The sequence below is a fragment of the Isoptericola sp. NPDC056573 genome (assembly GCF_042793335.1).
GTDB lineage: Bacteria > Actinomycetota > Actinomycetes > Actinomycetales > Cellulomonadaceae > Isoptericola.
Map to the genome: position 1 here is coordinate 113,507 of NZ_JBHTUY010000010.1, position 56,073 is coordinate 169,579.

General features: G+C 75.3%; 54 protein-coding genes and 1 tRNA gene (1 of these 55 running past the window's edge). 37 read left to right on the forward strand and 18 right to left on the reverse strand.

What is annotated here, in order from left to right:
- Positions 1–77: 77 nt before the first annotated feature.
- Together ACFQ8E_RS17320 and ACFQ8E_RS17325 are read left to right on the forward strand one after the other, a co-directional pair.
- Positions 78–1,322, forward strand: a complete 1,245-nt coding sequence (locus ACFQ8E_RS17320) for an acyl-CoA dehydrogenase family protein (protein WP_430551808.1) — start codon at positions 78–80, stop codon at positions 1,320–1,322.
- Positions 1,323–1,387: 65 nt separating this feature from the next.
- The gene (locus ACFQ8E_RS17325) at positions 1,388–2,614 is read left to right on the forward strand and encodes an acetyl-CoA C-acetyltransferase (RefSeq protein WP_430551809.1); all 1,227 of its coding nucleotides are present in this window, start codon (positions 1,388–1,390) and stop codon (positions 2,612–2,614) included.
- Between the two features lie 3 nt (positions 2,615–2,617).
- On the opposite strand, the gene ACFQ8E_RS17330 is transcribed toward ACFQ8E_RS17325, so the two are convergent.
- The 6 genes from ACFQ8E_RS17330 to ACFQ8E_RS17355 are packed head-to-tail and all read right to left on the reverse strand — an operon-like array spanning position 2,618 to position 5,938.
- Positions 2,618–3,103 (reverse strand): pyridoxamine 5'-phosphate oxidase family protein, encoded by a 486-nt coding sequence (locus ACFQ8E_RS17330; RefSeq protein ID WP_430551810.1) that lies wholly within the window; start codon positions 3,101–3,103, stop codon positions 2,618–2,620.
- Positions 3,100–3,327 carry a hypothetical protein gene (locus ACFQ8E_RS17335; RefSeq protein ID WP_430551811.1) on the reverse strand — a complete coding sequence of 76 codons (228 nt, stop codon included), beginning with the start codon at positions 3,325–3,327 and terminating at the stop codon, positions 3,100–3,102. The genes ACFQ8E_RS17330 and ACFQ8E_RS17335 overlap by 4 nt, the downstream gene beginning before the upstream one ends.
- Positions 3,324–3,524: a hypothetical protein gene (locus ACFQ8E_RS17340; protein WP_430551812.1), complete on the reverse strand. Its 201-nt coding sequence runs from the start codon at positions 3,522–3,524 to the stop codon at positions 3,324–3,326. Before ACFQ8E_RS17340 ends, ACFQ8E_RS17335 begins: the two co-directional genes overlap by 4 nt.
- A 58-nt stretch (positions 3,525–3,582) precedes the next feature.
- Positions 3,583–4,047 carry a MaoC family dehydratase gene (locus tag ACFQ8E_RS17345; protein ID WP_430551813.1) on the reverse strand — a complete coding sequence of 155 codons (465 nt, stop codon included), beginning with the start codon at positions 4,045–4,047 and terminating at the stop codon, positions 3,583–3,585.
- On the reverse strand, positions 4,044–4,826 hold the full coding sequence (fabG, locus tag ACFQ8E_RS17350; protein ID WP_430551814.1) for a 3-oxoacyl-ACP reductase FabG: 783 nt from the start codon (positions 4,824–4,826) through the stop codon (positions 4,044–4,046). Before fabG ends, ACFQ8E_RS17345 begins: the two co-directional genes overlap by 4 nt.
- The gene (locus tag ACFQ8E_RS17355) at positions 4,823–5,938 is read right to left on the reverse strand and encodes an alcohol dehydrogenase catalytic domain-containing protein (protein WP_430551815.1); all 1,116 of its coding nucleotides are present in this window, start codon (positions 5,936–5,938) and stop codon (positions 4,823–4,825) included. Before ACFQ8E_RS17355 ends, fabG begins: the two co-directional genes overlap by 4 nt.
- A gap of 281 nt (positions 5,939–6,219) precedes the next feature.
- On the opposite strand from ACFQ8E_RS17355, the gene ACFQ8E_RS17360 reads away from it, so the two are divergent.
- Genes ACFQ8E_RS17360 through ACFQ8E_RS17375 form a run of 4 tightly spaced genes read left to right on the forward strand, consistent with a single transcriptional unit; the run spans position 6,220 to position 13,246 of the window.
- A complete protein-coding gene (locus ACFQ8E_RS17360; protein WP_430551816.1) occupies positions 6,220–7,038 on the forward strand; it encodes a hypothetical protein in 819 nt (272 codons plus the stop codon).
- Positions 7,038–8,768: a DNA polymerase Y family protein gene (locus ACFQ8E_RS17365; RefSeq protein ID WP_430551817.1), complete on the forward strand. Its 1,731-nt coding sequence runs from the start codon at positions 7,038–7,040 to the stop codon at positions 8,766–8,768. Before ACFQ8E_RS17360 ends, ACFQ8E_RS17365 begins: the two co-directional genes overlap by 1 nt.
- Positions 8,761–12,591 (forward strand): error-prone DNA polymerase, encoded by a 3,831-nt coding sequence (locus ACFQ8E_RS17370; protein WP_430551818.1) that lies wholly within the window; start codon positions 8,761–8,763, stop codon positions 12,589–12,591. The genes ACFQ8E_RS17365 and ACFQ8E_RS17370 overlap by 8 nt, the downstream gene beginning before the upstream one ends.
- A gap of 49 nt (positions 12,592–12,640) precedes the next feature.
- Positions 12,641–13,246: a GNAT family N-acetyltransferase gene (locus tag ACFQ8E_RS17375; protein ID WP_430551819.1), complete on the forward strand. Its 606-nt coding sequence runs from the start codon at positions 12,641–12,643 to the stop codon at positions 13,244–13,246.
- 25 nt (positions 13,247–13,271) lie between these two features.
- Here the strand turns inward: ACFQ8E_RS17375 and ACFQ8E_RS17380 are convergent, their stop codons facing one another.
- The 3 genes from ACFQ8E_RS17380 to ACFQ8E_RS17390 form a co-directional block, all read right to left on the reverse strand.
- Complete coding sequence (locus ACFQ8E_RS17380) at positions 13,272–13,733, reverse strand: ArsR/SmtB family transcription factor (RefSeq protein WP_430551820.1); 462 nt, start codon at positions 13,731–13,733, stop codon at positions 13,272–13,274.
- On the reverse strand, positions 13,733–14,380 hold the full coding sequence (locus ACFQ8E_RS17385; protein ID WP_430551821.1) for an SRPBCC family protein: 648 nt from the start codon (positions 14,378–14,380) through the stop codon (positions 13,733–13,735). Before ACFQ8E_RS17385 ends, ACFQ8E_RS17380 begins: the two co-directional genes overlap by 1 nt.
- Positions 14,381–14,452: 72 nt before the next feature.
- Entirely contained in the window at positions 14,453–14,851 is a 399-nt protein-coding gene (locus ACFQ8E_RS17390; protein ID WP_430551822.1) for a hypothetical protein, read from the reverse strand.
- A 35-nt stretch (positions 14,852–14,886) separates the two neighbouring features.
- On the opposite strand from ACFQ8E_RS17390, the gene ACFQ8E_RS17395 reads away from it, so the two are divergent.
- Positions 14,887–15,561 (forward strand): hypothetical protein, encoded by a 675-nt coding sequence (locus ACFQ8E_RS17395; RefSeq protein ID WP_430551823.1) that lies wholly within the window; start codon positions 14,887–14,889, stop codon positions 15,559–15,561.
- Positions 15,562–15,570: 9 nt separating this feature from the next.
- On the opposite strand, the gene ACFQ8E_RS17400 is transcribed toward ACFQ8E_RS17395, so the two are convergent.
- Positions 15,571–16,488, reverse strand: a complete 918-nt coding sequence (locus tag ACFQ8E_RS17400) for a serine protein kinase RIO (RefSeq protein WP_430551824.1) — start codon at positions 16,486–16,488, stop codon at positions 15,571–15,573.
- A gap of 218 nt (positions 16,489–16,706) precedes the next feature.
- On the opposite strand from ACFQ8E_RS17400, the gene ACFQ8E_RS17405 reads away from it, so the two are divergent.
- On the forward strand, positions 16,707–17,633 hold the full coding sequence (locus ACFQ8E_RS17405; protein ID WP_430551825.1) for an MBL fold metallo-hydrolase: 927 nt from the start codon (positions 16,707–16,709) through the stop codon (positions 17,631–17,633).
- 14 nt (positions 17,634–17,647) lie between these two features.
- Here ACFQ8E_RS17405 and ACFQ8E_RS17410 read toward each other — a convergent pair whose 3' ends face one another.
- Complete coding sequence (locus tag ACFQ8E_RS17410; protein WP_430551826.1) at positions 17,648–18,532, reverse strand: metal-dependent hydrolase; 885 nt, start codon at positions 18,530–18,532, stop codon at positions 17,648–17,650.
- Positions 18,533–18,692: 160 nt separating this feature from the next.
- On the opposite strand from ACFQ8E_RS17410, the gene ACFQ8E_RS17415 reads away from it, so the two are divergent.
- A tRNA-Leu gene (locus tag ACFQ8E_RS17415) sits at positions 18,693–18,777 on the forward strand.
- 71 nt (positions 18,778–18,848) lie between these two features.
- Here ACFQ8E_RS17415 and ACFQ8E_RS17420 read toward each other — a convergent pair.
- Entirely contained in the window at positions 18,849–19,709 is an 861-nt protein-coding gene (locus tag ACFQ8E_RS17420) for a hypothetical protein (protein ID WP_430551827.1), read from the reverse strand.
- A 180-nt stretch (positions 19,710–19,889) separates the two neighbouring features.
- On the opposite strand from ACFQ8E_RS17420, the gene ACFQ8E_RS17425 reads away from it, so the two are divergent.
- The 6 genes from ACFQ8E_RS17425 (at position 19,890) to ACFQ8E_RS17450 (ending at position 26,938) form a co-directional block, all read left to right on the forward strand.
- A complete protein-coding gene (locus tag ACFQ8E_RS17425) occupies positions 19,890–21,074 on the forward strand; it encodes an AI-2E family transporter (protein ID WP_430551828.1) in 1,185 nt (394 codons plus the stop codon).
- Between the two features lie 38 nt (positions 21,075–21,112).
- Positions 21,113–21,715, forward strand: a complete 603-nt coding sequence (locus ACFQ8E_RS17430; protein WP_430551829.1) for a GNAT family N-acetyltransferase — start codon at positions 21,113–21,115, stop codon at positions 21,713–21,715.
- A 103-nt stretch (positions 21,716–21,818) separates the two neighbouring features.
- Positions 21,819–23,207, forward strand: a complete 1,389-nt coding sequence (locus ACFQ8E_RS17435; protein WP_430551830.1) for a flavin-containing monooxygenase — start codon at positions 21,819–21,821, stop codon at positions 23,205–23,207.
- Positions 23,204–24,127 (forward strand): bile acid:sodium symporter family protein, encoded by a 924-nt coding sequence (locus ACFQ8E_RS17440; protein ID WP_430551831.1) that lies wholly within the window; start codon positions 23,204–23,206, stop codon positions 24,125–24,127. Before ACFQ8E_RS17435 ends, ACFQ8E_RS17440 begins: the two co-directional genes overlap by 4 nt.
- Positions 24,124–25,101 carry an NAD-dependent epimerase/dehydratase family protein gene (locus tag ACFQ8E_RS17445; protein WP_430551832.1) on the forward strand — a complete coding sequence of 326 codons (978 nt, stop codon included), beginning with the start codon at positions 24,124–24,126 and terminating at the stop codon, positions 25,099–25,101. Before ACFQ8E_RS17440 ends, ACFQ8E_RS17445 begins: the two co-directional genes overlap by 4 nt.
- 205 nt (positions 25,102–25,306) lie before the next feature.
- Positions 25,307–26,938 (forward strand): ABC-F family ATP-binding cassette domain-containing protein, encoded by a 1,632-nt coding sequence (locus tag ACFQ8E_RS17450; protein ID WP_430551833.1) that lies wholly within the window; start codon positions 25,307–25,309, stop codon positions 26,936–26,938.
- 38 nt (positions 26,939–26,976) lie between these two features.
- Here the strand turns inward: ACFQ8E_RS17450 and ACFQ8E_RS17455 are convergent, their stop codons facing one another.
- Positions 26,977–28,275 carry a lytic polysaccharide monooxygenase gene (locus tag ACFQ8E_RS17455; RefSeq protein ID WP_430551834.1) on the reverse strand — a complete coding sequence of 433 codons (1,299 nt, stop codon included), beginning with the start codon at positions 28,273–28,275 and terminating at the stop codon, positions 26,977–26,979.
- Positions 28,276–28,387: 112 nt separating this feature from the next.
- Between ACFQ8E_RS17455 and ACFQ8E_RS17460 the strand changes: the two genes are divergently transcribed.
- A complete protein-coding gene (locus ACFQ8E_RS17460) occupies positions 28,388–29,755 on the forward strand; it encodes a M20/M25/M40 family metallo-hydrolase (protein ID WP_430551835.1) in 1,368 nt (455 codons plus the stop codon).
- A gap of 25 nt (positions 29,756–29,780) precedes the next feature.
- Here ACFQ8E_RS17460 and ACFQ8E_RS17465 read toward each other — a convergent pair whose 3' ends face one another.
- On the reverse strand, positions 29,781–30,566 hold the full coding sequence (locus tag ACFQ8E_RS17465) for a fructosamine kinase family protein (protein ID WP_430551836.1): 786 nt from the start codon (positions 30,564–30,566) through the stop codon (positions 29,781–29,783).
- Between the two features lie 45 nt (positions 30,567–30,611).
- Positions 30,612–30,863 carry a DUF5703 family protein gene (locus ACFQ8E_RS17470; RefSeq protein WP_430551837.1) on the reverse strand — a complete coding sequence of 84 codons (252 nt, stop codon included), beginning with the start codon at positions 30,861–30,863 and terminating at the stop codon, positions 30,612–30,614.
- A gap of 75 nt (positions 30,864–30,938) precedes the next feature.
- Between ACFQ8E_RS17470 and ACFQ8E_RS17475 the strand changes: the two genes are divergently transcribed.
- Positions 30,939–31,298, forward strand: a complete 360-nt coding sequence (locus ACFQ8E_RS17475) for a primosomal protein (RefSeq protein ID WP_430551838.1) — start codon at positions 30,939–30,941, stop codon at positions 31,296–31,298.
- Here ACFQ8E_RS17475 and ACFQ8E_RS17480 read toward each other — a convergent pair.
- Complete coding sequence (locus ACFQ8E_RS17480; RefSeq protein WP_430551839.1) at positions 31,280–32,245, reverse strand: aldo/keto reductase; 966 nt, start codon at positions 32,243–32,245, stop codon at positions 31,280–31,282. The two genes, ACFQ8E_RS17475 and ACFQ8E_RS17480, sit on opposite strands and share 19 nt — an antisense overlap.
- Before the next feature lie 51 nt (positions 32,246–32,296).
- On the opposite strand from ACFQ8E_RS17480, the gene ACFQ8E_RS17485 reads away from it, so the two are divergent.
- Positions 32,297–33,169: an undecaprenyl-diphosphate phosphatase gene (locus ACFQ8E_RS17485; RefSeq protein WP_430551840.1), complete on the forward strand. Its 873-nt coding sequence runs from the start codon at positions 32,297–32,299 to the stop codon at positions 33,167–33,169.
- Positions 33,170–33,211: 42 nt separating this feature from the next.
- The gene (mshC, locus tag ACFQ8E_RS17490) at positions 33,212–34,495 is read left to right on the forward strand and encodes a cysteine--1-D-myo-inosityl 2-amino-2-deoxy-alpha-D-glucopyranoside ligase (RefSeq protein WP_430551841.1); all 1,284 of its coding nucleotides are present in this window, start codon (positions 33,212–33,214) and stop codon (positions 34,493–34,495) included.
- A gap of 28 nt (positions 34,496–34,523) precedes the next feature.
- Here mshC and ACFQ8E_RS17495 read toward each other — a convergent pair whose 3' ends face one another.
- A complete protein-coding gene (locus ACFQ8E_RS17495) occupies positions 34,524–35,420 on the reverse strand; it encodes a PAC2 family protein (protein ID WP_430551842.1) in 897 nt (298 codons plus the stop codon).
- A 105-nt stretch (positions 35,421–35,525) separates the two neighbouring features.
- Here ACFQ8E_RS17495 and ACFQ8E_RS17500 point away from each other — a divergent pair, with 105 nt between their 5' ends.
- Positions 35,526–36,239: an HAD family hydrolase gene (locus ACFQ8E_RS17500; RefSeq protein ID WP_430551843.1), complete on the forward strand. Its 714-nt coding sequence runs from the start codon at positions 35,526–35,528 to the stop codon at positions 36,237–36,239.
- Here ACFQ8E_RS17500 and ACFQ8E_RS17505 read toward each other — a convergent pair.
- Positions 36,229–37,110, reverse strand: a complete 882-nt coding sequence (locus ACFQ8E_RS17505) for a RecB family exonuclease (RefSeq protein ID WP_430551844.1) — start codon at positions 37,108–37,110, stop codon at positions 36,229–36,231. The genes ACFQ8E_RS17500 and ACFQ8E_RS17505 overlap by 11 nt on opposite strands.
- 65 nt (positions 37,111–37,175) lie before the next feature.
- Between ACFQ8E_RS17505 and ACFQ8E_RS17510 the strand changes: the two genes are divergently transcribed.
- The 17 genes from ACFQ8E_RS17510 to trpC all read left to right on the forward strand — a co-directional run.
- Positions 37,176–38,297: a site-2 protease family protein gene (locus tag ACFQ8E_RS17510; protein ID WP_430551845.1), complete on the forward strand. Its 1,122-nt coding sequence runs from the start codon at positions 37,176–37,178 to the stop codon at positions 38,295–38,297.
- 109 nt (positions 38,298–38,406) lie between these two features.
- The gene (locus ACFQ8E_RS17515; RefSeq protein WP_430551867.1) at positions 38,407–39,366 is read left to right on the forward strand and encodes a tRNA (adenine-N1)-methyltransferase; all 960 of its coding nucleotides are present in this window, start codon (positions 38,407–38,409) and stop codon (positions 39,364–39,366) included.
- Positions 39,367–39,545: 179 nt separating this feature from the next.
- The gene (arc, locus tag ACFQ8E_RS17520) at positions 39,546–41,213 is read left to right on the forward strand and encodes a proteasome ATPase (protein WP_430551846.1); all 1,668 of its coding nucleotides are present in this window, start codon (positions 39,546–39,548) and stop codon (positions 41,211–41,213) included.
- 125 nt (positions 41,214–41,338) lie between these two features.
- Positions 41,339–43,072, forward strand: a complete 1,734-nt coding sequence (gene dop / locus ACFQ8E_RS17525; RefSeq protein ID WP_430551868.1) for a depupylase/deamidase Dop — start codon at positions 41,339–41,341, stop codon at positions 43,070–43,072.
- 228 nt (positions 43,073–43,300) lie between these two features.
- A complete protein-coding gene (locus ACFQ8E_RS17530; protein WP_430551847.1) occupies positions 43,301–43,498 on the forward strand; it encodes a ubiquitin-like protein Pup in 198 nt (65 codons plus the stop codon).
- 6 nt (positions 43,499–43,504) lie between these two features.
- Complete coding sequence (gene prcB / locus ACFQ8E_RS17535) at positions 43,505–44,410, forward strand: proteasome subunit beta (protein ID WP_430551848.1); 906 nt, start codon at positions 43,505–43,507, stop codon at positions 44,408–44,410.
- A complete protein-coding gene (gene prcA, locus ACFQ8E_RS17540; RefSeq protein ID WP_430551849.1) occupies positions 44,407–45,129 on the forward strand; it encodes a proteasome subunit alpha in 723 nt (240 codons plus the stop codon). The genes prcB and prcA overlap by 4 nt, the downstream gene beginning before the upstream one ends.
- A 71-nt stretch (positions 45,130–45,200) precedes the next feature.
- Complete coding sequence (pafA, locus tag ACFQ8E_RS17545; RefSeq protein ID WP_430551850.1) at positions 45,201–46,562, forward strand: Pup--protein ligase; 1,362 nt, start codon at positions 45,201–45,203, stop codon at positions 46,560–46,562.
- A 243-nt stretch (positions 46,563–46,805) separates the two neighbouring features.
- Entirely contained in the window at positions 46,806–47,789 is a 984-nt protein-coding gene (locus ACFQ8E_RS17550; RefSeq protein ID WP_430551851.1) for an FKBP-type peptidyl-prolyl cis-trans isomerase, read from the forward strand.
- Between the two features lie 46 nt (positions 47,790–47,835).
- Positions 47,836–48,609: an imidazole glycerol phosphate synthase subunit HisF gene (gene hisF / locus ACFQ8E_RS17555; RefSeq protein WP_430551852.1), complete on the forward strand. Its 774-nt coding sequence runs from the start codon at positions 47,836–47,838 to the stop codon at positions 48,607–48,609.
- Between the two features lie 106 nt (positions 48,610–48,715).
- Positions 48,716–50,584, forward strand: a complete 1,869-nt coding sequence (locus ACFQ8E_RS17560) for an ABC transporter ATP-binding protein (protein WP_430551869.1) — start codon at positions 48,716–48,718, stop codon at positions 50,582–50,584.
- Complete coding sequence (locus ACFQ8E_RS17565) at positions 50,581–52,380, forward strand: ABC transporter ATP-binding protein (protein WP_430551853.1); 1,800 nt, start codon at positions 50,581–50,583, stop codon at positions 52,378–52,380. Before ACFQ8E_RS17560 ends, ACFQ8E_RS17565 begins: the two co-directional genes overlap by 4 nt.
- Before the next feature lie 72 nt (positions 52,381–52,452).
- Positions 52,453–52,857, forward strand: coding sequence for a phosphoribosyl-AMP cyclohydrolase (gene hisI, locus ACFQ8E_RS17570; protein ID WP_430551870.1), 405 nt, complete (start codon positions 52,453–52,455; stop codon positions 52,855–52,857).
- A gap of 139 nt (positions 52,858–52,996) precedes the next feature.
- A complete protein-coding gene (locus tag ACFQ8E_RS17575; protein ID WP_430551871.1) occupies positions 52,997–54,550 on the forward strand; it encodes an anthranilate synthase component I in 1,554 nt (517 codons plus the stop codon).
- A gap of 38 nt (positions 54,551–54,588) precedes the next feature.
- The gene (locus ACFQ8E_RS17580; protein WP_430551854.1) at positions 54,589–55,302 is read left to right on the forward strand and encodes a Trp biosynthesis-associated membrane protein; all 714 of its coding nucleotides are present in this window, start codon (positions 54,589–54,591) and stop codon (positions 55,300–55,302) included.
- A 41-nt stretch (positions 55,303–55,343) separates the two neighbouring features.
- Positions 55,344–55,622, forward strand: coding sequence for an HGxxPAAW family protein (locus tag ACFQ8E_RS17585; protein WP_430551855.1), 279 nt, complete (start codon positions 55,344–55,346; stop codon positions 55,620–55,622).
- 174 nt (positions 55,623–55,796) lie between these two features.
- Positions 55,797–56,073 carry the 5' portion of an indole-3-glycerol phosphate synthase TrpC gene (gene trpC / locus ACFQ8E_RS17590; protein WP_430551856.1) on the forward strand. It continues 548 nt past the right edge of the window, so 277 of the gene's 825 nt are visible here — the first part of the coding sequence; it begins with the start codon at positions 55,797–55,799; its stop codon lies off the right edge, out of view.

Below are 56,073 nucleotides of genomic sequence, written 5' to 3' on the forward strand. Positions count from 1 at the left end.
TCGGGATTCGTGCAACATCTTGGAAAATGATGCACGGGGGTGCACACTGGCCACGTTCGACGACGATCGGAGCAACGATGACGTTCACCTCCCCGGTCCCCACGACCGCCGGCACGACCACCGGCACCCCCACCGGCCCGACCACCGGCCCCGCGGTGCTCGACGCCGACTTCTACGGCTTCCAGGACCTGCTCACCCCCCGGGAGCAGGAGGCGGTCCTCGCCGTGCGCGAGTTCATGGAGCGCGAGGTGCGGCCCCTCGCGGACGACTACTGGGAGCGCGCGGAGTGCCCCGTCCACCTCTTCAAGCCGTTCGCCGAGCTGGGCACGGTGGGGGCGGCGTGGCCCGAGTGCGCGCCGTTCGAGAGCTCGGCCGTGTTCCGCGGCTGGATCGGCATGGAGCTCGCCCGGGTGGACTCCTCGTTCTGCACCTTCATCGGCGTGTCCTCCGGGCTCGCGATGAGCGCGATCGGCCTCGGCGGCTCGCCCGAGCAGCGCGCGCAGTGGCTGCCCCCGATGGCGAGCGGCGACGTCATCGGCGCCTTCGGCCTCACCGAGCCGCTCTCCGGCTCCGACACGGCCAAGGGGCTGCGCACCACCGCCACCCGCCACGGCGACACCTGGACGCTGCACGGCGCCAAGCGCTGGATCGGCAACGCGACCTTCGCCGACGTCGTCGTGGTCTGGGCCAAGGACACCGCCGACGACCAGGTCAAGGGCTTCCTCGTCCGGAAGGGGACGCCGGGCTTCACCGCCACCAAGATCGAGCGCAAGCAGTCGCTGCGCATCGTGCAGAACGCGGACATCGTGCTCGACGGCGTCGAGGTCGCCGAGGCCGACCGGCTGCAGCGCATCGACCGCTTCCGCGACGTCGCGCAGGTGCTGCGCGTGACCCGCGACGGCGTGTCCTGGCAGGCGCTCGGCACCATGGTCGGCGCCTACGAGGCGGCCGTGGCCTACACGAGGCAGCGCGAGCAGTTCGGCCACCCGATCGCCAGCTACCAGCTGATCCAGGACAAGCTCGCCACGGCGTACGCGAACGTCACCGCGAGCTTCGCCATGTGCGTGCGCGTGGCCCAGCTGCAGGACGCCGGGACCCAGCGCGACGCGCACGCCGCGATGGCCAAGTCCTTCGTCACCACCCGCATGCGCGAGACCGTCGCGCTGTGCCGCGAGGCCTGCGGCGGCAACGGCATCACCCTCGACACCGGCGTCGCGCGGTACTTCGCCGACGCGGAGGCCGTGTACACGTTCGAGGGCACCCGGGACATGAACAACCTCATCGTGGGCCGCGAGATCACCGGCCACGCGGCGTTCGTCTGAGCGGCCCGCCCGCCCCCTCGCACCACCGAGCCGCACCGACCGCACCGACCCCAAGGAGACACGACATGACCGAGGCGTACATCGTCGCCACCGCGCGCTCGCCGATCGGCCGCGCGCACAAGGGCTCGCTCAAGGACGTCCGCGCCGACGACCTCGCCGCGCGGATGGTGGCCGCGGCCGTCGAGCAGGTGCCCGGGCTCGACCCGGCGCGCATCGACGACCTGCTGCTGGGCTGCGGGCTGCCCGGCGGCCGGCAGGGGATGAACATGGCCCGCGTCGTGGCCGTGCTGAACGGCTGGGACTCGGTGCCCGGCACCACCGTGACCCGCTACTGCTCCTCCAGCCTGCAGACCACGCGCATGGCGTTCCACGCCATCAGGGCGGGGGAGGGCGACGTCTTCGTGTCCGCGGGCGTCGAGTCCGTGAGCGGCATGGCCGTCGGGTCGAGCGACGAGATCCCCGGCGTCGACCTCACCAACCCCCGCTTCGCCGGCGCGCTGGAGCGCACGGCGAAGCGCGCCGTCGGCGGCGCCGGGACCTGGACCGACCCGCGCGCCGACGGGGCCCTGCCGGACGCGTACGTCGCGATGGGGCAGACGGCGGAGAACGTCGCGGACCTGCGCGGCATCTCGCGCCGCGACCAGGACGAGTTCGCGGCGCGCAGCCAGCAGCGCGCCGAGGCGGCGATCGCCGACGGCTTCTGGGCGCGGGACATCACGCCCGTCACGCTCGACGACGGCACGGTGGTGTCCGCGGACGACGGCCCGCGCCCGGGCACGACGGTCGAGAGGCTCGCGACCCTCGACCCGGTGTTCCGCCCCGACGGCACGGTCACCGCGGGCAACGCGTGCCCGCTCAACGACGGCGCCGCGGCCGTCGTCGTGGTCTCCGGCCGCGTCGTCGACGAGCTCGGCCTGACGCCGCTGGCGCGCATCGTGTCGACCGGTGTCACGGGCCTGTCGCCCGAGATCATGGGCCTGGGGCCGGTCGGGGCGAGCCGCCAGGCGCTCGCCCGCGCGGGCCTCGGGATCGACGACATGGACCTCGTCGAGATCAACGAGGCGTTCGCCGCGCAGGTCATCGCGTCGGCCCTCGAGCTGGGCATCGAGGACGAGCGGCTCAACGTCCACGGCGGCGCCATCGCCGTCGGGCACCCGTTCGGCATGACCGGCGCCCGCATCACGTCGACGCTCATCAACGGGCTCGAGGTGTCGGGCGGCCGCTACGGGCTGGAGACCATGTGCGTCGGCGGCGGGCAGGGCATGGCGATGGTGCTGGAGCGGGTCGGGTAGCGCTCAGAGCCACTCGCCGTCGCGCATGAGGGTGCGGCCGGCCAGCTCGTCCACCTCGCGCCAGGCCTGGACGCGCCGCGGGAGCAGCACGAGGTAGACGTCGTGCTCGCCGCCCGGGCGCGGGTCCCAGTCCGCCTGCGCGGCGTAGCCCTCGGCGAGCTCCGGCGGCGCCTCCGCGACCCGCACCGAGCGCTCGAGGACGGCGTCGATCATGACGACGTCGCGCGTCGCTCCGAGCGAGAGGCGCGCGGTGCCGGTGGCGAGCAGGTTGCGGCCCGTCCGCGACGTCGCCTCGAGCGCGAGGACGACCCGGTCGTCGACCCACGCCAGGGAGAGCGGGATCAGGTAGGGCACGGGCGTGCCGTCGGGGGACACCGAGGCGGTGGCGACCCACACGTCCCGCGCCGGGGTCCGGAGGATCGCCAGGGTGTCGGCCCGGCGCTGGTCGCGCGGGCGGGGACCGGGGGCGACCTGCGGGTTCGTCGTCATGGCAGCATCCTGCCCGACCGGCGCCCGTTCATGGCGTAGTGGACGTGCACGAGGATCAGTGACAGGCGCTCGTTCCCGTCGTGCAGCGGGTGCAGCCGGTTGGCCGAGTCCATGCGTGCCCTCGGCCTCTGGCACACGGGGTCCAGGAGGTCGAGGTCGCGCACGAGCCGGGCGTTGCGGTCGACGACGGCGAGGGCGTCGGTCAGGGTGACGTGCCTCGTCACGCGAGTCGTTCCAGAGCCTCGCCCCAGGAGTCCATGGCGTCGGTGATGTAGGCCTGGATGTTCTCGTCGCCCGCCTCGTCGAGATGCCGTTCGAGCGCCTCGCCCCGGGTCATGTGCTGCGCCTCCGCGCGCGCCCTGAGTCGGTCGCGCACCGCGGTCGGCACCTTGATCGTCGTCATCTCCACCGGCGTGGTCATACCGTGAGGATGACCCCGCGCGTCCTGCCCGACCGCTCTGGCCGGGCAGGACAGGTGCTCACACCTCGGGGACGTACAGCGCCAGCGTCTGCGCGACGAGCGCCGGCTTGTCGACCCCCTCGATCTCGACGGTGACGGTCGAGGCCAGCCGCACGCCCTGGGCGACGGTCTCGGCGCCGGTGAGCTCCGTCGTCGCGCGGACGCGCGAGCCGACGGGCACGGGATGCAGGAAGCGCACCTTGTCCAGGCCGTAGTTCATCGCCATCGCGACGCCGCCCACCTCGACCAGCGACGACGCCAGCCGGGGCAGCAGCGACAGGGTGAGGAACCCGTGCGCGATCGTCGTGCCGAACGGGCCGTCGGCGGCGCGCCACGGGTCGACGTGGATCCACTGGAGGTCCTCGGTGGCGTCCGCGAACGCGTCGATGCGCTCCTGCGCGATCGTGAACCACTCGCCCGTGGCCCGCTGCCCGACGGCGTCGGCCAGCGCGGCGGGGGAGGAGACCTGGATGGCCGCGGTCACGCCTTCGGCCCGCCGGCGACGTAGAGCACCTGGCCCGAGACGAACGACGCCTCCTCGGAGCAGAAGAACGCCACGGCGGCGGCGATGTCCTCCGGCCGGCCCACGCGGCCGACCGGCACGTCCTTGGCCGCCGCGGCGTGGAACTCCTCGGGCGTCATGCCGATGCGCTCGGCGGTCTCGGCGATCATGTCGGTGGCGATGACGCCGGGCGCCACGGCGTTGGCGGTGACGCCGAACTTGCCCAGCTCGATCGCGAGCGTCTTGGTGAACCCCTGCATGCCCGCCTTGGCGGCGGAGTAGTTCGCCTGGCCGCGGTTGCCGAGCGCGGACGTGCTGGACAGGTTGACGACGCGGCCCCAGCCCGCGGCGACCATGTGCGCCTGCACGGCCCGCGTCGCGACGAACGCGCCGCGCAGGTGCACGCGCAGCACGGCGTCCCAGTCGTCCTCGGACATCTTGAACAGCAGGTTGTCGCGCAGGATCCCGGCGTTGTTCACCAGGATCGTCGGCGCGCCGAGATCGTCCGTCACGCGCGCGACGGCGGCCTCGACGGCCGCGGCGTCGGCGACGTCCACGCCGAGGCCGATGGCGCGCCCGCCGCCGGCGACGATGTCGGCGGCGGTCGCGGCGGCCTGCTCCTCCAGGAGGTCGAGGACGGCGACGGCGTGGCCGTCGGCGGCCAGGCGGCGGGCGGTCGCGGCCCCGATGCCGCGGGCGGCCCCGGTGACGACGGCGACGCGCGGGGTGGCGCGCGAGGTGGAGTCGGCGGTGGCGGTCATGCGGTGATCCTCTCGTCGAAGGTGATGAGCTGGCGCAGCTCGGCGCCGGCGGCGAGCCGGTCCAGGGCGGCCGGCAGGTCCTCGAGCCCGATGCGGGCCGAGACGAGTGATTCGAGCGGCAGGCGGCCCGCCCGCCAGAGGTCGACGTACCGCGGGACGTCGCGGCTCGGCACGGACGACCCGAGGTAGGAGCCCACGACCGTGCGGGCCTCGGCCGTCAGGGTCAGCGGCGCGACGGACGCGCGGGCGTCGGGGCCGGGCAGCCCGGCCGTCACGGTGGTGCCGCCGGGCGCGGTGAGCGCCAGCGCGGTCTCGAACGCGCGCGCCGACCCGGCGGCCTCGACGACGACGGGCGCCCGTGCGCCGTCGTCGAGAGCCATGGCAGGCGTGGCGGCCGCGGCGCCGAAGCCGCGCGCCAGCTCGAGCTTGGCGGGCACCGGGTCGACGCCGAGCACCTCGTGCCCCAGGGCGAGCGCGACGAGCAGCGCGGCCATCCCCACCCCGCCGAGCCCGACGACGGCCACGCGGTCGCCGGGAGCCGGGCGGCCGGCGTTGATCACGGCGCCGCCGCCGGTGAGGACCGCGCAGCCCAGCAGGGCGGCGACGTCGGCGGGCACGTCGTCGTCCACCGGGACCACGGAGGTGCGGTGCACGACGGCGTGGGTGGCGAAGGCGCTGACGCCCAGGTGGTGGTGGACGGGGGCGGAGCCGCGGCGCAGCCGCACCGCGCCGCCCACCAGGGTGCCGGCGGCGTTGGCGGCGCTGCCGACCGTGCAGGGCAGCCGGCCGTCGGTGGCGCAGGCGGCGCAGCTCCCGCACCGCGGCAGGAACGTCAGGACGACGCGGCGGCCCGGGGCGACGTCCTCGACGCCCTCGCCGACCGCCTCCACGATCCCGGCGGCCTCGTGGCCGAGGAGCATGGGGACGGGGCGCTCGCGGCTGCCGTCCACGACGCTCAGGTCGGAGTGGCACAGCCCCGCGGCCTCGATGCGGACCAGGAGCTCGCCCGGCCCGGGCGGGTCGAGGTCGAGCGTGCTGGTGCGCAGCGCTCCGGAGGAGGCGTACGGCGGGGGTGCTCCGGTGCGGTCCAGCACGGCGCCCACGATCTGCACGGTCGACCTCCTCGTCGATGAGGGCCCCAGTCTGCTCCCGGGCGCCCGTCCTCCCGACATACCGACTACGCGGTATGTCGGGAGCAGCGTACACGAGCGGGGAGTCCGTGCGGCCGACCTGCGCGGTTGACAGCGGCCGCCGCCGCGACGTCTACTGGCAGTGTTCGAACAGATGTTCGAACATGGTGATCGCGGTCGTGCCGTCGTCGGGCGGTCGTTTGCTGGTCGTCGCTGGTCGTGGTCCGCCGGGCATCGCCCGGCGCAGCTCGGGGGGAGGTCGCGTGACGGTCGTCGCCCCGCCGCGTACCGCGGCCCAGCCGCTGTCCGACCGCCCGGTCGACCGGGCCGCCGTCGCGCGGGCCGCGCTGCGGGCGGCGGAGCAGCGCACCTCTCCCCGCGCCGCCCCCCGCACCGGCGAGCGCCTCGGCGGCGGCCGCGCGACGGTGCCGGGCGGCCGCCTGCTGCCGGTGCACCCGGGGTTGTCGGCCCTCCTGCCCGACGGCGGGCTGGCCGCGGGCACGGTGCTCGCCGTCCGCGGCTCGACGACGCTCCTGCTCGCGCTGCTGGCCGAGGCGTCGCGGTCCGGGGCGTGGGTCGCGCTCGTCGGGGCGCCGGGCGTCGGGATGCTGGCCGCCGCGGACGCCGGGGTCGCGCTCGGGCGGACCGTGCTCGTCCCCGCCCCGGGCCAGGACGCGCCGGCGGCCCTCGCCGCGCTGCTCGACGGGATGGACGTGGTGGTCGTCGGCCCGGGCGCCGCCCTGCTCGACTCCGACCGGCGCCGCCTGGCCGCGCGCGCCCGGGAGCGGGGCGCGGTGCTGGTGGCGCAGGCGGCGTGGCCCGGCGCGCACGTCACCCTCGACGCGCGGGGCGGCACCTGGTCCGGCGTCGACCACGGGGCGGGCTGGCTGCGCCGCCGCACCCTGCGCGTGCGGCGCACCGGTCGCGGGGCCGCCGCCCGGCCCGTCGAGGTCGAGGTGGACGTGCCGCTGCGGGTGGAGCGCGTGGTCGGCGGCCCCGACGCGGTGGGCACGGCACCGGGCGCCGGCGTGCTCGCCGGTGCGCACGACCCCGCAGCGCCGGCTCGGCTGCGGGTGGCGTGATGGCGGGCGGGAAGGCCTCGTCCGGGGCGGCCCCGGCCGGGGCGACCTCGCGGACGGCCGTGCTGTGGGTCCCGGACTGGCCGGTGGTGGCGGCGCTGGCGGGCGCCGGCCTGGACGCGCACGTCCCCGCGGCGGTGCTCGGCGCCCGGTCGGGCGGCGGGGCGGGTGCGGGGCACACCGTCGTGGCCGTCTCCGCCGTCGCCCGCGCCCAGGGGGTGCGGCGCGGGATGCGGCGTCGGCAGGCGCAGGAGCGGTGCCCCGAGGTGGCGCTGCTGGCGGCCGACGACGCCCGCGACGCGCGGGAGTTCGAGCCGGTGGCGCTCACGGCCGAGACGGTGGTGGCGGGCCTGGAGGTGGCCCGCCCGGGGCTGCTCCTGCTGCCGGCGGGCGGGGCGGCGCGCTACCACGGCTCCGAGCTCGCGCTGGCGCAGGCCCTGGTGGGCGCCGTCGCCGCGCGCACCGGGCACGAGAGCCAGGTGGGCGTCGCCGACGGGCTGCTCGCGGCGGTGCTCGCCGCCCGCGAGGACGCCGTCGTGCCCCCGGGAGGGTCCGCGGCGTTCCTCTCGGACCGCCCGGTGGGGGAGCTGGTGCACGCCGTCTGCGACCCGGCCGGGGTGGCCGCCGTCCGGGAGGCGGCCGGGCTGTGGTGGCGGCTCGGCCTGCGCACCCTCGGCGACCTGGCGGCCCTGCCCGCCGCGAGCGTGCAGGCGCGGTTCGGCGACCTCGGCGCCTGGGCGCAGCGGCTGGCCCGCGGCGACGACCTGCGCCCGCCGGCGCGGCGTCGCATCGAGGAGGACCTGGCCGTCGCGGAGGAGCTCGACCCGCCCGCGCTGCGGGTCGACGTCGCGACCTTCGCCGCGCGCCGCCTGGCCACCGCGCTGCACGACCTGCTCGCCGTGCGCGGGCTGGCCTGCGGGCGGCTGCGGATCACCGCGCGCACGGCGGGCGTCGACCTCGGCGGGGACGACGTCGGCGGAGCCGTGGGCGGGGACGGCGAGGGCGCCGTGCTGGAGCGCGTGTGGCGCACGGACGACGCCGCGGCCGGCGGGATGAGCGCGGCGCGGATCACGGACCGCGTGCGGTGGCAGCTCGAGGGCTGGTTGACCGCGGCGTCCACCCGGCGCGGGGGTGAGGCCGACCCGATCGTCGCGCCGATCGCGCACCTGGCGCTGGCGGCGGAGGACGTCGTCCCGGCGACCACCCACCAGCCGGGCCTGTGGGGCGCGGACGCGGGCGAGGGGGAACGTGCCCGGCGGGCGCTCGGGCGGGTGCAGGGCCTGCTCGGCGGGCACGCCGTGCTCACGGTGGAGCTGCAGGGCGGCCGCGGGCCCCGCGACCGGGTGCGGCTCGTGCCCTTCGGCACGGAGGGGGGCGCGGGTCGCGACCCCGGGCTGCCCTGGCCGGGCGCCCTGCCCAGCCCCGCGCCCGCCGGGCTGCCGGACGACCCGGTGCCCGCTCGGGTGCTCGACGCCGCGGGGCACGACGTCGTCGTGGACGCCCGGCTCGCGATGAGCGGCGAGCCCGCCGCCGTCGCGTGCGGGGACACGGGCGGGAGCAGGGGGCCGGTCGCGGTGACGGGATGGGCGGGTCCCTGGCCGCTCGCCGAGCGCTGGTGGTCCGGGGGCGGGGGCGCGCGCCGCGTCTACCTGCAGGCGGTGCTCGACGACGGGCGGGCGCTGCTGCTGGCGCAGACCGGCGGCGTGTGGCAGGTGGAGGCGTTCTATGACTGAGGCGGAGGTGCAGCGGAGGGTGGGGGCCGAGGGACGAGGTGCGCGCCAGGAGCGGAACCGCAGTCTCGGTCAGCAGAGGGCGACGACTGGGCGGACGACCGGCGGGTACGCCGAGCTGCACGCCCACTCGGCGTTCAGCTTCCTCGACGGCGCGTCCCACCCGGAGGAGCTGGCGGCCGAGGGCGCGCGCCTCGGGCTGGAGGCGCTGGCCCTGACCGACCACGACGGGCTGTACGGGGTGGTGCGCTTCGCGGAGGCCGCGCGGAAGGTGGGGCTGCCCACGGTCTTCGGGGCCGAGCTGCACCTGCCGGCTCCCGTGACCCCCGGCGCGGCGCTGGGCACGGCCGGGAGCCGGCCGGTGCTCGACCCGCCCACCGGCGTCCCCGACCCGCGCGCCACCCACCTGCTGGTGCTGGCGCGCGGCGACCAGGGCTACCGCAACCTGTCCCGCGCGATCGCGACCGCCCACCTGGACGCGGGGGTCAAGGGCAAGGCCCGGTACGACCTCGAGGGCCTCGGGGCCGAGGCCAGCGGCGAGTGGCTCGTGCTCACCGGGTGCCGCAAGGGGGCCGTCCGACGCGCGCTCACCGCCCCCGCGGGCGGCGTCGACGCGGCGCGGCGCGAGCTCGACCTGCTGGTCGCCACGTTCGGCCGCGACAACGTGGCCGTCGAGCTGACCGCGACCGGGGACCCGCGGGACGCCGACCTGCACGACGCGCTCGTCGGCCTGGCCCACGACGCGCGCCTGCCGGTCGTCGCGACCGCGAACGCGCACTACGCCCGCCCGCGCGACGCCGACCTGGCGGGCGCGCTCGCCGCCGTGCGGGCGCGCTCCTCGCTGGACGGCCTGGACGGCTGGCTGCCCGGTGCCCCGGTCGCACACCTGCGCTCGGCCGCCGAGATGCGGGCGCTGCACCGGCGCCACCCGCGGGCCGTCTCCACGGCGGCGGGGCTCGCGGCGGAGTGCGCCTTCGACCTGCGCCTGGTGGCGCCGGACCTGCCCCCCTACCCGGTGCCGGACGGGCACGACGAGGCCAGCTGGCTGCGCGAGCTGGTGCGGCGGGGCGCCACCGACCGGTACGGGCCGCGCCCCGCCCCCGGCGTCCCCGGCGACGAGCGCGCCTGGGCGCAGATCGACCACGAGCTGCGCGTCATCGAGGAGCTGACCTTCCCCGGGTACTTCCTCGTCGTCTACGACCTCGTGGAGTTCTGCCGCCGGGAGGGCATCCTGTGCCAGGGGCGCGGGAGCGCCGCCAACTCGGCGGTCTGCTACGCGCTCGGCATCACCGCGGTCGACGCCGTGAAGCACGGCCTGCTGTTCGAGCGCTTCCTCGCGCCCGAGCGCGACGGCCCGCCGGACATCGACATCGACATCGAGTCCGGGCGCCGCGAGGAGGTCATCCAGCACGTCTACGCGACGTTCGGGCGCACGCACGCGGCGCAGGTCGCGAACGTCATCTCCTACCGGCCGCGATCGGCCGTGCGCGACGCGGCCCGCGCGCTCGGCTACGACGTCGGGCAGCAGGACGCCTGGAGCAAGTCCATCGAGCGCTGGGGGTCGCTGCGCGGGCCGGACCCGGCCAGCCCGGCGGCCGACGCCGCGGCCGGGGCCGCGCGGGCGGCGGCGGGCGCACCGGAGAACCGGACGGCGGCCAAGGACGCGCGCGTGGCCGCGCTGTGGGGGCCGGCGGAGACGCTCCCGGACGGACAGCTCGAACAGAGAGGACAGAGAGGACAGGGAGGACAGAGAGGACAGGGAGGACAGGGCGGGGGCCGCGCCGACCGCCCGCACGCGGGTCACCAGCCGGGGCGCGGCCGCCGCGACTGGTCGCCGACGCTCGGCCACCGGCAGGGCCCCCGGCCCGACGGCGACGAGGGCCGCCGGCGGGTCGTGGACCCGCTCGCGACGGACGAGGGCGAGGTGCGCCGCGCCGACGACGCCCACGACGTCGTGCCCGCGCAGCGCCCCCCGTCGGCGCAGGAGGAGGGGCAGATCCCCGGCCCGGTGCTCGACCTGGCCGAGCGCATGCTGCGCCTGCCGCGCCACCTGGGTATCCACTCCGGCGGGATGGTCATGTGCGACCGCCCGGTGATCGAGGTCTGCCCCGTGGAGTGGGCGCGGATGGAGGGGCGCACGGTGCTGCAGTGGGACAAGGAGGACTGTGCGGACGCCGGGCTGGTGAAGTTCGACCTGCTGGGTCTGGGGATGCTCACCGCCATCCGGTACGCGTTCGACTCGATCGAGGCGCACACCGGCGAGCGGCTCACGCTGCACGGCCTGCCCGACGACGACCCGGCGGTCTACGACCTGCTGTGCGCCGCCGACACGGTCGGGGTGTTCCAGGTGGAGTCGCGCGCCCAGATGGCCACCCTGCCGCGCCTGCAGCCGCGGACGTTCTACGACATCGTCATCGAGGTCGCGCTCATCCGGCCCGGTCCCATCCAGGGCGGCTCCGTGCACCCGTACATCGAGCGGGCGCGGGGCAGGGAGAAGGTGACGTACCTGCACCCGCTGCTGGAGAGCTCCCTCGGCAAGACCAAGGGGGTGCCGCTGTTCCAGGAGCAGCTCATGCAGATGGCGATCGACGTGGCCGGCTTCACCCCTGCCGAGTCCGACCGGCTGCGCCGGGCGATGGGCTCCAAGCGGTCGGTCGAGCGGATGGAGGCCCTGCGCGGGCGCCTCATGGAGGGGATGCGGGCGAAGGGGGTGGACGACCCCGCCGTGCGCGAGGAGATCTACGACAAGCTCAAGGCGTTCGCCGACTTCGGGTTCCCCGAGTCGCACGCCTACTCGTTCGCCTACCTCGTGTACGCGAGCTCCTGGCTCAAGGTGCACCATCCCGCCGCGTTCTACGCCGGCCTCCTGGCCGCGCAGCCCATGGGGTTCTACTCGCCGCAGTCGCTGGCCGCCGACGCGCGCCGGCACGGGGTGCAGGTGCTGCGCCCGGACGTCAACGCCTCCCGCGCGCTGGCCTGCGTGGAGCGTTCGGCGGAAGGCGGGGACGACGGCTCCGCCCGCGAGAATGATTCGGTCGCTTCGCTCCCTCGGCTCTCGCGGGCGGAACCGCCGTCCCCGCCTTCCGAGCATGACGATTTCGGGCCGGCGCCCGACCCGGCGCTGGCCGTCCGGCTGGGGTTGTCGGCGGTGCGGAGCATCGGGGACGACCTGGCCGAGCAGATGGTCGCGGAGCGGGAGGAGCGGGGCCCGTTCCGCGACCTGCGCGACCTGGCCCGCCGGGTCGGGCTCAGCACCGCCCAGCTGGAGGCGCTCGCGACCGCCGGGGCCACGGAGGGCCTCGGCGCCGGACGTCGGGAGGCGCTGTGGGCGGCCGGGGCGCTCGGCCAGGAGGGGCCGGGCACGTTGCCGGGAGTGTCCGTGGGGGTCGACGCCCCGACACTGCCGGGCATGACCCCGGTCGAGACGGACGTCGCCGACGCCTGGGCCACGGGCATCACGCCCGGCTCGACGTCGCCGCTGGAGCACGTGCGTGACGGGCTGGAGCGGGCGGGGGTGCTCACCGTCGCCGGGGTGTGCGCCACGGAGCCCGGCCGGCGGGTGGCGGTGGGCGGCGTCGTGACGCACCGGCAGCGCCCGGGCACGGCGGGCGGCGTGACGTTCCTGTCGCTCGAGGACGAGACGGGGCTGCTCAACGTCATCTGCACGGCGGGGCTGTGGCGCCGCTTCCGGACCGTGGCGCGCGGCGCCCCCGCGATGGTGGTCCGGGGCCGGGTGGAGAGTGCCGACGGGGCGGTCAACCTGCTCGCGGAGCACCTCGCGCCGCTGCGGCTGCCCGTGGCGACCCGGTCGCGGGACTTCCGGTGACCACACGCCCCGCGGGCGGCGGGCCGGTCCGGTGCCTAGCCTGGCGGGCATGATCTCCGGGCTCCGGGTCGCTCCGGCCGGGGCGGACCGGTTCGACGACGTGGTGACGATGCTCAACCCGCGCGGCCGGCCGCAGGCGTGCTGGTGCCTGCACTGGCGCCAGCCGCGCGGGCTGCCCGCCGACGGGCGTCGCGACCACCTGCGCGACCTGACCGGCCGGACCCCGGCACCCGGGCTCCTCGCGCTCCTCCCCGACCCGGGACGTGGCGACGAGACGGTCGTGGGATGGGTGGGCCTCGCGCCGGTGTCCGCGTCGTCGTCGCTCCAGCACAGCCGGGTGCTGCCTCGCGTCGACCCCGCCGAGTGGCCGACGACGTGGGCCGTGATGTGCTTCGTCGTCCGGCCCGGGTACCGCCGCCGCGGCGTCGCCCGAGCCCTCCTGGCCGCGTCCGTGGACTACGCCCGCGACCACGGGGCGCACGCCGTCCAGGGGTTCCCGGTGGAGCCCGAGCCGGGGCGCCGCGTCCCGGTCGGCGCGGCGTTCGTGGGCACGGTGGGCCTGTTCGAGTCCGTGGGCTTCGACCGGGTCGGCGACACGTCCGCGACGAGCGGCCGCCTGCCGCGGTGGGTCATGCGCCGGGAGCTGCTCCCTTGACCGACCGGGTCGTGGACGGCCCGGCTCAGCCCGTCCTGTCCGCGGCGTCCTCCTCGCGGGGGCTCGTGGCGCGGCGTCGGGCCCGCCGGCCGCGGGCGACCTCGGTCTCGAGGGCGTCGAGCGGCTGGGCGAACGGGTCGCCGAAGCGCGCCAGCCACAGGCGCACGACGTCGAGCCCGGCGTCGTCGACGGCGTAGAGACGGCGCGCGCCCTCGGCCCGGACGGTGACGAGACGCGCGTCCCGCAGCACCCGCAGGTGCTGCGAGACGGCCGGCTGCGAGATGCGGGTCTCCGCGCGCAGGGCGTCGACGAGCGCGCCCGCGGGTCGCTCGCCGCCGGCGAGCAGCTCGAGCAGGCGCCGCCGCACGGGGTCGCCCAGAGCCTCGAACGGACCCCGCGGCAGGGCTTCGACGGGGCCGCGCGGCGCGGGCCGTGCGACCCCCAGGGCCTCGGGGGCTGCCCCCGCCGACGCCGCGGCGCGCGGCATCAGGCCTCCGGCACCGTGGTGTAGAAGGCGACCGTGCGCTCGGCCGCCGCGCGGGCGGCGTCCGGGTCGTCCCCGTCGGCGATCGCGGCGTCGGCCCAGCCCGCGGCGGCGAGCCGGGAGAACGCGACGCCCTCGGGCGAGAGCGACCAGGCCTCCGCGGCCTTCGGGTCGATCGCGCCGGTCGGGTCCGCGACGTGCAGCCCCAGCCCGACGAGGCCGAGGTCCCAGCCGACGCCGGTGGCGCCCGGGCCGTACTGGTCCCAGAGCTCCTGGGGGACGACGGCCTCGTGCACGAGCTCGAGGACGGTGCTGTCGCCGTCGTCCGTCAGGGCGACGGTCAGCCACGAGACGGAGCCGCCGAACTCCCAGGTGACGGCGAAGCTCGCGGGGGCGTCGCAGCGCTCGACGATGCCTCCGGCGTTCCCCTCGAGCTGGTAGCGCCCGCCGACGGTCAGGTCGCCGCTGACGGGGAGGAACCAGCGGGGGATGCGTGCGGCGGAGGTGACGGCGTCCCACAGGTCGTCACGGTCCGTGGCGTAGGCGCGGCGGGCGACGGCGATCTTCGTGGGCGTGCCGTCCCGCTCGCCGGTGCGGATCTCCCGCGCCACGAGCCCCGCGGTGGCGACCGGGTCGATGGTGATGGTCATGGCGACTCCTTGATATAAGCGGACACTTATATATAACCATGTGCCGCCGCCCGGGGGAAGAGGCGGACGGCGTCAGTCCAGGGGAGCGACGACGCAGATCTCGAAGGTCCCGCGTCCGCGCCGCAGGAGGTAGCGGCACCTCTCGTCGGCGATCTCGGCGGCGAGCTCGTCCCGGTACGACCAGCGGACCTCGATCCACAGCAGGGCCCAGCCGACCTCCTCGACGGCCACGAGCTCGGGCAGCGCCGCGACGGCCTCGCGTGCCCGCGGGGCGGCCGGGCGCTGCCTCCACAGGCCGAGCACGTCCTCGGGGGACGTGAGGACGGTCGAGCCCTCCTGGTCGACGAGGAGGGCGGGCAGGTCGTAGCGGTCGGTGACCGCCTCGAGGTCCTCCGCGCCGAGGACCAGGCCCAGGTCCGCGAGGAAGGAGGCGAGCGCCTCGCCGTCGTACGAGCCCGTCGGATCCGCCATCCGATCACGGTAGCCCCGTGGCATGATCGGCGCCCATGAGCCGCCGTCACGCGCGAGCCCTGGCGCCCGCCGTCGTCGCCCTGCTGGCCGTGGGCCTGTCCGTGAGCGGGTGCGCCGACCCGGCCGGGGATTCCGGGCCGTCGTCGTCCGGCGTCTCGGACGCCCCCGCGACCGGCGAGCAGGTCGCCGAGGCGGCCGAGCTCTGGGGTGCCGCCCCGCAGTACGTGCTGACGACGACGGCCGTCGGGTTCGAGGCGGTGCCGTCCGCCGCCGGGGTCTTCGGCGCCGACGGCTTCTCCGTCCAGTTCGGCGGCCGGGCCGGGCACACGTTCATGTTCTCGGCCGTCGAGGGAGCGATGATCGCGGACGACTGCGCGACCGTCGCGGTCATGGACGTCGGCGGGGGCGAGGTCGGCGGGCCCGTGACGTGCGTCGAGGAGGACGGGGCGCTCCGCAGGACGGCCGGGGACGCGGAGGAGTACGCCGTCGTGCGCGACGGCGTACTCGTGCGGGTCTCCGGGAGCTCCGCCGACCACGAGGCGCTGCGCGAGGCGGCCGGGAACGTCCACGTGCCGACGGGCGGCGAGCTCGCCGCGCTCGTCGAGGGCACGCCCGTGGATCCCGGCGCCGTGGATCCCGGCACCGTGGAGCGCGGCGACCTGCCGCCCGGCGACGGCGCTCCGGACAACTCCGTCGACGCGGGCGGCTGACGGGCGCCGTCACCAGGCCTGGGCGAAGACATCGGCGAACAGCACGTCCGGGTCCGCGTCGAGGCCGCGGGACGCGAACCACGTGCACACGTTCCGGCAGTCGCGGTGCAGCAGTTCCGCGCCGAACGGGTTCGCCACGAGGTCCACGACCTGGGGCAGGTCGATGATCACGAGGCGGCCGCCGTCTTCCGGCGTGCCGTCCTCGCCGGTGCCGTCGACCAGGATGTTGTACGGCGACAGGTCGCCGTGCGCCCACCCGAGCCGTGCGATGACGCCCATCCCGTGCCGCAGCTGCTCGAACCAGTCGGCGAGGAGCGACGGGTCGGGGCGGGTGCGGGCGAGGCGCGGTGCGGCCTCGACCGTGCCGTCCGCCGACTCCCGGCCGACGAACTCGAGCAGCAGCTCGGTGCCGTCGATCTGCACGGGGTAGGGCACGGGGGCGCCGGCGTCCCACAGGCGGGACAGGGCGAGGAACTCGGCGTCCGCCCACTGGGTCGCGGCGACGGCCTTGCCCCACGAGGACTTGCGGTCCTCGATGGCGCGCTGGTCGCGGGTGCGGCGCACGCGCCGCCCGTCGGTGTACTCGCCGTCCCGGTGGAACTGGCGGTGGTCGCGACCGCGGTACCGCTTGGCGGCCAGCAAGCTGCGACGGGTCGGGTCGTCGGGCACAGCGCGCTCGACGAGGAAGACGTCCGCCTCCTTGCCGGTCTTGAGCACGCCGAGCTCGGTGTCGAGCGCGGCGTCGGCGGTGACGACCCAGTCGGGACGGGGCTCGGGGCCGCGTTGGCCCTTGGTGACGGCGGTCCAGGTGGACCACCGCTGGTCGGGGCCGGGCTCCACGGGGAGCTCGACGCCGAGGTCTGCCTCGAAGGAACCGGGGGATGAGGCGGGGGAGAAGGGGAAGGTCGAGGGGGTGTGCTGGTGCACGCGAGACTCCTGCTCAGGTCGAGGAGCTCGGGCGCGGCCCCTCAGGATCGGGTGGTGTCCGCCCGCCGGAGAGCCTCCGGGAGGGCGCGCGAGACGACGTCGTCCATCGGTCTGCCCTCCTTCACGTGCGGGCCCGCGCCGATCGCGTGCCGCCTGCGGGGAGCATGGCAGGGGCCGCCCGCGGCGGTCCACGTCTTTTTCGTCCGTAGGGTGCGGGGATGGGGTTCGTACCGGTCGTGGCGGGTGTCCCGGGCGTCGAGGACGTCCTGGTCCGCACCGCCCGGCGGCTGCGCACCACGACCACCCTGGTGCTCGCTCCCGGGGGCGGCGCCGTCGACGACGGTCGCGCGGCGCTCCTGGTCGACCCGGCGTGGGAGGCCGACGAGCTCGTGGCGGTCGCCGACGAGACGAGCGCCCGGGGCGGCCGGCTCGTCGCCGGGTACTCGACGCACGCCCACCACGACCACCTCCTGTGGCACCCGCGTCTCGGCCTCGAGGTGCCGCGCTGGGCGACGGGGCCAGCGGCGCTGGTCGCTCGGCGGGAGCGTCCACGGCTGCTGACGGAGGCGCGCGCCGACGCCGGGAGGTACGGGGGAGCCGGGCACCCGGCCGAGGTGCTCGACCTCCTGGGGCGCGTCGCGCCCGTCCCGGCGGGCGAGCGTGGCGTCCCCGACCCGGACGGCGTCCTGCCGCCCACCGAGCTCGTGGTCCACGACGGCCATGCCCCCGGGCACGGCGCGCTCTGGTTGCCCCGCAGCCGCGTGCTGGTGGCGGGGGACGTGCTGAGCGACGTCGAGCTCCCGCTGCCGCTCGACGAGATCGCGGGCGGCGGCACTGTGGCGAGCTCGGTGGCGGGCTCGGTGGCGGGCACGGAGGTGAGCAGGGAGGCGAGCACAGAGGGCAGCGCGGTGCGCGACGTCGAGCGCTACCTCGCCGGGCTGGACCGGCTCGCGCCGTACGCGGCCCGGTGCGCCGTCGTCGTACCGGGGCACGGGACGCCGACGGCGGACGCGGTGGCCCGCCTCGACGCCGACCGCCGCTACCTCGACGCGGTGCTGGCGGGGCGCGCCGTCGACGACCCGCGGCTGGCGCTGCCGGGGGCCGCGGAGGAGGACCGCAGGCTGCGTGCCGCGCTGGCGCGCTGACGCGGGCGTGCCGGTCAGCCGCCGAAGGTGCCGGCCCAGGCGGCCGTGACCTGCTCCCAGACCGGCTGGGTGTCGAAACCCATCTGTCCCAGGACGGCCCAGGCCACGCCGGCGACCGCGTAGAGGCTGACCGGCGTCATGACGAGCCACTCCCGCCACGACCCGGCGTCGCCGAGGATCGGCAGCGAGAGGTTGCCGCCGTCGCGCCACACGTCGTCGAAGGGCAGCACCCGGTAGCGCCGGACCCAGTAGGGGGAGCGGAACTTCAGCGGCCACAGGAGGGGGACGCCCGCGGTGGTGACGAGGTCTCCGAGCACGTGCACCGTGCAGCCGAGGGCGACGGCGAGCGGCATCCAGTTCCACTCCTCGGGGGCGAAGACGGCCACGCACGCGGCGAGGAGCAGCGACAGCGTCCAGGTCCACCAGCGCTTGCCGCCGGTGACCTTCCAGGCGCGCAGCGCGAACGCGATGAGCAGGACGGCCATGACGCCGGGGCCGACCAGGACCTCGCCGAACGTCTCCGTGCTGATCGAGACCATGCCCATCACCCACGCGATCGCGGTGAAGACGGCGATGCCGAGGATGGAGTGGGTGCCGTTGCGGTGCCCGCCGGACACGGTCGCGACGAGCTTGGTGACGCCCTCGGAGACAGGGGGGAGCGAGTGCGCGATGGTGCCGCTGTGGTGATCGGCGTCGGGCAGCAGCGCGGCGCCCGCGCAGACCAGCGCGCCGGTCATCACCCCGACCTCGGAGACCGGGTGCCAGCCGAACGCGAACGGCGCCGTCGACGTGACGGCGACCCAGGCGGCCGCTCCCGACGCGGCGTGGTGCCCACCCATCATGACCTGCGGCGCTCCCGTCCACGGCTGCCGGTTCGCCGCCGTCGTCCCGTTCCTCACCCTTGACCGGTTGGTCCGGGCCGGGCAGGACGCTACACGTCGGCACCGACGCGCGAGCCTGTGACCAGGGACGGGCGTCGCGGTTTGCGAGAGGCCGCCCTCGCCGTGCTATGTTTTTCCCCGCACCGAGACGGCGCTGAGGCGCTGTCGAGGTCCACTCGTCCGGGTGGCGGAATGGCAGACGCGCTAGCTTGAGGTGCTAGTGCCCTTTATCGGGCGTGGGGGTTCAAGTCCCCCTCCGGACACTCGTTGAGACAGCGACGAACCAGCCCCCGGGGTCCACAACCCGGGGGCTTTTTCGTGCCCGGGCACGCGCTCATCTCACCGTCCCGACCCGTGTGGTCCCGACCCGTGTGGTCCCGACCCGTGTGGCGTAGGCCGCGAGAGCCGCACGGGTCTTGGTCTCCTGGGGCGCACCGAGGTCGACGCCCTGGCTCGCGAGGAACACCTTCGTCTCCGCCGCAGCCTGGAACGCCGCGGCCGGCGCCGCCTTGGCCGACAGCTCGAGGATGCGGTCGCCGTCGGGCAGGAACCACAGCTCGGCGGTCATGGGCCGGGGCAGCCCCGCGGGCGCGAACCGGGCCTTGAGCAGGGTGACGGGGCCCAGCACGAGCAGGTCGTCGAACCCGACGCCGGCCGGGAGGCGCGGCTCGAGCAGCGAGAGCTGCGTCCGGTCGAGCAGGCCGGGCAGGCGACCGACGTCGTCCAGCAGGGCGCGGACGTCGTCGTCGGGGAGCCGGCGCGTGGACGAGCACGAGCAGGTGAACCCGGCCGGCGACGCGTCCACCTCGACCTTGAAGCCGTCGGCCCGCCGCGCGCGGCCGGGGACGTCCGCCGGCAGCATCGGCCGCACCTTCGCGGTGACGTCGCCGGCCTTGCGCTGCGTGCGCCGGGCGCGGACGACGAGCCCGGCGGCGGACAGGTCGAGCGCGGGCGTGTCGAGGAACGCGACCTGGCGGATCGTCGCGTCGAGCGCGTCGATCCCGAGCCGATCCAGCACGCGGCGATGGTCCGCACCGGGCACGGTCAGCTTCAGCTCGACCGCGTCGACGTCGGGCAGGACGGCGAGGACGGCTGCGAGCGTCTCGGCGTCGTACGCGGGCACCGGCGCGGACGTCGGCGCCGACGGCGCGGACGGGTCGAGGATGCTGTGAGGCTGCGGGGACGTCCCGGTCATGGTGGGCTCCTCCTGTCGCCGGGCGACGTGCGTCCATGGTCCGGCGACGGCGGCGCTCGCGCACCGGGCCACCGGTCGGGCGGGAGAAATTCACCCGGGCGTGCGGCACGCGTCGTCCTCCCACGACGGGCGGGCGCCGTGCGGCAGACTGGACGGACGATCGGCGAGAGGAGCGCACGGGTGGCGAAGCGCACGAGCGAGAACGTCCCGGCCTGGCTGCGGACGTCGGCCGGCTGGTCGTGGCGGCTCATCGCCCTGACCGCGGCGGTCGCGCTCGTGTTCTGGGCGACGGTGCAGGTGCAGCTCGTCTTCGTGGCGGTCTTCCTCGGGCTGGTGTTCGCGTCGGTGCTCAACCCCGTCGCGGACTTCTACGCCAAGGTCATGCCGCGCCCGCTGGCCACCGCGCTCGCGATCCTCAGCGCGTTCCTCGTGCTCGGCGGCCTCCTCACGTACGTCGTCGCCTCCGTGGCCGGGCAGTGGGAGAACCTCGCCGGCCAGTTCGACACCGGCGTGCAGCAGATCCTCCAGTACGTGGAGAGCGGGCCGTTCGGGCTGTCCGTGACCGGCGACCAGATCAACGAGTGGATCGACCAGGGCCGGCAGTGGGTCGCCGACAACGCCGACTCGCTGGTCAGCCAGGCGGCGCAGAGCGCGGGCTCGGTCTTCGAGGGCTTCGCCATCTTCGCCCTGTCGATCTTCTGCACGGTCTTCTTCGTCGCGTCGGGCGGCAAGATGTGGCGCTGGTTCCTGGGCCAGATCCCGGAGGAGCACCGCACCCGGTGGCAGGCCGCCGCGGGGGCCGGCTGGTACAGCTTCTCCGGCTACGCGCGCGGCACCGTGATCATCGCCTTCGTCGACGGCGTCCTGGCGTTCATCCTGCTGACGATTCTCGGGGTGCCGCTCGCGGCCCCCCTGGCCGTGCTGGTCTTCATCGGTGCGTTCATCCCGCTGATCGGCGCGCCGCTGGCGATGATCATCGCGGCCGTCGTCGCGCTCGCGGCCAACGGGTTCGTCACGGCGCTCATCGTCACGATCGGCATCGCGCTCATCGGGCAGCTCGAGGGGCACGTGCTGCAGCCGCTCATCATGGGCAAGCAGGTGGCGCTGCACCCGCTGGTCATCGGCCTCGGGGTCACCGCCGGCACCGTGCTGGCCGGGATCCTCGGCGCGATCATCGCGGTTCCGCTCATGGCGGTCGCGTGGACCGTGTTCTCGACGCTGCGGGGCGACCGGCCGCACCCCGAGCTCGACGAGCCGCCCGGGCCGGGCGACAGGCCGCTCGCCGTGGCCCCGATCCTCGCGTCGCCGGACGCCGCCGCGGCAGGCGGGGCCACCGAGGGATCCGAGGAGACCCCGGACAAATAGCGATGAAGCCGTCGGGCCCGGCGTGCCACGATGCCCCGATGGAGCCGTTCGTCCTCGCTACCGACCGCGTCCGCCTGTCCGTCCCGACCTCCGCCGACGTCGACCGCATCGCCGACATCTGCGCGGATCCCGCGATCGCGCGGTGGACCACGGTGCCGTCGCCGTACACGCGCGACGACGCGGTCGGGTTCGTCGACAGGTTCGTCGCCGACGGCTGGGCCGAGGAGAAGGACTTCACCTGGGCGGTCCGCGCGCCAGGTGCTTCCGACACCCCCGTGCTGGCGATGGTCGGGATCTCGCGGGAGGGCGCGCCGGGCGTGCAGCCCGCGGGCGAGCTGGGCTTCTGGTGCGCCCCGGACGCCAGGGGCCGGGGGCTGATCACCGATGCGGCGCGGCTCGTGGTCGACTGGGCCGTCGACCCGGAGGGCCTCGGCCTCGGTGTCGTGCGCTGGCGCGCGAACGTGGGCAACTGGGCGTCGCGTCGTGTCGCCTGGAAGCTCGGCTTCCGCTACGAGGGGCTGCTCCGTCGTTTCGGCGCGCAGCGGGGCGTGCTGCAGGATTCCTGGGTGGCGTCGTACGTCCCGGGCGACCCGCGCGAGCCGAACGAGCCGTGGCCCGCGGAGGCCTCGTCGGCCGCCTGACCGGTCGGCTTTGGGCGCGCTCGTCCCCGGACCGTATGCTCCCTGCGCGCAAGGGCGCGGATCGAGGCACGCACGGCGCGCGCCGGGAGCATGGAGGCTGGCGATGGGGCTGGAACGACGGGTCGCGGTGATCGGGGCGGGGCCGTCGGGCCTGGCCGCCGCACGGGCGCTGGACCGCGCCGGGCTCGCCTTCGACGGGTACGAGGCCCACACGGACGTCGGCGGGCTGTGGGACATCGACAACCCGCGCTCGACCGTCTATGAGTCCGCGCACCTCATCTCCTCGCGCACCACGACGCAGTTCGACGAGCTGCCGATGGACTCCGCGGCCGACTACCCGAGCCACCGCGAGCTGCTGCGCTACTTCCGCGCCTACGCGGACGAGTTCGGGCTGCGGGAGCGCTTCCGCTTCGGCACGCGCGTGACCGCGGTGGTGCCGGCCGACGGCGACGACACCGGCCGCAGCGGCTGGGTGGTGCGGTCCGAGCCCGCCGGCCCGGCGCCGGACCCGACGGCCGGAGCCGTCGAGCGCACGTACTCGCACGTCGTCGTCGCGAACGGCACGCTCGCCGAGCCGAACGTGCCGACCCTCCCCGGGGAGTTCGCCGGCGAGGTGCTGCACTCGAGCGCGTACAAGAGCGCGGACGTGCTCGAGGGCCGGCGGGTCCTCGTGGTCGGGGGCGGCAACTCCGGCTGCGACATCGCCGTGGACGCCGTCCACCGCGCCGCGTCGGTCGACCTGTCGGTGCGGCGTGGCTACTGGTTCGTGCCGCGCTACCTGCTGGGCCGACCGACCGACACGCTCAACCAGGGCCGGCCGCTGCCCGCCCGGATCAAGCAGGCCGTCGACTCCCGTCTCCTGCGACTCCTCAACGGGGACCCGCGCCGCTTCGGCTTCCCCGAGCCGGACCACAGGATCTATGAGTCGCACCCCGTGGTGAACTCCCTCGTGCTGCAGCACGCCGGGCAGGGCGACCTGCGCGTGCGGGCCGACGTCGACCGGTGCGAGGGCCGGACGGTGCACTTCGCCGACGGCAGCAGCGACGACTACGACCTCGTGCTGCTCGCCACCGGCTACCGGCTCGACTACCCGTTCCTGGACCCGCGCCACCTGGCCTGGTCCGGCCCCGGCTCGGGCACGGCGCCGCGGCTGTTCTGCAACATCGTGCCGCCGTCGGGCAACGGGCTGTTCGTCGTCGGGATGCTCGAGGCGTCCGGCATCGGCTGGCAGGGCCGCGCCGAGCAGGCCGAGCTGGTGGCGCACTACCTCGCGGCCGAGGCGGCCGGCACCGGCGGCGACACCGCCGCCCGCGCGCGGGCCGTGCGCTTCCGACGGCGCCTGACCGAGCCGTGGCCGGACCTGACCGGCGGCTACCGCTACCTCGGGCTGGAGCGGATGAGCTACTACGTGAACAAGGACGCCTACCGGCGCACGGTGCGGCGCCTCGCGGCCGAGCTGGCCCCCGCGCCGTCCGGGGAGGGCACGGCGTGAACATCGACGACGTCGCCGTCCGCTTCGCGCCCGGGTCGATGGTCGTCCTCGACCTCGTGCTCGGCCTCATCATGCTCGGCATCGCGCTCGACACGTCGCCCGCGGACTTCCGGGCGCTGCGCCGCGCGCCGCGGGCGGCCGTGCTGGCGCTGGTCGCGCAGCTCGTCGCGCTCCCCGCCGTGACCTTCGGGCTCACGCTGCTGCTCGACGTGCAGGCGTCGGTCGCGCTCGGCATGATCCTCGTCGCGTGCTGCCCGCCCGGGAACGTGTCCCAGGTGCTGACGCACCGCTCGGGCGGCAACGTGGCGCTGTCGGTCTCGCTCACCGCCGTCGGGAACGCGATCTACATCGTCGCGATGCCGCTCAATCTCGCCCTGTGGGGGTCGCTGCACCCGACGGCGGGCGCGATCCTCACCGACGTGCGCCTGGACGCGGGGCAGATGCTGCTCGAGATCCTCCTGGTCATCGGGGTGCCGTTCGCCGTCGGGATGCTCGTGCGCACGCGCTGGCCCGCGCTCGCCGCGCGGGTGCACCGCCCGGTGCGCTGGGTGAGCCTCGTGGCGCTCGTCGGCTTCATCGTCGCGGCGCTCGCGGGCAACTTCGCGGTCTTCGTCGCCTCCATCGGCGTGGTCCTGCTGGCCGTGTTCCTGCACGACGCCGCCGCCCTGGGCCTGGGGTACCTCGCCGGGAGGGCGGGCCGCCTCGGGGCGCGGGAGGTCAAGGCGGTCACGTTCGAGGTCGGCATCCGCAACGCGGGCCTCGGGCTCGGCCTCGTGTTCACGTTCTTCGGCGGGCTGGGCGGCATGGCCGTCGTCGCCGGCTGGTGGGGCGTCTGGGACATCGTGGCCGGGCTGGCGCTGGCGACCGTCTGGGCGCGCCGGACACGGGCCCGCGCGGCCCGCACGGAGGTGGCGGCATGAGGCGCGTCCTGGTCACCGGCGGCGCCGGGTTCCTCGGGTCGCACGCGGTGGCGGCCCTCGCGGCGCACGACGACGTCGCGCACGTCGTCGCCGGCGACCTGCGCGAGGCCCGGGTGCCCGACGGCGCCGCGTGGGAGCGGCTCGACGTCACGGACCCCGCCTCGGTGCGCCGGGTGATCGACGCGCACGACGTCGACACGGTGGTGCACCTCGCGGCCATCGTGAACCCGGGAACCCTCGACGCCGCGACCGAGCGGGCCGTCGACGTCGACGGCACCCGGCACGTCCTCGACGCCTGCGTGGCGGCCGGGGTCCACCGGGTGGTGATCTCGTCCTCGGGAGCGGCCTACGGCTACCACGCGGACAACCGGGTGCCGCTGACCGAGGCCGACCCGGTGCGCGGCAACGAGGAGTTCACGTACTCGCGCCACAAGCGCGAGGTCGAGGAGATGCTCGCGCGGTACCGCGCCGACCACCCGGGCCTGGGCCAGGTGGTGCTGCGCATCGGGACGATCCTCGGCCCCGGCGTCGACAACCAGATCACGGCCCTGTGGGAGGCGCGCCGCCTGCTGCGGGTGCGCGGTGCGGAGAGCCCGTTCGTCTTCGCGTGGGTCGACGACGTCACCGGCGCGGTGGTCGCCGGCGCGACCGGGACGACCACGGGCACGTTCAACGTGTGCGGCGACGGCGCGATGACCGTGGCCGACATCGCGGCGCGCCTCGGCCGGCCCACGCTGGACGTCCCGGCGTGGGCGCTCGCCGCCGCGCTGCGCGTCGGGCACGCCCTGCGCCTCACGGTGCACGGGCCGGAGCGCGTCGGGTTCCTCCGCTATCGGCCGGTGCTCGACAACTCCCGGCTCAAGGCCGAGCTGTACGAGCCGCGGCTGACGTCGCGCGAGGCGTTCGACACCTGGCTGCGCGGCCGGGGCACGCCGGAGCCGGAAACAGGTGGCCCCCGTGCGGAGGTCGGGTAGCATCGACGCCGTCCCCGCGGCCTCCGCCGCGCGTGAGAGGGGACGGCTCCAGGACGAGAGGCGCACCACAGCGATGACGGGCATCCGGACGACCGCCTAGCGCGTCGACCCCGAGGCTCCCCGCCGCCAGCACGCTCGAGTGCCGGCCCGAGGAGCGGCGTCGACGCACCCGCCGTCCGCCGTTCCCGCACCGCTGGAGTCCTCCGTGCCCGCTACCCATCCCTCCGTCGTCCTGCAGGACGTCACCTTCTCCTGGCCCGACGGGGCCACCCCGATCGCCGGCGTGTCCGGCGCCTTCTCCCGCGGCCGCACCGGCCTCGTCGGTCTCAACGGCGCGGGGAAGTCCACCCTGCTGCGCCTCGTCGCCGGGCGCCTGCGACCGACGTCCGGGTCGATCAACGTGTCCGGCGTCGCGGACTACCTGCCGCAGCGCCTCACCCTCGACACGGACGCCACGGTCGCGGACCTGCTCGGCGTGCGCGACGTCGTCGACGCGGTGCGCGCCATCACCGCCGGCGAGGTGCCCGAGGACCGCCTCGCTGCGCTCTTCGACGTCGTCGGCGACGGCTGGGACGTCGAGGAGCGCGCCCACGCCGAGCTCGCCGGCACGGGGCTGCCGTCCGGCGACGGCGTGCTCGACCGGCCGGTCGGCACCCTCTCGGGCGGCGAGGCGATGCTCGTCGCCGTCACCGGTGTGCGGCTGCGCGGCGCGGACGTCGCGCTCCTGGACGAGCCGACCAACAACCTCGACGGCGCCGCCCGGGAGCGGCTGCACGAGATCGTGCGCACGTGGCGCGGCGCGCTCGTCGTCGTCTCGCACGACCGGGAGCTGCTCGAGCTGGTCGACGAGACCGCCGAGCTGCGCACCGGGTCCCTCACCACCTACGGCGGCACGTACGCGCAGTACGAGGAGCACCTGGCGGCGCAGCAGGAGGCGGCGCGGGCCGCCCTGCGCGACGCCGAGCAGGTCCTGCGCCGCGAGAAGCGGGAGCGGATCAAGGCCGAGGAGCGCATCGCCCACTCCGAGCGCCGGGGCCGCAAGGACGTCGTGGAGCGCCGCTACGTCAAGGCGGCGATCAACGACCGGCGCAACTCCGCGGAGAAGTCGCAGGCAGCCCGCCGTGGCCAGGCCGCCGGGAAGGAGTCCGACGCCCGGGCCGCGGTCGAGGCCGCGGAGCTCTCCGTGCGCGCCGACGACCGCATCGTCGTCGACCTGCCCGACCCGGACGTGCCCGCGGGCCGGCGCCTCGCCGTCCTGCGCGGCACGGACGGACGCGAGGTCGTGCTCGCCGGGCCGGAGCGCGTGGCGCTGACCGGCCCCAACGGCGTCGGCAAGACGACGCTGCTGGAGCGGCTCGTCGGGGTCGCGCCCGGGGGCACCGACGTCGGCACGGGGGCGGTCGCCGACGCGCTCACCGACCGGGTCGGCTACCTGCCGCAGCGGCTCGACGTGCTCGACGACGACCAGACGGTGCTCGACGCCGTGCGGACCGGCGCGCCGGACGTCGCGCCCGGTGAGCTGCGCAACCGGCTGGCGCGGTTCCTCGTGCGCGGCGACCAGGTGGGCCGCCCGGTCGCGACGCTGTCGGGCGGCGAGCGGTTCCGCGTCACCCTCGCGCGGCTGCTGCTGGCCGACCCGCCCGCCCAGCTGCTGGTCCTCGACGAGCCCACGAACAACCTCGACATCGCCAGCACGGACCAGCTGGTGCAGGCGCTCGCCGCGTACCGGGGCGCGCTGCTGGTGGTGAGCCACGACCGGGCGTTCCTCGACCGGCTCGGACTCGACGCCGAGCTGGTGCTGGCCGCGGACGGGACGCTCGCCGAGCGGCGGTCGTAGCCGCCCGGCGAGCGTCCGTCAGCCGTCCGTCCGGCCGGTCAGGAGCAGGGGAGGGCTCCGTTGTCTGGCGCCTGGCCGGCCCCGACGAAGCCGACCGTCACGCTCTGGCCCGCGCCGACGTGCGCGGTCCACGCCACCGGGGTGACGACGCCGCCCGCCAGCTCGCCGCCCCACATGTTCGTGGAGGTGATGCCGGCGGCGTCGACCTCCCACGTCGCCAGGTCGGCGTCGCCGGCGGTGACGACGATCTGGCCCTGGTAGCCGCCGGACCACGAGCTCGTCGTGGTGTAGGCCGCGGTGCACGCGCCGTCGGTCGTCCCGCCGTCGTCGGTCGTCGTGGTGAAGGACGCCATCGGCGTGGCGTCGGAGACCGCCCCGGTGTTGTCGTTGCGGGCCCGCACCGTCACCTCGTAGGTCGAGCCGGGGTCCAGCCCGGTGAGGTCGACCATGGGTGACTCGTCGGTCGCCGCGAGGACCTCGCCCGTGGCGGCGTCGAGCACGTCGTACCCCGTCACGCAGCCGGTCCGGGAGACGCCCCACATGAGGTGCGCCCGGGTGGCCCGCACGTCGTGGGCCATGACCTCGCCGGGGACTCCCGGGGCCTCGTCCGGGCAGGCGGGCGGGTCCACGGGCCCGGTGTCGTCGCCGATGCCGGTGACCTCCCCGTCGCCGCCGTCGAACTCCACGTCCGAGCAGCTGTAGAAGTTCTCGCTGCTGTCCGAGCGCACCCAGTGCGTGAAGACGACGTGGCTCCCGGTGCGGTCGGCGGGCAGGGTGACGTCCCAGTAGTAGTAGTTGTCGCCTCCCGGGCCGCCGGTGTCCGGCGGGTCCGTCACGGAGTCGACCAGCTCGAGGTCCGCCCACCCGAGCGGCTGGGTCGGGTCGAAGCCCTCCCTCGTCACGTAGACGTCGAACCGGCCCGGGTGCTCGGCCCAGTTGTTGTGCTGGAACTCGTACGTGGCGCCCGCGGTGAGGTGCGTCGTCGGCCAGTCGGTGCGCGGCGCGTTGAACGCGGAGAAGTCGTACGGTCCTCGGTCGCCGCCGGAGCAGATGGTGCCGTCGGGGATGTACCCCTCGGTGCGGCCGGCGCCGTTCGAGTCCAGGTTGCCGAACCAGTTGTAGTAGGCGTTCGGTCCGCTCTCGGCGAGCGCGTCGGCGCACGCGGGGTTGCTCGGGTCGAGCTGTCCGTTCGGGGTCTGGGCGTCCACCCAGCACAGGTACTGCCGGGAACCGGGGAACACCTCCGCCCCGTGGGCGGCGGCGGGCTGGCCGACGACGGCGACGACGCCGACGGCGGCGAGCACGGCTGCCGCGAGGGATGCCGCGAGTCTTCGCATGATGGTCCTCCTCCTCGAGGTCCGTGGGTGCGTGGGCACGACGGTGGTCCACGGTGCGGACGGCGTCACCCCGGCTAAACGTTTCGCGCACGGGCGCCGGTACGGTGTCCGGGTGACGTCCCAGCCCCTCGCCCCGCGCCCGAGCACGCCTCCCACGACGCCCCCGTCCGCGCACCCCTCCGCCGAGCAGGAGGTGGTGGGCATCTGTCGTGACCTGCTGCGGATCGACACCTCCAACTACGGCAACGGCGAGGGGCCGGGGGAGCGACGGGCGGCGGAGCTCGTCGCCGGGCTGCTCACCGAGGTGGGGCTCGAGGTGGAGCTGTTCGAGTCGGAGCCCGGCCGCACGTCGGTCGTGACGCGGCTCGAGGGCACGGACCCGAGCCGGCCCGCGCTGGTGCTGCACGGGCACACGGACGTGGTGCCGGCCGCGGCCGACGACTGGTCCGTCGACCCGTTCGGCGGCGAGGAGATCGACGGGCTCCTGTGGGGCCGCGGCGCGGTGGACATGAAGGACATGGACGCGATGATCCTGTCCGTCGTGCGGCAGATGGTCCGCGAGGGGCGCCGCCCGGCGCGCGACGTCGTCGTCGCCTTCTTCGCCGACGAGGAGGCCGGCGGCGTGCGCGGCGCGCAGTGGGCCGTGCAACACCGGCCCGAGCTCTTCGACGGCGCCACCGAGGCGATCAGCGAGGTGGGCGGCTTCTCCGTCGAGGTCGGCGGGCGGCGCGCCTACCTGCTGCAGACGGCGGAGAAGGGCCTCGCCTGGCTCCGGCTCGTGGCCGACGGCCGGGCCGGCCACGGCTCCCAGGTCAATGCCGAGAACGCCGTGACCGAGCTCGCCGCGGCGGTCGCGCGGATCGGGCAGCACCCGTGGCCGTACACGCTGACCCCGACGGTGGAGAAGCTGCTGCGCGGGGTCTCCGACCTCACGGGCCTGCGGTTCGACGGCGAGGACCCCGCCGCCGTGGACGCGCTCGTCGCGGCGCTGGGCCCGGCCGCGAAGTTCGTGGGCGCCACGGTGCGGCACACGTCCAACCCCACGCAGCTGGACGCGGGATACAAGGCGAACGTCATCCCCGGGCGGGCCGAGGCCACCGTCGACGTGCGCCTCCTGCCCGGCCACGAGGAGGAGGGGATGGCGACGCTGCGCGAGCTCGCCGGTCCCGCCGTGCGCGTCGAGCCGATCCACCAGGACACCGCGCTCGAGGTGCCGTTCTCCGGCGACCTCGTGGACTCGATGGTCGCCTCCCTCCTCGCCGAGGACCCGGGGGCCGCGGTGCTGCCGTACACGCTCTCGGGCGGCACCGACAACAAGTCGCTGTCGCGGCTCGGCATCACCGGGTACGGCTTCGCCCCGCTGCGCCTGCCCGCCGACCTCGACTTCTCCGGGATGTTCCACGGCGTCGACGAGCGGGTGCCGGTCGACTCGCTGCGCTTCGGCACGCGCGTGCTGGACCGCCTGCTGCGCGACTGCTGAGCGCCGTCGCCGTCGGACGCCCCCGTCAACCGCCCAGCCGGGCGAGCAGGTGGCGCGTCTGCTCGACGTACCCGCCGCCGAAGAGCACGGCGTGCACGGCGAGCGGGTACAGCTGGTGCAGCGGGACCCGCTCACGCCACCCGGGGGCGAGGGGCCACGCGGCCTCGTAGCCCGCGAGGGCCGCGTCGAGGTGCGGCGCCCCGAAGAGCGCCAGCATGGCGAGGTCGGCCTCCCGGTGCCCGCCGTGGGCGGCCGGGTCGATGAGCACCGCCTCGGCGGAGCCTCCCGGGCCCTGCGACCACAGCACGTTCCCGGACCAGAGGTCGCCGTGCACGCGGGCCGGCGCCTCTCGCGCCGCGGGGCCCGCGAGGACGCCGAGCCGACCGCACACCCGCTCGACGGCGGCCGCGTCCTGCGCGGTGAGCACGCCTCGCTCCCGGCCCTGCGCGACGACTGGCCGGAGCCGGGCGTGCGCGTAGAACGCGGGCCAGTCGCCCCAGGTCCCCGCCACCAGGGGCAGGGGGTCGTCGAGCGGACCGAAGTACCCGCGCCCCGCGCCGGGCGGAAGGACGCCGAACCCGGCGGCGCCCGCTCGGTGCAGCACGGCGAGGCGACGGCCCAGGTCGCGCGCGGCGTCGGGCGTGGGGCGCGCCGGGTCGACGCGCTCCAGGTCGAGGTGCTCCGCTCCGTGCTCCAGCACCCGGGCGACCCGCGGGCCGCCCGGCACGGTGAGCCAGCGGAGCCCGGCCGCCTCGGTGGCGAAGAACCCCGGCGGCGCGTGCGCCCGCGACTTGCGGAAGGCGTCGGCCATACGTCCTGACCTGCGTCCTGGCATGCGTGCTGACGTGCCGGCCGGTCAGAAGGTGGCGCTGACCTTGATGATCTTGCGACGCAGCCACACCCGGCGCTCGCCGCCGATGTAGAGGCGGGTGCGCGCGAGCTCCCACCGGCCGTACTCGGCCTCCTCGGTGAGCATCTTGCGCGCGTCCGGGACGCTGGTGCCCCGGTCGATGGTCAGCACGCGGTACTCGTACTGTCCGTGCTTGCGCCAGGCGGACGGCGCGCCGGGGCGCGCGTCTGCCTGCGACGTCGACGGGATCGAAGCCATCCGCTGTTCCTCCCGAAGTGCTGGCGGGCGGTTTTCGTCTGCCCATTGTGCCCCGTGGGGCGCTACGGTCAGAGCATGACCGCAGACCCGCGTGCCGCGCTGGACCGCTTCGTCGCCGCGCTGGAGGCCCACTACCACGCGGTGTCGACCCGCCGGGGCGACGACGATCCTGCGGTCGACGACGCCTACGAGGTCCTGGCCGACGCGTTCGAGGTCTACGAGGACTCGCTGGCCCAGGTCTACTCCGAGGTCACGCCCTTCTTCCTCGACGACGGGGACGACGACGGGGACGACGACGAGGACGATGACGACGACGAGGGGGACGACGACCTCGACGCCGAGCTCGACACGGACCTCGAGGGTCCCGACCTGGCGGGCTCGCCCGCCGACCGCCCGGCCGACGCCCCGGGGCAGGCCTACCAGCGCTCGGGGTAGCCGATCTCCGGGGCGGAGACGTCGTCGAGCGCGGCGTGGACCTCGCCCGGCAGGTCGAGGTCGGTGGCGGCGAGCGACGCCCGCAGCTGGGCCGGCGTCCGCGCACCGACGATCGCGCTCGCGACCGTGTCGCGGGCCAGCAGCCAGGCGAGAGCGACCTCGAGCGGCGCGCGCCCGAGCCCGTCGGCCGCGGTGGCGACGGCCTCGACGACGGACGACGCGGCCGCGTCCAGGTAGGGGTCGACGAACGCGGCGAGGTGCGCCGACGCCGCGCGGGAGTCCGCCGGGATCGCCCGCCGGTACTTGCCGGTGAGCACGCCGCGCCCCAAGGGTGACCAGGCCAGCAGCCCGAGCCCGAGGGCGTCGGCGGCGGGGGCCACGTCGCGCTCCGCGCCGCGCTGCAGCAGGGAGTACTCCAGCTCGAGCGCGCTGAGCCCGGTGCCGTCCGCCTCCAGCAGGGTCGCGGCCCGGGCGGACGCCCAGCCGGGGTGGTTCGAGAGCCCGACGTAGCGGGCCCTGCCGGAGGCCACCGCGAGCCGCAGCGCCGACACCGTCTCGGCGAGCGGCGTCGCCGGGTCGGGGCAGGCGACCAGGAACAGGTCCACGTGGTCGGTGCCCAGCCGGGCGAGGGACGCGTCGAGGTCGGCGAGCAGGCCCGCCCGGGAGGCGTCGACGCGGGCGCCCGAGCGGCCCGCCCGCACGCCCCCCTTGGTGCACAGCACCACCTCGTCGCGCGAGACCTTGCCGTCCAGCAGCGAGCCGATGACGCGCTCCGCGTCCCCGTCGCCGTACGTCGCGGCGGTGTCGACGAGCGTCCCGCCCCCGTCGACGAAGTCGCGCAGCTGCTCCGCCGCGTCCAGGTCGTCGGTGTCCCGGCCCCAGGTCATCGTCCCCAGGCCGAGCTCGGACACGCGCAGGCCCGTACGGCCCACCTGACGACGCTCCATGGCGGGCCACGCTACCGGGAAACCCTGCAGGTCCGGGTAGTGTGACCGCCCGTGAATGCCTGGGAAGCGATCCTGCTCGGCCTGGTCCAGGGCCTGACCGAGTTCCTGCCGATCTCCTCGAGCGCGCACCTGCGCATCGTGGGGGAGCTGCTCGGCGGGACCGACCCCGGGGCCGCGTTCACCGCGATCACCCAGATCGGCACCGAGGCCGCCGTGCTGCTCTACTACCGCCGCACCATCCGGGACATCTGCGTCGCCTGGTGGAAGTCCCTCGTGGGCACGCACGGCAGCGACTGGCGCTCGCGGATGGGCGCCCACGACGACCAGGCCCGCATGGCCTGGTACATCGCCCTCGGCTCGATCCCGATCGGTGTGCTCGGCCTGCTCTTCCAGGACCAGATCGAGACCTACCTGCGCAACCTCTGGATCACCGTCACGACCCTGGTCGTCTTCGGCCTGCTGCTCGGCTGGGCGGACAAGATCGGCCGCCGCACCCGTCGGCTCGACGAGCTCAACCCGAAGCGCGCGATCGGGTTCGGATTCGCCCAGGCGCTCGCGCTCATCCCGGGAGTGTCGCGCTCCGGGGGCACGATCACCGCGGGGCTGCTCATGGGGTTCACCCGCAAGGCCGCCGCGGACTACTCGTTCCTGCTGGCCATCCCCGCGGTGCTGATGTCGGGCTTCTACCAGCTCGCCAAGTCCGTGGGCGAGGACCCGGCCCCCGGGTCGCCGGGCGCGGGCGCGACCCTGGTCGCCACGCTCGTCGCGTTCGTCGTCGGCTACGTCGTCATCATCGGGTTCCTCAAGCTGATCACCACGCACTCGTTCATGCCGTTCGTCTGGTACCGCCTCGGCCTCGCCGCCGTAGTCGTGGTCCTGCTCCTGACCGGCGTGCTGACCGCGAACGGCGGCATCGTCGTCTGACCAGGTGATCTGGTCTCGGCGAAGGGCCGGTAGCCTGAGCGCGTGCGTTCCTGGCCCACTCCGCAGATCCCTGAGCTCCCCGAACCGGCCGACGGCCGCCGCACCCCCGTCCGGGTGCACGACAGCAGCACCGGGCGGCTCGTGGACCCGGCCCCGGGGGGCACCGCCCGCTACTACGTCTGCGGGATCACCCCGTACGACGCGACCCACCTCGGGCACGCGAACACCTACCTGGCGTTCGACCTGCTGCACCGGGCGTGGCTCGACGCCGGCAAGGACGTGACCTTCGTCTCGAACGTCACCGACGTCGACGACCCGCTGCTGGAGCGTGCGGACGCCACCGGGGTCGACTGGCGCGATCTCGCGGCCGACCAGATCGCGCTGTTCCGCGAGGACATGACCGCACTCGGCATGGTGCCGCCCGCCACCTGGACCGGCGCCGTCGAGTCCGTGCCTGCCGTCGTGGCCGCCGTCGAGCGGCTGCTGGACGAGGGGGCCGCGTACCGGGTGCCGATCGAGCCGGGGGCAGGCGGCGACGACCCGGGCCTGGGCGACGTGTACGCCGACCTCTCCGCCGACCGCGACTTCGGGCGGGTGGCCAGGCTCGACGCGGCGACGATGGAGGCCCTGTTCGCCGAGCGTGGCGGGGACCCGCAGCGCGAGGGCAAGAAGAACGCCCTCGACCCGCTGCTGTGGCGCCGGGAGCGCCCCGGCGAGCCCGCGTGGGACGGCGCGTCCCTCGGCACCGGGCGTCCCGGCTGGCACATCGAGTGCGCCGTCATCGCCCGCGACGGGCTGGGCCTGCCGTTCGACCTGCAGGGCGGGGGAGCCGACCTGCTCTTCCCGCACCACGAGATGTCCACCTCGCACGACCGCCTGCTGGGCGGCGGCGGTGCCGGGGTGCACGTGCACGCCGGGCTCGTCGCCTACGAGGGCGAGAAGATGAGCAAGTCGCGCGGGAACCTCGTGTTCGTCTCCGCGCTGCGACGCGCGGGCGTGGACCCCATGGCGATCCGCCTCGCGCTGCTGGCGCACCACTACCGCACCGAGTGGGAGTGGACCGACGCCGACCTCGAGGCCGGCGTCGCGCGGCTCGAGCGGTGGCGCACCGCCGTCTCCGGCAACGGCGGACCCGACGCGACCGCGACGCTGGCCGCGCTGCGCGCGGCGCTCGCGGACGACCTCGACGGCCCCGCCGCGCTCGCCGCCGTGGACCGCTGGGCCGACGTGGCGCTCGCGCCCGGCCGCGACACGACCGACGACCACGAGGGCGCGCCCGGCGTCCTGGCGCGCGCGGTGAACGCGCTCCTCGGCGTCCGCCTCTGACCTCGCCGCCCTGACGCCGGGCCCGGCGTCAGGGCTTGTCGGGTCCCTTGTCGCCGCCCTTGTCGGTGCCCTTCTCGCCGCCGACGTCGCGCCGCCGCAGGTAGCGCTCGAACTCCCGCGCGATGGCCTCGCCCGTCGCCTCGGGCAGGTCGGCGGTGTCCTTCGCCTCCTCGAGCTGCTGCACGTACTCGGCGATCTCGGCGTCGTCCGACGCGAGCTCGTCGACGCCGTGCTGCCACGCCTCGGCGTCCTCGGGCAGGTCGCCGAGGGGCACCGGCGCGGCGATGAGCTCCTCGACGCGGGTGAGGATCGCGAGGGTCGCCTTGGGCGACGGGGGGTTGGCCACGTAGTGGGGCACGGCGGCCCACAGCGACACCGCCTGGAACCCGCGCCGGTCGGCCTCGTGCTGCAGCACGCCCACGATGCCGGTCGGGCCCTCGTAGGTGCTGGGCTCGACGTCGAGCACCGCCTGCAGGCCCGAGCTCTCCGTCGTCGCGGTCATGGGGATGGGCCGGGTGTGGGGCACGTCGGCCAGCAGGGCGCCCAGGGTCACGACGGTGCGGACGCCCAGCTCGGCGGCCAGGTCGAGCAGCTCGGCGCAGTACGAGCGCCACCGGAACGACGGCTCGATGCCGTGCACCAGCACCACGGTCCGGTCGGGCAGCTCGGCCACGGAGACCGTCGTGGTCGGCCAGGTGATCGAGCGCTCCCCGTCCGGGCCGGTCTCCATCACGGGCCGGTTCACCTGGAAGTCGTGGTAGTCCTCGGGGTCGAGCTCGCGCACCTGGCGGGCGTCCCACACGTGGGCGAGGTGGGTCAGGGCGGCGGTGGCGGCGCTGCCGGCGTCGTTCCATCCCTCGAACGCGGCGATCATCACGGTCTGCCGCGCGGCGTGGCGCCCGGTGGTCTCCGGCTCGGTCGTCATCCGTCCAGCGTATACAGCGCCGGCCCGGCCACGGGCAGGCCCGGGTGTCCGGTCTCACGCGTCCCGACGGGCGGACCGGCGGCGCCCGGTCCGTACGATGGACGGGTGCCCGAGACCCTCGCCCCCGCCCCGCAGACCGCCACCCCGACCCTGCCCGCGGCCGTCCTGTGGGACATGGACGGCACCCTCGTGGACACCGAGCCGTACTGGATCCGCGCCGAGCAGGAGCTGGTCGCGGAGCACGGCGGCACGTGGACGCACGAGCAGGCGCTGCAGCTCGTCGGCAACGCGCTGACCGTCTCCGCGACGATCCTGCGCGACCAGGGAGGGGTCGACCTGCCGGTCGACGCGATCGTCGACCGCCTGCTCGGTCAGGTCGTCGAGCAGGTGCGCGAGGAGGTGCCGTGGCGGCCGGGCGCGCTGGAGCTCCTCACCACGCTCGCCGAGGCGGGCGTGCCGTGCGCGCTGGTGACGATGAGCTACTCGACGCTGGCCGAGGAGGTCGTCTCGCGCGGGCCCGACGGCGCGTTCGCGACGCTCGTCACGGGCGACCAGGTGACCCGCGGCAAGCCCGACCCCGAGCCCTACCTCCTCGCCGCGGAGCGGCTCGGCGTCGACACCGCCGCCTGCGTCGCCATCGAGGACTCGCCCACCGGCATCGCCTCGGCGCGCGCCGCCGGGATCGCGACGCTGGGCGTCGAGGCCGTCGTGCCGGTGCCGCACCTCGACGGGCTCAGCCGCGCCGCGTCGCTCGAGAAGGTCGACCTGGCGACCCTCGCACGCATCGGCGCCGGTGAGGTCGTGGACCTCACGTCCTGACCGGGTCCACCCCGAGCCGCTCGCGCAGCGCGTCGGCGGGAATCACGGGCGGCGTGCCGCCGAACTCGGGGCAGAGCGACTGGTGTGCGCACCATCCGCACAGGCGGCTGCGGCGCGGCCGCCAGTCCCCGCTGTGCGCGGCGTCCTGGATCGCCGACCACAGCGCACGCACCTTGGTCTCCGTGGCCTCGAGCTCCCGCTCGGCCGGCTCCGCGCGCAGCGCCTGGCCGTCGCCGAGGTAGAGCAGCTGCAGCATGCGCGGCACCTCGCCGCGCTCGCGCCAGAGGACCAGGCCGTAGAACCGCATCTGGAACAGGGCGGCGCCCTCGAAGCCCGGCCCGGGCGCCCGGCCCGTCTTGTAGTCGACCACGCGCAGCGCGCCGCCGGGCGCGACGTCGAGCCGGTCGACGATCCCGCGCAGCACCGGCCCGTCGTCGAGCGACGTCTCGACGCGCAGCTCCCGGGACTCGGGCTCCAGCCGGTTGGGGTCCTCCAGCGTGAAGTACGTGCCGACGAGCCGCCGCGCCCGGCCGAGCCACTCCGACGGCGTGGTGCCGGCCGCGTCGCCGCCCTCGTCGAACAGCGTCGCGTACCGCGGCTCCGCCTCGACGAGGCGCTCCCACTCGACGGGCAGCAGGGCGGCCGCCGCCTCCGGCGTGCGCTCGCCGCGCGGCGCGTCGTAGAGCCGCTCGAGCACGGCGTGCACCAGCGTGCCCCGCGCGGCGGCCGACGCCGGGGGCTCGGGCAGCCGGTCGACCACGCGGAACCGGAACAGCAGGGGGCAGCGCATGAAGTCGGCGGCGCGCGACGGCGACAGCGCCGGGACCCGTGACGCCGTCGGCGACGGGTCGGGCGCGGCGGTCGTCGTCATGCGCGCCACCCTACGGGCGAGCGCCGACAGGCCGTAGGGCGGCCGGCGCCGGATAGCCTGACCGGGTGACCTCTCGCTCCCGGGGATGGGTGGTCGGCCGCATCGCGGGCGCGCCCGTCCTCGTCACCCCGTCGTGGTTCCTCGGCGCCGTCGTCCTGACCCTCGTGTTCGCGCCCTCGGTACGGACGTGGTTCGCGCCCCAGCTGGGCACGACGGCGGTGCTCGTCGTCGCGGCCGCCTTCGTGCTCCTGCTCTTCGGGTCCGTGTTCCTGCACGAGGTGGCCCACGCCCTCGTCGCTCGGTCGCGCGGGCACCGCGTCACCGAGATCGCGTTGACCCTCTGGGGCGGTCACACCGCCTACACGGGGTCGGGCGGGCGCCCGCTCGACGGTGCCCTCGTGGCCGTCGTCGGCCCGCTGACCAACCTCGTGCTCGCGGCCGCGTTCTGGGTCGTGTACCTCCTGCAACCGGTGTCGTCCGTCGCGACGGCCCTGCTCCTGGCCGGGGCGTTCTCGAACGCGTTCGTCGGGTTCTTCAACCTGCTGCCCGGGCTGCCGCTGGACGGCGGGCAGATCCTCGAGTCCGCCGTCTGGGGCGCGACGGGCTCGCGCTCGCGGGGCACGCTCGCCGCGGGCTGGGTGGGGCGCGTGGTCGCGGTCGGCGTGCTGGCGGTGGCGCTGCTGTGGCCGCTGCTCGAGGGGCGCAGGCCGTCCTGGGTGACGGTCGCGTGGGCGGCGCTCATCGGCGCGTTCCTGTGGTCCGGGGCGGGCGAGGCCATCAAGGGCGCGCAGACCAGGGCCCGGGTCGCGGGGCTGTCCGCGCGGGGCCTCGCCGTACCCGCCGTCGTGCTCCCGGTCACCGCCACGGTCGCCGGGGTCTCCGACGCGGCCGCGCGGCAGCCGGGCGCGGTCGTGGCCGTCGTCGGGCCGGCCGGGGAGCCCGTGGGCTGGGTGGATCCGGGCGCCGTCGCGAGCGTGCCCGCCGACCAGGCCGCCGCCACGCCGGTGGAGGCCGTCGTCGTGCCGTTCCCGCCCGGCTCGGCGGTGGGTCCCGAGCTCGAGGGCGACGAGCTGCTCGACCGCCTCGCCCACGGGTCGTCGGGCGCGCGGGTGGTGCCGGTCGTGGACGACGGCCGTCTCACGGGGGTGCTCGACGTGGCGCGGGTCGCGGCCGCGCTCCGTCGATGAGGTGCCGGCGGGCGGGCCGGTAGACTCGCCCGTCGTGACCGACGCCGACGCCACCGCGCCCGAGAACCGCCCGACCGTCGACCCGACCGGCAGCGCCACGGGTGCGGACCTGCGCCGGGGCCCGCTGCGCGAGGGGGACCGGGTGCAGCTCACGGACCCCAAGGGGCGGCTGCACACCATCACGCTCAAGCCCGGCGGCACGTTCCACACGCACAAGGGCTACTTCCGCCACGAGGACCTCATCGGCCGGCCCGAGGGGTGGGTCGTGACCAACACGGCGGGGATCGAGTACCTCGCCCTGCGGCCCCTGCTGAGCGACTACGTGCTGTCCATGCCGCGCGGCGCCGCCGTCGTGTACCCCAAGGACGCCGGCCAGATCGTGCAGATGGCCGACATCTTCCCCGGTGCGCGCGTCGTCGAGGCGGGTGTCGGCTCCGGGGCGCTGACGATGTCGCTGCTGCGCGCCGTGGGCGACGCCGGCGAGCTGCACTCCATCGAGCGCCGCGAGGACTTCGCGGCGATCGCGCGCGGCAACGTCGAGTCGTTCTTCGGCGGCGAGCACCCGGCGTGGCGGCTGTCGGTCGGCGACCTCGCGGACGTGCTGCCCACCGTGGCGGAGCCGGGCAGCGTCGACCGCGTCGTGCTCGACATGCTCGCGCCCTGGGAGAACGTCGACCCCGTGGCGCGCGCGCTCGCGCCGGGCGGCGTGCTCGTCTGCTACGTCGCGACCGCCACGCAGCTGTCCCGCACGGCCGAGGACCTGCGCGCCGACGGCCGGTTCGCCGAGCCGCAGGCCTGGGAGTCGATGGTGCGCGGCTGGCACCTCGAGGGCCTCGCGGTCCGCCCGCAGCACCGGATGATCGGGCACACCGGCTTCCTCATCACGGCGCGGCGGCTCGCCGACGGCGTCGCGCCGCCCGAGCGGACCCGCCGCCCGGCCAAGGGCTCCTACCCCGCCCCGGACGCCGAGTGGTCGGAGGAGGAGCTGGGCGAGCGCGCCGTGTCGGACAAGAAGATCCGTCGTGTGCGGCGCGACCTGGGGGTCGCCCCGGACGACGCGCAGGGCTGAGGTCGTTCGGGAGGCCGCGGAGCCGCGGCAGGTCACCGGAAGGTCTCGGTCGTGTGAACCTCGCGACCGGTCCGTGAAATGAACCCCCGGACACCCGTGTTGATGTCTAGGGTGCTGTACTCCGGGGGCACCTTCCCGTCCGGGGAGGCGGCCACCCGGGCCGCACGAGAGGGGATGCGATGTCCGACAACCCTGTCCGCCCGGAGCCTCGACCGGAGCAGCCGGCGCTGCCCACCGGACCGAGCCACGACGCACAGCTCGCCCTCCTCGCCGCCAAGAACGAGCGGCTCGCCGAGGCGCTCCGCGCCGCCCGCGACCAGATCGTGGAGCTCAAGGGCCAGATCGATGAGCTCGCCAAGCCCCCGGGGACGTACGCGACGTTCCTCGCCGCGCACGACGACGGCTCGGTCGACATCTCGTCGGCCGGCCGCAAGATGCACGTGCAGGCGAGCCCGGGGCTCGACGTCGCCGAGCTGCGGCCCGGCCAGGAGGTCAAGCTCAACGAGGCCATGACGGTGGTCGAGGTCGGCGGCTACGAGCGGACCGGTGAGCTGGTCACCGTCAAGGAGGTCCTCGACGCCGAGCGGGTGCTCGTCGTCGGCCGCGCCGACGAGGAGCGGGTCGTGCGGCTCGCCGGGTCGGTCGTGGACGCCGAGCTGCGGGTGGGCGACGCGCTCACGGTCGACCTGCGCAGCGGGTTCGTCTACGAGGTGGTGCCGAAGTCGGAGGTCGAGGAGCTCGTCCTCGAGGAGGTGCCCGACATCGCCTACGAGGACATCGGCGGGCTGGGGCCGCAGATCGAGCAGATCCGCGACGCCGTCGAGCTGCCGTTCTCCCACCCCGACCTCTTCCGCGAGCACGGGCTGCGGCCGCCCAAGGGCGTGCTGCTGTACGGGCCGCCCGGGTGCGGCAAGACGCTCATCGCCAAGGCGGTGGCCAGCTCGCTCGCCGGGATGGTCGCCAGCGCGCAGGGCGGCGACCCCACGGCCAAGAGCTACTTCCTCAACGTCAAGGGCCCGGAGCTGCTCAACAAGTACGTGGGCGAGACCGAGCGGCACATCCGCCTGATCTTCGCGCGCGCCCGGGAGAAGGCGACGCAGGGGGCGCCCGTCGTGGTGTTCTTCGACGAGATGGAGTCGCTGTTCCGCACCCGCGGCACCGGCCTCTCGTCGGACGTCGAGACCACGATCGTGCCGCAGCTGCTCGCCGAGATCGACGGCGTCGAGCGGCTCGACAACGTCATCGTCATCGGCGCCTCGAACCGCGAGGACATGATCGACCCCGCGATCCTCCGGCCGGGCCGGCTGGACGTGAAGATCAAGATCGAGCGGCCGGACGCCGAGGGTGCCACCGAGATCTTCGGCAAGTACCTCACGCCCCAGCTGCCCATCCACCCCGACGACCTGGCCGAGCACGGCGGCAGCCACACCGAGGCCGTCGCGGCGATGATCAACAGCGTGGTGGAGCGGATGTACTCCGAGGACGAGGAGAACCAGTTCCTCGAGGTGACCTACGCGTCGGGCGACAAGGAGACCCTGTACTTCAAGGACTTCAACTCCGGCGCGATGATCCAGAACGTCGTGGACCGGGCCAAGAAGTCGGCGATCAAGGACTTCCTGGCCACGGGTCAGCGGGGCATCCGGGTCGAGCACCTCCTGTCGGCGTGCGTCGACGAGTTCAAGGAGAACGAGGACCTGCCGAACACCACCAACCCCGACGACTGGGCGCGCATCAGCGGCAAGAAGGGCGAGCGCATCGTCTTCATCCGCACGATCGTCCAGAAGAAGGGCGGCGACGGCACGCCGCGCACCATCGACACGGTGACCAGCACGGGGCAGTACCTGTAGTCCCCGCGCCGCCACGAGATCGAGGTGCCCGTCACGAGGCCGACCCACCGTGGGTCGACTTCGAGACGGGTACCTCGATCTCGTTCGTGGCCACCTAGGGTGGTGGCGTGAGCGTTCGTCGCGTGATGGGGATCGAGACCGAGTACGGCGTGCTGGCACCGGGGCGGCCCATGGCCAACCCGATGCTCATGAGCTCGCAGGTGGTCATGACGTACCGCGCCCTGGTGGCGCGGGCGGGCGCCCGCCCGCCGGCCCGGTGGGACTACGACGACGAGGACCCGCTGCAGGACGCCCGGGGATTCCACCTCCAGCGCGCGTCGGCGCACCCGTCGCTCCTCACCGACGACCCGTCGCGCCCCGCGCCCTCCGGCCCGACGACGGGCAGCACGCCGGCGTCGGCCCAGGTGGCCTCCGCGGCCGGCACCCCGGGCGGCACGGCGCGCGGGCGCGCGGCGCGGGCCGCGCGGCAGGAGCCGGAGGAGGTCGAGCGGCCGTCCGTGGAGGACTACGACGACCCGAGCGCCGCGAACTGCATCCTTACCAACGGCGCGCGTCTCTACGTGGACCACGCGCACCCCGAGTACTCGTCGCCCGAGGTCACGGGGCCGCGCGACGGCGTCCTGTGGGACGTCGCGGGGGAGCGGGTCATGCTCGCGGCGGTGCGGTCGCTCGCGGAGGTGCCGGGTGGCGAGGTGGTGCTCTACAAGAACAACGTGGACGGCAAGGGCGCCAGCTACGGCACGCACGAGAACTTCCTGGTGGACCGGGCGCTGCCGTTCGGCACGCTCGTCGAGCTGCTGACGCCGTTCCTCGTCACGCGGCAGGTGTTCGCCGGGTCGGGCCGGGTCGGGCTCGGCCCGACGGGCTCGGAGGCGGGCTTCCAGCTCTCCCAGCGCGCCGACTACATCGAGGCGGAGGTGGGGCTGGAGACCACGCTGCGCCGCCCGATCGTCAACACCCGCGACGAGCCGCACGCGGACCGCACGCGGTGGCGGCGCCTGCACCTCATCATCGGCGACGCGAACCTCTTCGAGGTCGCGACGTTCCTCAAGCTGGGCACCACCTCGCTGGTGCTGTGGGTGCTCGAGCACCTCGACGAGCTGGCCGAGGCCGGCGTGCCCGCCCGCGAGGAGCTCGCCGCGCTGCGGCTCGCGGACCCGGTCGCCGACGTGCAGCGGGTGTCGCGCGACCTCGCCCTCACCGCGCGGCTCGACCTCGCCGACGGCCGCCGGCTCACGGCGCTGGAGATCCAGGAGGCGTACGCGGACGTCGTCGCCCGGTCGGTCGCGGCGCTCGGGGGTCCGGGTGACGGCTCGGTCGACGTGCCGGGGGAGACGCCGGGCGACGACGAGACCGCGCAGGTGCTGGACCGCTGGCGGTCGGTGCTGCAGCGGCTGGGCACGGACCCGGCGACCTGCGCTCGCGAGGTCGAGTGGGTGGCGAAGCGACGGCTCCTGGAGCGGATGCGGTCGCGGGACGGGCTCGGCTGGGACCACCCCCGGCTGCACGCGATGGACCTGCAGTGGACGGACGTGCGGCCCGAGCGCGGCGTCTACCACCGGCTCGTCGCGTCCGGCGCCGTCGAGCGGCTCGTGGACGACGAGCGGGTGGCGGACGCGGTGCACCACGCACCGGCGGACACGCGGGCGTGGTTCCGCGGCGAGGTGATGGCCCGGTACGCCGACCAGGTCTCGGCCGCGAGCTGGGACTCGGTGATCTTCGACGTCCCGGGGGCCGCCGCCCTGCAGCGGGTGCCCATGCTCGACCCGTCGCGGGGCACGCGGGCCCACATCGGCGCCCTCCTCGACGCCAGCCCCGACGCGGCGGCGCTGCTCAAGGGGTTGAGCGGCGAGGGATGAGCGCGGGCCGACCGTCCGCTCACCCGCGCTGACCGGGCGCTGACCGGCGCTGACCGGCGACGACGTCCCCCGGACCGTGCGTGGACCGTGCGCGGGTGGAGTCGTTCAGCCCTCGGCGCAACCGGCGTGGACGTCGCCGCGCGGTGTCGGCCGCAGCGCATAGGCTGGCGTCGCGAGACTCTCCCGGAGCTCCTCACGGGGGCTCCGCAGCAGCGAAGGAGGCGGACCATGGCCGGTCAGGAACGGATCAACCCGCAGCACGAGGACCGCACGCCCGACGACGACGCGGACGCCCCCGCCCCGGTCGCCCCTGCGGCGTCCGAGCGCGACGCCGAGGTGGACGCCCTGCTGGAGGAGATCGACGAGGTCCTCGAGACGAACGCCGAGTCGTTCGTCCGCGGCTTCGTGCAGAAGGGCGGTCAGTGAGCGCCCATGACCCACGCTGACACCTCGGGACGGCTGCCGGACGCGTTCCTGCGCCCCGGCTCGTCCTCGTTCGTGGACTTCCTCGCCGGCCACGCGCCCGACCTGCTGCCGGGGCGTCGCGACGTCGGCGGCGCGGGTGCGCCCGCGGACGGCCTCGCGCCGCACGCCACCACGATCGTCGCGCTGAGCTTCGGCACGGACGACGGCGGCCGCGGCGTGATCATGGCGGGCGACCGCCGCGCCACGGCGGGCAACCTCATCGCCAGCCGGGAGATGGAGAAGGTCTTCGCCGCCGACGCCTACTCGGTGGTCGGCATCGCGGGGTCCGCCGGCGTGGCGATCGAGCTCGTGCGCCTCTTCCAGCTCGAGCTGGAGCACTACGAGAAGATCGAGGGCTCCCTGCTGTCGCTCGACGGCAAGGCCAACCGCCTGTCCACGATGATCCGCGGCAACCTGCCTCTCGCCCTGCAGGGGCTCGCGGTGGTGCCGCTGTTCGCGGGCTACGACCTCGACCGCGGGTACGGGCGGCTGTTCAGCTACGACGTCACCGGCGGACGGTACGAGGAGCACGACCACCACACGGTCGGCTCGGGCTCCGTGTTCGCGCGCGGGGCGCTGAAGAAGCTGTGGCGGCCCGGGCTCGACGCCGACGCCGCGGTCGGCGTCGCGGTCGAGGCGCTCTACGACGCGGCCGACGACGACAGCGCGACCGGTGGCCCCGACCCCGTGCGGCAGATCTGGCCCGTGGTGACGGTCGTGACCGCCGACGGCGTGCGCCGGGTGGCGGACGACGAGCTCGCCGCGACGGTCGCGCGGATCGTCGACGAGCGCGGGGCCGCCCACCGGGCCGCCCACGGCGACCGCCCCGCCGGCGGTCCCCGGACCGGGTACCAGGGGGGTGCGCACGCATGACGATGCCGTTCTACGTCTCGCCCGAGCAGCTGATGAAGGATCGGGCGGACTTCGCCCGCAAGGGCATCGCCCGCGGTCGGTCCGTCGTCGTGCTCGCCTACTCCGGCGGGATCGCGTTCGCCACGGAGAACCCGTCGCGCGCGCTGCACAAGATCTCGGAGATCTACGACCGCATCGCGTTCGCCGCGGTGGGCAAGTACAACGAGTTCGAGAACCTGCGGGTCGCCGGCGTGCGCTACGCGGACCTGCGCGGGTACTCGTACGACCGCACCGACGTCACCGCGCGGGGGCTCGCCAACGCGTACGCGCAGACGCTCGGCACCGTGTTCACCACCGAGTCCAAGCCGCTCGAGGTCGAGCTGGTCGTGGCGGAGGTCGGGGACACCCCGGCCGCCGACCAGATCTACCGGCTGTCCTACGACGGCTCCGTCGCGGACGAGCACGGGCACGTCGTCATGGGCGGCCAGGCCGAGCAGCTGGGCGCGCGGGTCGCGGAGGCCTGGCACGAGGGGATGACGCTCCCGCAGGTGCTCACGCTCGCCGTGCGCACCCTCGGGGCGGTGGGGTCGGACGGGTCCGTCGCCGCCGAGGGGGAGGAGCGCGAGATCGCGCCCGCCGGCCTCGAGGTGGCGGTGCTGGAGCGCGCGGGCCGGCGGCGCGCGTTCCGCCGGCTGCAGGGCGCGACGCTGGCCGGGCTGCTCGAGCAGCAGGGTGAGTGAGACAGGCGCCTGAGACGGGCGAGCAGGTCGGGCAGCACGTCCGGCAACAGGGCCGAGCGAGGGGAGACGTCGTGGACCGCAGGATCTTCGGTCTGGAGACCGAGTACGGGGTGACGTGCGCGGCGGACGACGGGCGCGGCCTGTCCGCGGACGAGGTGGCCCGCTACCTGTTCCGCAAGGTCGTGGCGTGGGGGCGGAGCTCGAACGTCTTCCTGCGCAACGGCTCGCGCCTCTACCTCGACGTCGGGTCGCACCCCGAGTACGCGACGGCGGAGTGCGACGACGTGCATCAGCTCGTCGCGTACGACCGGGGCGGCGAGCGCATCCTCGAGGGGCTGGTCGCCGACGCGCAGCAGAGGCTCGAGCACGAGGGCCTGTCCGGCAAGGTGCACCTGTTCAAGAACAACACCGACTCCGCCGGCAACTCCTACGGCTGCCACGAGAACTACCTCGTGCGCCGGCAGGGCGACTTCTCGCGCCTGTCCGAGGTGCTGGTGCCGTTCCTCATCACCCGCCAGGTGCTCACGGGCGCCGGGAAGGTCCTCGCCACCCCGCGCGGCGCCGTCTACTGCCTCTCCCAGCGCGCCGACCACATCTGGGAGGCCGTCTCCAGCGCCACCACCCGCTCCCGGCCGATCATCAACACGCGCGACGAGCCGCACGCCGACGCGGAGAGCTACCGGCGCCTGCACGTCATCGTCGGCGACTCGTCGATGGCCGAGCCGACCACGATGCTCAAGGTCGGCGCCACCGACCTCGTGCTGCGCCTGGTCGAGGCGGGCGTGCCGATGCGCGACCTCACCCTTGAGAACCCCATCCGCGCGATCCGCGAGATCAGCCACGACCGCACCGGGCTGCACCCCGTCCAGCTCGCCAACGGGCGCACCGCCACCGCCGTCGACATCCAGTGGGAGTACTTCCACCGCGTGCGTGAGCACGTCGACGCGCACTCCGGTGCCACCCCCGTCGTCAAGCAGGTCCTCGACCTGTGGGAGCGCGGCCTGCGCGCTCTCGAGTCGGGCGACCTGACCCTCGTGGACCGCGAGCTGGACTGGGTCATCAAGCTCAAGCTCATCGAGCGGTACCAGGCCAAGCACGACCTGCCGCTGGACGACCCGCGCATCGCCCGGCTCGACCTCGCCTACCACGACATCTCCCGCACCGAGGGGCTGTACAACCTCCTCGCCGCGCGCGGCATGGTGGAGCGCGTGGTCACCGACCTCGAGGTGTTCGAGTCGACGGCGGTGCCGCCGCCCACCACCCGCGCCAAGCTGCGGGGGGACTTCGTGCGTGCCGCGCAGGAGGCGCGCCGGGACTACACCGTGGACTGGGTGCACCTGAAGCTCAACGACCAGGCGCAGCGCACCGTGCTGTGCAAGGACCCGTTCAAGAGCGTCGACGAGCGCGTGGACCGGTTGATCGAGTCGATGTAGGTGTGGCGGGACCGCCGTGCCCTGGCGGAATCGTCGCGCGGACGCGTTCACGGGCGCCAGGGCGCCCTCCACTTCGGGAGGGATACGTCTGCGCGGAGAAACCGCCGCGCCCCGCTCGGTGCACCGGCTCCGGGCCGACGTCGGCGAGGCGACCCCCGCGGACACGGCAGGTCGTCGGCCTGCGGCCAGGTGCGGGCGCGGACCGCTGATCAGGGTGAGCGGCGGGCGTGGCAGACTGTCGCGGTGCTCCGCCGTCTGTCCCTGCTGATCTCGCTGCTGCTCGGTGGTGCGCTCGTGCTCGGCGGGTGCGGCTCGTCGGTGCTGGAGGACCTGGGCAAGCGGCCGTCGTCCGCGCCGTCGGCGGCGCCCGTGCAGGTGTCGGGAGCGGTGGGGGAACCGCCCGCCCTCGACTACGAGCAGCCCTACGACGTGGTGCAGGCCGGGGCGCGGACGGTGTGGCCCGGGTCCGGCGATCCCGTCGTGGACGGGGAGCCCGTGCTGCTGAACATGTATGCCGAGGACGGCCGTGACGGCACCGTGATCTCGAGCACGTACATCGACGCGCCGGGGTGGTACACGATGTCGGCGGAGTCGCTCGGCTCCAACCTCTACGACACGCTGCGGGGCCAGAAGGTGGGGGCGCGGATGCTCCTGCTGGAGGAGGACGGCGGGGTGCCCGTGATCCTCGTCGTCGACGTGCTGCCCACGCACGCGGCGGGCGCCGAGGTGACCGCGGCGAAGGGGCTCCCCACCGTCGAGCGCCGCGACGACGGCACCCCGAGCGTGACCGTGCCGACGAAGGCCGACCCGCCCTCCGACCTGCAGGTGCAGCCGTTGGTGCGGGGCACGGGACCGCAGGTGCAGGTGGGGCAGGTCGTCACGATGCGGTTCACCGCGGTGCGGTGGAGCGACGGGCGGCAGTTCGACACCACGTGGAGCGCCGGGACGCGGCCGCAGTCCGCGACGGTCGGCATCGGCCAGCTCGTCGACGGCCTCGACCAGGGGCTGATCGAGCAGACCGTGGGCTCGCAGGTGCTGCTCGTGGTGCCCCCGGGCCTCGGCTACGGTGGCACCAGCAGCGACCTCGCCGACGAGACCCTGGTCTACGTCGTGGACATCCTGGACGCGCACTTCCAGGTGACCGAGGACGAGTCGACCGGCCAGGGCAAGGGCGACGACGGCGGCGACCCGGAGAAGGACGCACCGGAGGAGCCGCCCGGCGACTAGCCGGCGAGAGCAGCGACGACAGCAGCAAAGGAAGGGTGAGTCCCGCATGTCCGTGGCCGTCCGCGTGATCCCGTGCCTCGACGTCGACGACGGACGGGTCGTCAAGGGCGTCAACTTCACGAACCTGCGTGACGCGGGCGACCCCGTGGAGCTGGCCTCCCGGTACGACCGTGAGGGCGCCGACGAGGTGACGTTCCTCGACGTGTCCGCCTCGTCGGGCGACCGCGCCACCATGGTCGACGTGGTGCGCCGCACAGCTGATCAGGTGTTCGTGCCGCTCACGGTGGGCGGCGGCGTCCGGTCCACGGACGACGTCGACCGGCTGCTGCGCGCCGGGGCCGACAAGGTCGGCGTCAACACCGCCGCCATCGCCCGGCCCGAGCTGGTGGCGGAGATCGCCGCGCGCTTCGGGCGCCAGGTGCTCACCCTGTCCGTGGACGCCCGCCGCGTCACCGGGGAGACCGTCACCGCCTCGGGCTACGAGGTCACGACCCACGGCGGCCGCCGCGGCACCGGGATCGACGCCGTCGAGTGGGCCGCGCGCGCCGCACACCTCGGCGCGGGCGAGATCCTGCTGAACTCCATGGACGCCGACGGCACCACCTCCGGCTTCGACCTCGACATGCTCGCCGCGGTGCGGGAGCGGGTCGACGTGCCGCTCGTGGCGTCGGGAGGCGCCGGGGTGCCGGAACACTTCGTCGCCGCGGCCCGGGCGGGCGCCGACGCCGTGCTCGCCGCGAGCGTCTTCCACTTCGGCACGCTGTCGATCGGTCAGGTCAAGGCGGCGCTCGCCGAGGCGGGCATCGAGGTGCGGAGGTGAGCACGGGGTCGGTCGGACGACACCCTCGCGGACGACGAGCGGAGCCGTGACGACCGCGCTCACCGGGTCGAGGCTGCGCCGCTCGGCGACGCTCGTCTGGCGCGGCATGCGCTCCGAGCCGCGGCTGTACGTGCTGGCCGTGGGCGCGTCCGCCGTGTTCGGCGCCGCCACGGTCGCGGTGAGCCGGGCCGTCGGCTGGGCCACCGACGCGGTCGTCGTCCCGGCGATCGCGGGCGACCCGGACGCGAGCTCGCGCGTCTGGGTCGCGGGGCTCGTGCTCGCCGCGGTGGCGCTCACGCTCGCCCTCGGCGTCGCCGGGCGGCGCATCTGGGCCGGCTACGGTTTCGCGGCGATCCAGGCGCACCACCGGCGCGGGCTGTCCCACCAGTACCTGCGCCTGCCCGTCTCCTGGCACCGCGCGCACCCGGCCGGCCGGCTGCTGTCCGCGGCGAGCGCCGACGTCGAGGCCGCCACCGGTGTCTTCAACCCCCTGCCCTTCGCGCTCGGCGTCGTGGTGATGATCGGCGTCGCGGCGGGGACGCTGCTCGCGGTGGACGTGTGGCTGGCGGTCGCGGCCCTCCTGGTCGTGCCGGCCGCGATCGCCGCGAACGTCGTCTTCCAGCGCCACATGACGCCCGCCGTCACGCGCGCGCAGCAGCTGCGGGCCGAGGTGGCCGACGTCGCGCACGAGTCGTTCGAGGGCGCCCTGCTCGTGACGTCGCTGGGCACCGCCGACCGCGAGGAGCGCCGGTTCGCCGAGCGCACCGACGCGCTGCGTGCCGCGAACGTCCGCGTCGGCACCGTGCGGGCCGTCTTCGACCCGGTCATCGAGCTGCTGCCCTCCCTGGGCACGCTGGCCGTGCTGGGCGTGGGCACCTGGCGGGCGTCGACCGGGGCGGTCGACGCGGGCGACGTCGTGACGGCCGCCTACCTCCTGACGGTCATGGCCGTGCCGGTGCGCGCGTTCGGCTGGGTGCTCGGCGAGCTGCCGCGCGCCCTCGTCGGGTACGACCGGATCGCGGGCATCCTCGACGCCCCGTCGACGCTGCTGCCGGGCACGCGGGCGCTCCCGCGCGCGGCGGGCGGCCTGGCGGTCCGTCTCGAGGGCGTCGGGGTGGTGGTGCCGGCGGCCGGCACCACGGTCACCCTGCTCGACGCCGTCGACCTCGACGTCGCGCCCGGGACCACCGTGGCCGTGGTGGGCAGCACCGGCGCGGGCAAGACGACCCTCGTGTCGCTGCTCGCGCGACTCAGCGACCCGAGCCGCGGCCGGGTGCTGCTGGACGGCGCGGACGTGCGCGACCTCGCCGCGGGCGAGGTGCCCGCGCAGGTCGCGCTCGTGACGCAGCAGACGTTCGTCTTCGAGGACACGGTGCGCGCCAACGTGACCCTCGCCGACCCCGGCGACGACGGCGTGCCGGACGACGCCGAGGTCTGGGAGGCGTTGCGCGTCGCGCGCGTCGACGACGTCGTGCGCGCGCTGCCCGGCGGGCTCGACGCGCCCCTGGGCGAGCGCGGCGCCAACCTGTCCGGCGGGCAGCGCCAGCGACTCGCCGTCGCCCGGGCGCTGGTCCGCCGCCCCCGGCTGCTCGTGCTCGACGACGCCACCTCGGCCGTCGACCCGCGCGTCGAGGCGGAGATCCTCGGGTCCCTCGCGTCGGCGCGCGGCGACGGCCGGGGAGAGGCACGGGGCACGACCGTCGTGATGGTCGCCTACCGCATGTCGTCGGTCGCCCTCGCGGACGTCGTCGTGCACCTCGAGGGCGGCCGTGTCGTCGACGTCGGGCCGCACGCGGACCTGCTGGCGCGCGACCCCGGGTACCGCGCGCTCGCCACGGCGTACGAGCGGGAGACGGAGCGTCGGGCGCGCGAGCTCGCCGACGAGGCGGCCGCGGGGGAGGGGCTGCCGGAGGCCGAGCCGGAGGTCGAGCCGGAGCCCGGGACGGACGTCGAGGAGCGGGAGGGGACACGGTGAGCGCGACACGCATCGCCGCCGCCAGCGAGCTGGGCGTCCTCGCCACGCTCCGGCGGGGCGTGCAGATCTCGCCGCAGATCGTGGACGGCCTGTGGCTCACGCTCGCGCTCGCCGTGCTGGCGGCCGCGGGCCGGGTCGTCGTGCCGGTCGCGGTGCAGCGCACGATCGACGACGGCATCCTCGCCGGCGGCGGGCCCGACGCGGGACGGGTGGCGCTGCTGACCGGGCTCGCGGCGGGCGCCGTCGTCGTGGCGGGGCTGTGCACCGCCGTCGTCAACGTGCGTCTCTTCCGCCGTACCGAGGCGGGGCTCGCCGCGCTGCGGGTGCAGGCGTTCCGGCACGTGCACGACCTGTCCACCCTGGCGCAGGGCACCGAGCGCCGCGGCGCGCTCGTGTCCCGCGTGACCTCCGACGTCGACACGATCTCGCTGTTCGTGCAGTGGGGCGGCATCCAGCTGCTCGTCTCGACCTTGCAGGTGCTCGTGGCCACCGCCCTCATGGCCGTGTACTCGTGGCAGCTCACGCTGGTGGTCTGGGCGTGCTTCGTGCCGCTGTTCCTGGTGCTGCGGCGCGCGCAGGGCACGGTGAACCGCGCCTACGCGGCGGTGCGGCAGGCGGTCGGCGCGATGCTCGGCGCGATCTCCGAGGCCGTGGTGGGCGCCGAGACGGTGCGGGCGTACGGCGTGGCCGCGCGGACCGGGCGCCGGGTCGACGCGGCCGTCGAGAGGACTCGCGCCACGCAGGCCCGCGCCCAGCTCCTCGTCTCGTCGGTGTTCTCGAGCGGCGTGCTCGTCGCCAACCTGGTGCTCGCCGTGGTCGTCGTGGTGGGCACGCTGCTCGGCGTCGGCGGTGGCCTGACCGCGGGCCAGGTCGTCGCGTTCCTGTTCCTCGTGCAGCTCTTCACCGGTCCGGTGCAGCAGGCCACGGAGATCCTCAACGAGCTGCAGAACGCCGTCGCGGGCTGGCGGCGCGTGCTCGCCGTGCTGGAGACGCCCCTCGACGTGGCGGACGCCGACGACGCGACGGCGAGCCCCCGGGGACCGGCCAGGGTGACGCTGCGCGGGGTGCGGTTCGCCTATCCGGACGGGCCCGAGGTGCTGCACGGGGTGGACCTGGAGCTGCCCGCACGCCGCAAGGTCGCCGTCGTCGGACGCACGGGATCGGGCAAGACCACGGTCGCCAAGCTGGTCGCCCGCCTCATGGACCCGACGGCCGGGGCGGTGCTGCTCGACGGCGTCGACCTGCGCCGCCTCACGCTCGCCTCGCTGCGCGAGCGGGTCGTCCTCGTGCCGCAGGAGGGCTTCCTCTTCGACGGCACGGTGGAGCAGAACGTCGCCTACGGGCTGCGCCCCGAGCCGCCGTCCGACCCGCGCGAGACCAGGGCCCGTGTCGCGGGGGCCGTGGACGCCCTCGGCCTCACCGACTGGGTGGCGGGGCTGCCGCAGGGCCTGGACACGCCCGTCGGCCAGCGTGGCGAGGCGCTGAGCGCGGGGGAGCGGCAGCTGGTCGCCATCGCGCGCGCCTACCTGGCCGCCCCCGACCTGCTGGTGCTGGACGAGGCCACCTCGGCCGTCGACCCCGCCGCCGAGGTGCGGATCGCGCGGGCGCTGGACTCGCTCACGTCCGGGAGGTCGACCCTCACCATCGCCCACCGGCTCTCGACGGCGGAGGCGAGCGACCTCGTGGTCGTCGTCGACGACGGGCGCGTGGTCGAGGTCGGCGGGCACGCGGAGCTGGCGGCCGCGGGCGGCGTCTACGCGCGGATGCACGCGAGCTGGGTGGCCCAGACCCGCTGACGGGCGTGCCGACGGGGCGGACGGTGCGCCCCGCGCCCCGCCGCGCCGTGGGAAGATGCATGGGTGCCCGATCTGACCGACGCCTCCCTGCCCGGGGCTGCTCTCGACCCCGCGCTCGACCCCGCGATCGCCGACCGGCTCAAGCGGGACGAGCACGGCCTCGTCGCCGCGGTCGTGCAGCAGCACGACACCGGCGAGGTGCTCATGCTCGGCTGGATGGACGACGAGGCCCTGCGCCGCACCCTCACCGAGGGCCGCGTGACGTTCTGGAGCCGGTCGCGCGAGGAGTACTGGCGCAAGGGCGACACGTCCGGGCACGTCCAGCTCGTCCGGTCCGTCGCGCTGGACTGCGACGGCGACGCCCTGCTCGTGCGCGTCCACCAGGTGGGCGCCGCGTGCCACACCGGCTCGCGCACCTGCTTCGAGGCGGGCGGCGACCTGGGGGCCGTCGTCGGCCCCGACGCGCCCGCCGCCTGACCGCGCCCTCGCCACCGGCGGCGCACCACGCGCCGCACCGCCCAAGCCCGACCACCCACGTACAGCCCGACGATCCTCAGGAGGACCGGTGACCACGCCCACCGTCGCGCAGCCCCACCCCGCCCCGCGCACCGCCCCCGTGGCGGGCCCGTCGGAGCAGGACCTGGCGTGGGGCGCGACGTGGCCGGGTCTCGGGACGTTCCGCGAGCTGGCCGCCGACCGCCGGGTGATCCCCGTGGTCCGGCGCGTGCTGGCGGACGACGTCACGCCGGTCGGCCTGTACCGGACGCTCGCCCAGGACCGCCCGGGCACCTTCGTGCTCGAGTCGGCGGAGTCGTCCGGCGGCTGGTCGCGCTGGTCGTTCGTGGGCGTCGACTCGCGCGCCACCCTCACGGCGTCCGACGGGCGCGCCGTGTGGCACGGCGACGTCCCGGCGGGCATCCCGCTCGAGGGCGACGTCGTCGAGGTGCTCGGCGCGGCGCTGGAGGCGCTGCGCACGCCGCCGATCGAGGGACTGCCCCCGCTGACGGGCGGGCTGACCGGCGCGCTCGGCTGGGACGTGGTGCGCCACTGGGAGCCCACGCTGCCCGCGAACGCCCCCGACGAGCTCGGCGTGCCGGAGGTGGCGCTGAGCCTCGCCACGGACCTCGTGGCGGTCGACCACCACACGGGCAGCGCCTGGCTCATCGCCAACGCCATCAACGGCGACGGCACCGACGAGCGGGTCGACGAGGCGCACGCCGACGCCGTCGCCCGCCTCGACGCGATGCAGGCGCGGCTGGCCACGCCGGCCCCGCCGCAGCCGACGGTGCTGCGCGGGCCGGACGAGGTGACCGAGCCCGCCCTGGAGTTCCGCTCCACGCGCGAGGAGTTCGAGGCCGCCGTGCGCACCGGGCAGGAGGCGATCCGCGACGGCGAGGTGTTCCAGGTGGTGCTGTCGCAGCGCCTCGGCCTGGACTGCCCGGCCGCGCCGCTGGACGTGTACCGCGCGCTGCGCACCATCAACCCGAGCCCGTACATGTACTACTTCCGGCTCACCGGCCCCGACGGGCGCGACCTCTCCGTCGTCGGCTCCAGCCCCGAGACCCTGGTGAAGGTGACGGACGGGCACGTCACGACCTACCCGATCGCCGGCTCGCGTCCGCGCGGCGCGACCGTCGAGGAGGACGTGGCGTTCGGCGAGGAGCTCCTCACCGACCCCAAGGAGCGCGCCGAGCACCTCATGCTCGTCGACCTGTCGCGCAACGACCTGGTCAAGGTCTGCGAGCCGACGTCGGTCGAGGTGGTCGAGTTCATGGCCACCCGCCGGTTCAGCCACATCATGCACCTGTGCTCCACCGTGGTGGGCCGCCTGCGACAGGGCGCGACGGCGCTCGACACCCTGCGCGCGACGTTCCCCGCCGGCACCCTCTCGGGGGCTCCCAAGCCGCGTGCCATCGCCCTGATCGACGAGCTGGAGCCCGCGTCCCGCGGGATCTACGGCGGCACCGTGGGCTACTTCGACTTCGGCGGCAACATGGACATGGCCATCGCGATCCGCACCGCGTGCATCCGCGACGGCAAGGCGTGGGTGCAGGCCGGCGGTGGCATCGTCGCTGACTCGGTGCCGGCTCTCGAGTACGAGGAGTCGCGCAACAAGGCGGCCGCGGCGGTGCGCGCGGTGCAGCTGGCCGCGCGGTTCCGGGCGCTCTGAGCGCGGCACGGACCAGCACGACGGACGGGCAGGCGGACATGGACGACGACAGAGCACGGGCAGCGCACGACGGCACCCAGGACGGCACGCACGAGGGCGACGGCGGTCGCCCGCTGGGCCGCGGGCCGCTGCGCGCGCGGTCGCGGGCGGTGTGGTCGGTGGTGGCGGTCGGCGGGCTCACCCTCGCGACGGCGTCGCCGACCTGGGTGAGCACGACGGTGTCGACGGCCCTCGAGCCGACGGTCGACGTCGCGGTCACGGGCACGACGGCGGCGCCCGCCGTGGGCGCCGCCGCGCTCGTGGTGGTGGCGGGCGGCGTCGCCCTCGCCATCGCGGGCCGCGTGGCGCGCTGGGTCGCGCTGGTCGTCGTCGCGCTCGCGGGCGCCCTGGCCACCGCCTCGGCGGCGGCCGTGCTGCTCGACCCGCTGCCCGCCGCGACGTCGGGCGCGTCGGCGACCGCCGGCGTGACGGACCTCACGTCGCCCGTCTCCGTCGCCGTGTGGCCCTGGCTGACCGCGGTGCTCGGCGTGGCGGCGGTGCTCGTCGCCGCCCTCGCGGCGGCGGGCGCGCCCGCCTGGGGAGCCACCTCCGGGCGGCACGAGCGCGCCGATGCCGCACCCGGCGCGGGCGGCAGCGCCCCGAGCGCCGAGGCGCCGCCGTCGGGGGACGACCCCGACGCGCCTGGTCAGCACGACCCCCACGACGCCTGGGACGCGCTCTCCCGGGGAACCGACCCGTCCGCGGACCGCTAGGCTGGACCGCGCACCACGTCACGAAAGGGCATCACATTCCCATGACCGAGAACCGCAACGCCGAGGTCGCCTACCTGCCCCCGGCCGTCCCGCCGACCAACCACGGCCACACGACCGCCGCGTGGACGGCGATGATCGGCATCATGCTGGGCGTGGCCGTCGGCGCCGTCGGGATGCTGCCCCCGGTCCCGGACGCGGTGGTCTGGGTCGGTGCCGTGATCGTGGCCGCCTCGCTCGTGCTCGGCCTCGTGCTGCGCAACATGGGCCTCGGACAGCCGAAGGACGGCGTGACGCCGCGCCGGGCTCCTTCCGGCCACTGAGCTTCCTCCCGGCGGCGGCCCCGACCGCCCGCCGGCACGAGGACGGCGCGCCCCCGACCCACGGGGGCGCGCCGTCGTCGTCTCACGCTCGGAGACGTGTCCGGGCCGTCCCGCGGACGGGCCTACGATGGCAGGCAGACGTCGGTGCGGCGTCAGGGGACGGGGAGGCAGACCATGACGGTCCTGGAGGACATCGTCGCGGGGGTCCGTGAGGACCTCGCGGTACGCCAGGCGCGGACGTCGCTCGACGAGCTCAAGGAGCGCGCGGCGCGCGTGCCGGGCGCGCTCGAGTGCTGCGGCCGGCTGCTCTCGGAGGATCGCGTCGCCGTGATCGCGGAGGTGAAGCGATCCAGCCCCAGCAAGGGCAACCTGGCGTCGATCTCCGACCCCGCGGCGCTGGCCGAGGAGTACGCCAGCGGCGGGGCCAGCGCGATCTCCGTGCTCACGGAGC

Coding starts and splice junctions, on each gene's coding strand:
- ACFQ8E_RS17435 (WP_430551830.1), top strand. CDS start 21,819: ATGGGGCTGGAACGACGGGTCGCGGTGATCGGGGCGGGGCCGTCGGGC.
- ACFQ8E_RS17330 (WP_430551810.1), bottom strand. CDS start 3,103: ATGACGACGAACCCGCAGGTCGCCCCCGGTCCCCGCCCGCGCGACCAG.
- ACFQ8E_RS17495 (WP_430551842.1), bottom strand. CDS start 35,420: ATGACGACCGAGCCGGAGACCACCGGGCGCCACGCCGCGCGGCAGACC.
- dop (WP_430551868.1), top strand. CDS start 41,339: ATGGGGATCGAGACCGAGTACGGCGTGCTGGCACCGGGGCGGCCCATG.
- ACFQ8E_RS17455 (WP_430551834.1), bottom strand. CDS start 28,275: ATGCGAAGACTCGCGGCATCCCTCGCGGCAGCCGTGCTCGCCGCCGTC.
- ACFQ8E_RS17340 (WP_430551812.1), bottom strand. CDS start 3,524: ATGACCACGCCGGTGGAGATGACGACGATCAAGGTGCCGACCGCGGTG.
- fabG (WP_430551814.1), bottom strand. CDS start 4,826: ATGACCGCCACCGCCGACTCCACCTCGCGCGCCACCCCGCGCGTCGCC.
- ACFQ8E_RS17580 (WP_430551854.1), top strand. CDS start 54,589: ATGGACGACGACAGAGCACGGGCAGCGCACGACGGCACCCAGGACGGC.
- ACFQ8E_RS17465 (WP_430551836.1), bottom strand. CDS start 30,566: ATGGCCGACGCCTTCCGCAAGTCGCGGGCGCACGCGCCGCCGGGGTTC.
- prcA (WP_430551849.1), top strand. CDS start 44,407: ATGACGATGCCGTTCTACGTCTCGCCCGAGCAGCTGATGAAGGATCGG.
- ACFQ8E_RS17445 (WP_430551832.1), top strand. CDS start 24,124: ATGAGGCGCGTCCTGGTCACCGGCGGCGCCGGGTTCCTCGGGTCGCAC.
- ACFQ8E_RS17390 (WP_430551822.1), bottom strand. CDS start 14,851: ATGGCGGATCCGACGGGCTCGTACGACGGCGAGGCGCTCGCCTCCTTC.
- ACFQ8E_RS17370 (WP_430551818.1), top strand. CDS start 8,761: ATGACTGAGGCGGAGGTGCAGCGGAGGGTGGGGGCCGAGGGACGAGGT.
- ACFQ8E_RS17470 (WP_430551837.1), bottom strand. CDS start 30,863: ATGGCTTCGATCCCGTCGACGTCGCAGGCAGACGCGCGCCCCGGCGCG.
- ACFQ8E_RS17585 (WP_430551855.1), top strand. CDS start 55,344: ATGACCGAGAACCGCAACGCCGAGGTCGCCTACCTGCCCCCGGCCGTC.
- prcB (WP_430551848.1), top strand. CDS start 43,505: ATGACCCACGCTGACACCTCGGGACGGCTGCCGGACGCGTTCCTGCGC.
- ACFQ8E_RS17420 (WP_430551827.1), bottom strand. CDS start 19,709: ATGACCGGGACGTCCCCGCAGCCTCACAGCATCCTCGACCCGTCCGCG.
- ACFQ8E_RS17560 (WP_430551869.1), top strand. CDS start 48,716: ATGCGCTCCGAGCCGCGGCTGTACGTGCTGGCCGTGGGCGCGTCCGCC.
- ACFQ8E_RS17480 (WP_430551839.1), bottom strand. CDS start 32,245: ATGGAGCGTCGTCAGGTGGGCCGTACGGGCCTGCGCGTGTCCGAGCTC.
- ACFQ8E_RS17430 (WP_430551829.1), top strand. CDS start 21,113: ATGGAGCCGTTCGTCCTCGCTACCGACCGCGTCCGCCTGTCCGTCCCG.
- ACFQ8E_RS17320 (WP_430551808.1), top strand. CDS start 78: ATGACGTTCACCTCCCCGGTCCCCACGACCGCCGGCACGACCACCGGC.
- ACFQ8E_RS17475 (WP_430551838.1), top strand. CDS start 30,939: ATGACCGCAGACCCGCGTGCCGCGCTGGACCGCTTCGTCGCCGCGCTG.
- ACFQ8E_RS17375 (WP_430551819.1), top strand. CDS start 12,641: ATGATCTCCGGGCTCCGGGTCGCTCCGGCCGGGGCGGACCGGTTCGAC.
- ACFQ8E_RS17380 (WP_430551820.1), bottom strand. CDS start 13,733: ATGCCGCGCGCCGCGGCGTCGGCGGGGGCAGCCCCCGAGGCCCTGGGG.
- ACFQ8E_RS17325 (WP_430551809.1), top strand. CDS start 1,388: ATGACCGAGGCGTACATCGTCGCCACCGCGCGCTCGCCGATCGGCCGC.
- ACFQ8E_RS17405 (WP_430551825.1), top strand. CDS start 16,707: ATGGGGTTCGTACCGGTCGTGGCGGGTGTCCCGGGCGTCGAGGACGTC.
- ACFQ8E_RS17530 (WP_430551847.1), top strand. CDS start 43,301: ATGGCCGGTCAGGAACGGATCAACCCGCAGCACGAGGACCGCACGCCC.
- arc (WP_430551846.1), top strand. CDS start 39,546: ATGTCCGACAACCCTGTCCGCCCGGAGCCTCGACCGGAGCAGCCGGCG.
- ACFQ8E_RS17395 (WP_430551823.1), top strand. CDS start 14,887: ATGAGCCGCCGTCACGCGCGAGCCCTGGCGCCCGCCGTCGTCGCCCTG.
- hisF (WP_430551852.1), top strand. CDS start 47,836: ATGTCCGTGGCCGTCCGCGTGATCCCGTGCCTCGACGTCGACGACGGA.
- ACFQ8E_RS17505 (WP_430551844.1), bottom strand. CDS start 37,110: ATGACGACGACCGCCGCGCCCGACCCGTCGCCGACGGCGTCACGGGTC.
- ACFQ8E_RS17365 (WP_430551817.1), top strand. CDS start 7,038: ATGGCGGGCGGGAAGGCCTCGTCCGGGGCGGCCCCGGCCGGGGCGACC.
- ACFQ8E_RS17385 (WP_430551821.1), bottom strand. CDS start 14,380: ATGACCATCACCATCGACCCGGTCGCCACCGCGGGGCTCGTGGCGCGG.